Below are 57,079 nucleotides of genomic sequence, written 5' to 3' on the forward strand. Positions count from 1 at the left end.
TGTTCCGTCGCGCCCTGGGACAGCTCCTCCGCCGAGGCCGACAGCTCCTGGCTGCCGGAGGAAACGTTGTCCGCGGCGGCGACGGCGTCCTGCACGACAGAGCGCAGCTTCTCCAGCATCTGCTTCAGCGCGACGCCCAGCTTGTCGCGATCCGATTGCGGCCGCACGCTGACCGTCAGGTCGCCGCCGGCGATGGCATCGGCCGCCGTGGCCATCTGGCGCAGATTGCCGGTCATGTGGTTCAGCGCCATCACCAGGTCGCGGATCTCGTCATTGCTGCGGACCTCGATGGTCTGGTCCAGATCGCCCTCGGCGACGCCCTCGGCGAGGCCGACGGCCTTGGCGAGGCCACGGCTGATGCCCAGCGAGATGAGCAGCCCGGCGCCGAGCGCCACCAGCACGGCGATCACCATGGCGCCGATCAGCATGGCGCGGGCGTCGCTGTAGCGGCCGGCCAGGGCGGCGCGCGTCTCGTTCAAGCGGTTCTGGTTGAGGGTGATCAGGGCTTGCAGGTGGGTCTGCGCCTGCTGCGTCAACTGCCGCAGCTCTGTGGTGGAGAGGGCCACGGCCTGGGCGCGGCCGGCATTCTGCACCAGCTGGCGCAGGCGGTCCTGGACCATCACGTACTGCGACCAGCTGGCATCGAACTCACCGATCAGCCGGCGTCCCTGCTCGCTGGCCAGCCGGTAGAGCTGTTCCCGCGACGCCAGGGCCTGCGCGCGCTGCTCGACGATCTGCCGGTCCATTGCCGCCATGGCGTCCGGCGTATCGGCCAGCAGCAGGTTCTTCTCGGCCCGCACCACCATCAGCATGGCGTTGAAGACGTCCCGCGCGATCTGCACCCGCTGCACCGGCCCCTCCATCGCGTCCTCCACCTGGTCGTTGAAGGTGGAGAGCTGGTGGATGCCGAGGCCGGCGGCGCCGGAGGCCAGCAGGATGATGGTGCCGAAGGCGGCGGCCAGCTTCGCCTTGATCGTCAATCGCATGGTCGTCTCCGGGGCGGGGTCAGGAATGGGTCGCGGGCACGGGGTCGGGCGCACGGCCCTGGGCGAAGATTGGCCCGGGATCGAGCACGATGACGAAGTCGTCGCCCAGCTGGCCGATGCAGCGGACGTAGTCCGGCCGGCAGCGCAGGCCGAAACGCGGCGTCTGCGTCATGCCGACCAGGGCGATCTCCCGCACCTCGTGCACCTTGTCGGCCAGCACCGCGACAGTGACGGCTTCCTCCTCCAGCGGCACTTCCAGCACGATGACGCGGGTGTCGATGGTGGTGTCGCTTGGCGCCAGGCCCAGCTTCAGCCGCAGGTCGGCCAGCGGTACCACGCGGCCCCGCACGTTGATCAGGCGGTCGAGGAAGGCGGGGGCGTTGGGCACCAGCGTGGTCGGGCCGGGGTCCAGGATCTCCCGCACATGGCGGGTTTCCAGCGCGAAGCGTTCGCCCTGCAGGTCGATGGTGACGACGCGCAGCGTCTGTGCGGTTTCGGGCGTGCTCATGCGCGCTATCCTTCAGGCCGCGGTCATCAGCCGTTCCTCGTGCGCCTGGCCGAAGGCGACGAGGGGGGCAATGTCGAGGATCAGCGCGACGCTGCCATCACCAAGGATGGTGGCCCCGGAGAACATCTCGACATCCGCATGCAGCTTGGAGAGCGACTTGATGACGGTCTGGTGGTCGCCGATCACCTGGTCCACCACCAGGCCGACGCGCTGGTCCCCGGCCGAGACGATGACGGCCTTCTTCAGCTTCTCCGGATCGCGCGGCGTGCCGAAGACCTCGTTCAGCCGCAGGAAGGGAATCAGGCTGCCGCGCAGGTTGAGGAAGTTGCAGCGGGCACCGCCGGCTTCCGCATCGGCATCCAGCTCGACGCATTCCTCTACCGCCGTCAGCGGGATGACGTAGCGGCCCTCCCCCACCCGGACCAGCAGGCCGTCGATGATCGCCAGCGTCAGCGGCAGGCACAGCGTGACGTCGGTGCCGGCGCCGGGGGTGCTGCTGACTTCGATGCTACCGCGCAGGGCCTCGATCGTGCGCTTGACGACATCCATGCCGACGCCGCGCCCGGAGAGGTTGGTGACCGTCGCGGCCGTCGAGAAGCCGGGCTCGAAGATCAGTTGGAAGACATCCTGGTCGGTCAGCACCTGCTCGGGCGTCACCAGGCCACGTTCCTCGGCGCGGGCGCGGATGCGGGCGCGGTCCAGGCCGCGGCCGTCTTCGCGGATCGAGACGCGGACCTGGGCGCCGGCATGGCGGGCGGAGAGCAGCAGGCGGCCGCGCCGGGGCTTCTCGCCCCGGTCCTCCGGCCGTTCGAGGCCGTGGTCGAGCGCGTTGCGGATCAGGTGGACCAGCGGGTCGTTCAGCCGCTCGATGACGGTCTTGTCGAGTTCCGTCTCCTCGCCCTGCATCACCAGCTCGACCTCCTTGCCGAGGTCTCGGCACAGGTCGTGCACCAGGCGGCGGAAGCGGCCGAAGAGCTGGCCGATCGGCACGGTGCGGATGCCCATGGTGGTGTCCCGCAATTCCAGCGAGAGGCGCTCGATCTCCTCCGCCACGGCGCGCAGCTGCACGTCGTGGCTGGCGCCGGCGACCTGGCGCAGGCGGGACTGGGCGATGACCAGTTCGCCTACCCGGTCCATCAACTCATCCAGCTTGCCGGCGGGAACGCGGACGCTATCCCCCGGCGGTGCGGATTTCGCGGCCTGGGCGGGTGCGGCGGCGGGGGTGGCAGGCGGCGGTGGAGCGGCGGTGGTGGCGGTGGCCTCGGGCGGCGGTGCGGGGGCGCCGAGCGGCGTCAGCTCCAGCGTCATCTCGTCGATGACAAACATGAAGACTTCCTCGACCGCCGCGCGGGTGCAGGGGGCATCCAGCTCCACCTGCCAGGCGATGTGGCAGTCGGTCGGGTCCAGTTCCTCCAGCGGCGGCACCTCGTCCGCCAGCGCGGTCACGCGCGTTGGGCCCAGGGCGCGCAACTCGTCCAGCAGCAGCAGCGGGTTGGTGCCCATCGCCATGGCATTGCGGGCCAGGCGGATGGCGATGCGCCAACCTGGCGCTGCCGCGCTCTCCGCCACCGGAGCGATGGCGGCGGCCGGGGTGGCGGCACCGCCCTGCACGATGGCGTGGAAGCCCGCCAGGATGGCGGCCTGCGCCGCCGCATCGGCCTCCGCCGGGCGTTCCAGCAGGATGCGCAGTTGGTCCTTCGCGGCCAGTGCCAGGGCCACCAGCTCGCTGCTCGCAACCAGCTTGCCCTTGCGCACTTCGTCGAAGGCATTTTCGACGTGGTGGGTGAAGGCGGCCACGGCGTCGAAGCCGAACATGGCGCCGGAGCCCTTGATGGTGTGCAGGGCGCGGAAGGCGCTGTCGATCAGCTCCATGTCCCCCTGCCGGTGCTCGAGGTCCAGCAGCGCCTGTTCCAGCTGCTCCAGCAGTTCCTGCGACTCCTGGCGGAAGGTCTCGACCGGATCGGGGGCGGCCATCAGCCCAGGACCTTGCGGACCACGGTCAGCAGCTGCTCCTGCTGGAAGGGCTTGGTGATCCATCCGGTGGCGCCGGCGGCCTTGGCCTGGGCCTTGATGCCGGCATCGGATTCGGTGGTGAGGAAGAGGATGGGGACGCCGCGATAGGCCGGCAGCTTGCGAAGTTCGGTGATCAGGCCGAGCCCGTTCATACGCGGCATGTTCAGGTCCGTCACCACCATGTCCACGGTGCGGGCATTGGCCTTGGCCAGGCCGTCCACGCCATCCTCGGCCTCGACCACGCCATAGCCGGCGCCGGTCAGGGTCATGCGCACCATCTGGCGCAGGCTGGCGGAATCATCGACGGTCAGGATAGTCTTGCTCACGACGCGGCCTCGCCTTGCATCCAGTGGGAAAAGCCCGCCGCATCGGCGACGGGGGGAAAGCCGGCACGGGCCAGCGCGGCGCAGAGCGCCGGTGCGGGGGCGCCGCGCAGCAGCAGGGACTTGCCGCCACGCTGGGCACTGCGGCCGGCGGAGAGCAGCGCCTGCACGGCGCTGAGGTCGGCCTCCGTCACGCCCGTGCAGTCGATCTCCAGCCGTGGCTGGGTCTGCACGGCCTGCAGCAGCCGGGCGCGAAGATCCTCGGCGTGCCGGAGCAGCAGCGGACCTTCCAGCACCAGGCAGGCATCTTCCGCGGCGAACTCGTCCTGCATCGCGATGGCCCCTCCGGTCATGGGCCGAGCGGCCCGTGCCCTGGGTCTTAAAGGCCGGAGGTAAATTTCCGGTGTACCGGGTGACGGCGCGGTGCTGTGCGGTGGGATTCGTGGTGCGCCGGGGCGGAGGGAGCGCGGCGGGCCGCGCGAGGGCGGGACGGGTCGCGCATGTCGCGCGGCCGGGCGTGCCTGGCGCACTGGCCGGTGGGTCAGGGCGATGCGGGGGCCAGTCTTGAGAGGCTAGCTTAACCGTTGGTTGGAGCTCGCGACGGTGCTTTCCAGCCGGCGCCTCGGCATGTGGCCAATCAACATGCGATAGGGGAAGGAGCAGAAAGGTCAGGGGAAAGAATTCCCCTGAAACCCCATCTTCTATCTGCGAGTTCGGCTTCAGGACTGGCGGGCACGGCCTGGATGAAAATCAGGGACGCGCCGTTGCCGGAGGCTATGGAGCTTCGGCATCGCCCTGGCCGAGACCGACGCTTCAACAACGCGCCAAACGACTCGCAGAAAAAAGATGGGGTCCGGGGAATTCCTTCCCCGGCCTTCCGCCAACCGACCAGACATTCCATTCGACGTCACGGTCCGGATCAGTCCGGCATCGCCTTCATGCGAACATCGTGGCAGCGTGGTTCAACCGCCAATGCGCCGAAACGGTCCTCTACTTCGCCACCGGGAACATCGACATCGCGTAGGTCTCCTCATCGTTGCGGGCGATGATGCGGACGGTGTTGCGGGAGGCCCAGATATTCACCTGGTGGTGCAGCGGGATGATGGCGTGGTCCGCCATCGCGACGCGTGTGGCCTGGCGGTACAGTTCCTCGCGCGCCGGCGGGTCGATGGTGACGAGGGCCTTGTCCAGCAACGCATCGAAGGCGGCGCTGGAATAGAGCGATCGGTTGGAGGTGCCGCGGCCCGTCGCCGCGCTTTGCGTGGCGATGAGGGCGACCATCGGGTGGTCGGGCTCCCCGGTGCCGGTGCCCCAGCCGGACAGGCCGATCGGAAACTCGTTGCGGGCGGAGCGGGAGAAGTACACGTTGGACGGCATGGCCTGCAGGTCGACGCGGACGCCGATGCGCGACCACATCTGTGCCACCGCCTGCAGGATCTGCTCGTCATTGACATAGCGGTTGTTCGGGCCGGCCAGAACGACGCGGAAGCCTTGCGGGTAGCCGGCCTCGGCCAGCAGCGCCTGGGCGCGCGCGGCGTCGAACACCGGCACGGTGGTCTGCGGGTCGTGGCCCATGACGCCGGCCGCCAGGAACTGGCCGGATGGCGTGGCGTAGCCGCTCATCACCTGCCGCACGATAGCGGGGCGGTTGATGGCGATGGAGAGCGCCTCCCGCACCCGGTTGTCGCGCAGCGGGCTGTGGGCCAGCTTCTCGCCATTGGGGCCGGTGACACCGGGGGCGTCGTCCCGCGACTGGTCGACATTGAGGAAGATGTTGCGCAGGGCGGGCTGGCTGGCGATGACCAGGCCCTGGGTCGTTTTCAGCGCATCGACATCGCGCGTCGGCACCGCGTCGATCACATCGACATCCCCGGCGCGCAGCGCGGCGATGCGGGACCCGTCATTGGCGATGACGCGGTAGTCCACCCGTTCCCACGGCTGGGCGCCGCCCCAGAAGGCCGGGTTGCGCGCGAAGATCGCCTGGCTGCCGGGGGAGTAGGAAACCAGCCGGTATGGGCCGGTGCCGATGGCGGCGCGGCCGCTGTTGAATTCCGCCGTGTCCACCGCCGCGGGCAGGCCGCGGCTGATGATGGCGAGGCCGGTCATCAGGTTGGGCAGGGTCGGGTACGGGGCGGCGGTGTGCATGCGAATGGTGTGGTCGTCCACCACTTCCAGCCGCTGCACGGAACGGGTGTAGATGACGAAGCTGCCGGGGCTGTTGCGCACCTGCGGCACCCGGGCGAAGGTGGCGACGACATCTTCCGCCGTGAAGGGCGTGCCGTCATGCCAGGTGACGCCCTGGCGCAGCTTGAATTCCCACGTCGTCTCGTTGACCGCCGTCCATGATTCCGCGAGGCCGGGGCGCAGGCGGAAGTTCTCGTCCGTATCCACAAGCCGGTCGAACACATGCTTGTTCATCGCATTGTTCGGCGTCAGCGTATGGTAATGCGGGTCCATCGAGGTGAAGGCGCCGCCGACGGCGATGCGCAGGGTCTGCGCCTCCGCGCCGGTGGCGAGCAGTCCGAGGATGGAGGCGGCGGTGAGCAGGGCCTTGCGCATGACGACGTCTCCAGACATGCTGATGTTACGCGGGCGAGATGCTAGGGGCGCGCGTGGCGTTGCCGCAACTGCCTAATACGATGACCAGGAGCCGGCATCCGCATGGATTTGCCTGTCACCGATGCAGTGGCCGCCAACGGGGATGCAAACCGCACATTTCCTGACCGGGACGCCGCCGCGATGCGGCGCGCGGGTGGGGTGCTGCGCATCGGGCCGGATGCCATCGCGGTGCGCCGCATTTGCCGGGAATCGCGGTTTGGCGTTGGCGGGGCTGCCATCGGCGTGCAGCCGTGATGCCGCAGACCTGGATGCTGCCGCGCCGCGCGCTATGGCCAGTCAGCCTACGCACCCATCCGTCCGGCACCGGCACCCGAACGAAGCTCGTCTGAACAAAGATCGCCTGAACGAACACTGCGGAAGGAAGCGGAATCTTGGCTGATACCATCGTCGAACACGGCACCATCATCACCATGGACCCGCAGCGGCGGGTGATCGAGGATGGCAGCGTCGCCATCGAGGGCGGGCGCATCGTCGCGGTGGGGCCGGCGGATGAGGTGGCCGCCGCGCACCCGCACGCCACCAAGCGTATCGACGCGCGCCACAAGGCCATCCTGCCCGGCTTGATCGATGGCCACACCCATGCCGGCCACGCCATGATCCGCACCGCCGGCGCCGGCGATACCAAGGCCTGGTACGACACGGTGCATGACATCTACAACCACGGCTCCGGCCCCGAATTCTGGCGGCTGGAAGCAGCGATGGCGGCGACCGAGCGGCTGCGCTTCGGCACTACCACCGCGACGGCACTGCTCGGCGGCGGCGACTCCGCCATGCGTTGCGACGATCTGCGCTTCGTCGACGCGCATTGCCAGTCGGTCGCCGAGGTGGGCATCCGCGAGATCGTCGTCGTCGGCCATCCGCGTGGCCCCTACCCGGCCGACTATTCGATCTGGGAAGGCGAGACGCGGCACCGCAAGGCCGTGCCGTTCGAGACGTTCCGCGATGTCTGCGCCGCCGCCGTCGACAAATGGCATGGCGCGGTGGATGGCCGGGTGCGCATCGCCCTGCTCTCCCCCGTGCATCACGACGCGGCGCCGCAGGACAACGTGGCCGAGCATTGGGCGCAGACGCGGGAGATGCGCGAGCTCTCCCGCAGCAAGGGCGTGATGTGGCACCAGGATGGCCACCGGCGCGGCTCCATCGCCTGGCTGCAACGCGAGACGGGCGCACTCGGCGAGGATGCCTGGCTCTCCCACTGCATCGACATCACCGAAGAAGAGATGCGGCTGCTGGCGGAGACCGGTACGCGGGTGGCGCATAACGCCTCCGCCGCCTTCTCCATCCGCGGCCGCTGCCCGGCGCCGGAGCTGATCGACATGGGCGTGCTGGTGATGCTGAGCACCGACGCCACGGCGCCGGACCGCTCGGCCGACCAGTTCCGCAACATGTGGCAGTGCATGCACTACCACCGCCGCCATTTCCGCGACGACAAGGTGATGCCGGTTGGCAAAGTGCTGGAAATGGTGACGATCGACGCGGCAAAAGCCCTGCACCTGGACCACGAGATCGGCTCCCTCGAAGTCGGCAAGAAAGCCGATGTCATCACGGTGGACCTGTTCAAGCCGCATATGATGCCGCTGCACATGCCAGTGCACCGCGTGGTCTGCTTCGCCCAGGGCTCCGATGTCTCGGAAGTGCTGGTGGACGGGAAGCTGCTGGTGGAAAACGGCGAGGTGCTGAGCATCGACTGGCGCGCCATGCTGCGGGACGTACAGGTGGAGGCCGACGCCGCCATCCGCCGCACAGGCCGCGACGCCGCCTTCCACACCCTGCCGCCAAACTTCTGGCGGCATACGCATTATTGAGCCTGTCGGGCTCGGGACAAGATGGAGGAAGGCCGGGGAAGGAATTCCCCGGGCCCCTTCTTTTCTTTTTTCGAGTTTCCCGGGCGCGGTTGTTTGGGGCCATGCACCTAAGCGACGGCTGGGTGCGCCGGAGGTCCTAGACCTCCGGCGACTGAGGGTTCAGCCCGCGTGGCCATATTTAAAATCATCAGAAGCGTCCGCTCTCAGTCCTGATGCGCCACGCCAAACTCGAAGAAGAAAAAGAAGGGGTCCGGGGAATTCATTCCCCGGCCTTCCCTTCCCCTCCACGCGCGCCCCCCCTTCCGATGGCTGACACGTCCTGGCATCCGCGCTAAAAGCGGCGGGTGAAGTTCCTGCATGCGGCCGATATTCATCTCGACAGTCCGCTTCTGGGCCTGCAAGCGCGGGACGACCTGCCGGCGGAGGTGTTGCGCCATTCCACCCGGCGGGCGTTCGAGGCGATGATCCAGCTGGCGATTGCCGAGGATGTGGCCTTCGTCGTCATTGCGGGGGACCTGTATGACGGCGATTGGAAGGACTTTTCCACCGGGTTGTTCTTTGCGGAGCAGATGCGGAAGCTGGGCCGCCCCTGCTTCCTGCTGCGGGGCAATCATGATGCGGCCTCGGTGATCACACGCAGCCTGCCGTTGCCGCCGAATGTGCGGGAGTTCTCCTCCCGTACCTGCCAGACCTTCGAGCTGGCGGAGCATGGGGTGGCACTGCATGGCTATTCCTTCCCGCACCGGGCGGTGCCGGAGGATTTGTCGGCCAGTTATCCGCCGCCGCGGCCGGGCATGCTGAATATCGGCGTGCTGCACAGCTCGGGGGAAGACCCGGGGGAGCACCAGGTCTATGCGCCCTGCCGCGTCGCGAATCTGGCGCTGAAGGGGTACGACTACTGGGCGCTGGGGCATATCCATGCGCGGCAGGTGTTGCATGAGCGGCCGTGGATCGTCTTTCCTGGCAATCTGCAGGGGCGGCATGCGCGGGAGGTCGGCCCCAAGGGCTGCACGCTGGTGACGGTGGAGGATCGGCGGGTATTGGCGGTGGAGCACCGGCCGGTCGATGTGCTGCGCTGGGTGGGGCTGGAGGTGGATGCCACCGGGCTGGACCAGGACGAGCTGACCGCGGCGCTGGGCGAGGCGGTGCGCGCCGCGCTGGACGGTGCCGCAGGCCAGCCGCATATCGCCCGCCTGACCCTGACTGGCGCGACGGCGCTGCACGGCGCGCTGCTGGGCGATACCGACCGGCTGGCGGCGGAGTGCCGCAGCGTGGCGCTGGGGCTCGGCCAGGATGTGTGGGTGGAGGCGGTGAAGCTGCGCACCCGCCTGCCGCCGGGCAGCGAGGACGACATGCTGGCGCCGTTGCAGGATGCCTTCCTGGCCGGGCTGGATGAGCCGGCCTTGGTGGACAGCCTGTTGCGGGATTTGTCGGAGCTGCGCCAGCGCCTGCCGCCCGAGGCGCGGGCGGCGCTGGACCTGGCGGAGGATGCGGCGGGGCTGCGCGCCCTGGCCGGTGATGCCTGGGCGCTGGCGGCAGAGCGGCTGGCGGAATCGGACCCGGCATGAGGCTGAGCCAGCTGGCGCTGCTGCGCTACGGGCACCTGTCCGACCTGGTGCTGGATTTGCCGGCGGGCGCCGGGCTGTGCGTGGTGCATGGGGCGAACGAGGCGGGGAAATCCACCACGCTGGCCGCCATCGGCGATGCGCTGTTCGGCTTTGGCCATCGTAGTGCCTACGACTTCCTGCATGGCGGGCCGCAATTGCGGCTGGGCTTCTCGCTGATGGCGCGGGATGGCCGCACGGGTCGCTTCCTGCGTCGCAAGGGCCTGAAGGGCACGTTGCGCGACGCGGATGACGCGGTGCTGCCGGATAATGCGTTGCACCCCTTCCTGGGCGGCGCGACGCGCGAGAGCTTCGAGCGGGGCTTCGGCCTGGATGGCGCGCGGCTGCGGCAGGGCGGGCTGGCCCTGGCGGCGGGCGGCGGCGGGCTGGGGGAAAGCCTGTTCGCGGCCGGCACCGGCCTGCTGGGCCTGCGCGGTGCGTTGGCCGGGCTGGACGAGGACGCCAAGGCCCTGGTGGGCGATGGCCGCGGCAAGCGGCGGATGATGCTGGCGCTGGATGACTGGAAGCGGGAGCAGCGCCGGGCGGACGAGCTGACGGTGCTGCCGCGCAGCTGGCAGGTGGCGGAGGAGGCGCATGCCGCCGCCGTGGCCGCCCTGGCCGCCTTGCAGGAGGACGCCACGCGGCTGGCGGCCGAGACCAACCGGCTGCAACGGGTGCGGCGGATGCTGCCGGTGCTGGCGGGGCTGGACCAGGTGCGGGCGACTTTGCGGGAGCTTGGCACTCCGCCCGCCTTGCCGGCGGATGCGGACCAGACCCTGCGCGCCGCGATCACCGCGCGGGACCAGGCGGCCGCCGATGTACGGCGGGAGCAGGCGGAGGCGCAGCGCCTGGGCGAATCGCGCGCCGCCCTGCCGCGCGACGCGGCGGTGCTGGCGGCGCAGGACGCCATTACCGACTTGGCCGGGCAGCAGCCCTTGGCGGCGCAAGCGGAAGCCGACCTGCCGGCGCTGCGGTTGGAGGTCGCCGTGCTGCGCGCCGTGATGGCGGAGGCCGCCGCCGCGCTGGGGCGTGACGCGGCGCCGGATGCGCTGGGTCAGTCCGTGCCCGGTGCCGCCGCCCGGCGAGGCGTGCAGCGGCTGATGGCCGAGCAGGCTGGCTTGCGGGCCGATGCCGCCGCCGCGCAACGAGACCTGACCGCCGCGCGGGAGCGGCTGGTGCAGGCCGAGGCCGCCTTGCTGCAAGCGCCGGCGCCCCAGGAGCCGGCGCTGCTGCGCGAGACGATCGAGCAGGTGCGGGGCGAAGGGCGCATCGAGGCCGAGTTGGCGCAGGCGACCAGCCGCGCCGCCGCCCTGCGGCAGGACGCCACGCTGGCGCTGCGCGCCTTGCCGCTGTGGCAGGGCGACGCGGAGGCCCTGGCCGCCTGCCCCTTGCCGCTGCCACAGGCCACCGAGGATGCCGGAGCCGAGATCGCCGCCTCGGCCGCCGCCCGTACCAGCGCCGAAGCCGCCCTGGACGCGCTGGCCGCCGAGATCTGCACGGCCGAGGACGCCCTGGCGCGCGAGGCAGCCGGCGACACCCTGCCCACCCCCGCCGCCATCCGCGCCACCCGGCAGGCGCGTGACCACGCCTGGCGCCAGCTTCGGCATGCGTTGGAGCATGGTACCGCTGACGCCGCGCCGGAGCCGGATCGCTTCGAGGAGCTGCGGGACGAGGCCGACCGGCTGGCCGACCGGCGCGCCGACGAGGCGCAGCGCGTCGCTGCCTATGTGATGCAGACCGAGCTGCGCCAGCGCCTGCTGCTGCGGCAGGGCGAGGCCCGGTTGGCGCTGGAGGCCGCCCACGCGCGGCAGGATGCGGCGCAGGCTGCGTGGCAGGCGTTGTGGGCGCCCAGCGGTCTGCGCCCGGCCAGCCCGGCCGACATGGCCGGCTGGCGGCGGCAGCGCACCGAGATCCTGCGCCAGCACCAGGACGCCGCGGAAGCCGCCCGCCAGCAGCAGGACCTCGCCAGCCGCCGGGATGCCGCCTGGGCCCGGCTGCGGGCCCGCCTGCCGGCGTTGGAGGCGGGAAGCCTGGCGGCGGCGCTGACCGAGGCGGATGTCGGCTGCACCCGCGCCGAATCCGCCTGGCAGGCCCACCGTGCCTTGCAGGACGCCCGGCAGCGCGAGCAGGCGTCGCTGCCCCGCCTGCAGGCGGCGGCCGATGCGGCGGCACGCGAGATCGAGGCCTGGCAGGCCCGTTGGGGCCATGCCGTGGCGGCGCTGGGACTGGAAGCCTCCTGCCCCACCGAGGCGGCTGAGGCGGCGCTGGAGGCCTGGACCCGCGTGGCCGAGGCGTGGCCAGCCTGGTGCAACGGCACCGTCCGCATCGCCCAAATGGAAGCGGTGGTCAGCAACTTTGCCGATGCGGCCGAGGCATTGCGCGGCAGACTGGGCGCGGCTGATGCCTCTCCGGCGCTGGTCGCCGCCGGGCTGGTGCGGCGGCTGGGCGCGGCCCGGCAAATGGAGGCCGAGGCGGCCTCCCTCGCCCAGCGGATCGGTGCGCATGAGCAGGAGGCGGTGGCCGCCCAGGCCCGGGGCCAGGAGGCCGCCGGCCGGTTGGCGGAGCTGCGCCGCCTGGCTGGCGTCAGCGAGGATGCGGCGCTGGAGCCGGCCATCGCGCGCGCCCGTGCGCACGAGGCCGCCACGCGGGAGGAGGCGTGCCATCGCGAAGCCCTGGCCGCGCAAGGCGACGGCCTGCCGGAATCTGCGCTGCGCGCCGAGGCGGTGGGCGCCGACCCAGACGCGATCGTCGGCCGGCTGGCCCGGCTGGAGGAAGAGACCGTGCGGCTGGGCCAAAGCCGCGAGGCCTTGAGTGCCGAGCGCATGCGGACGGAGACGGTACTGGATGGCCTGCGGCATGGCCACGACGCCGCCGGCGCGGCGCAGGCGGCCCGGCAGGCGCTGGCCGAAGCCGGCGTGGCGGCCGAACGCTACGCCCGGCTGCATGTGGCCCGCGTGCTGCTGCGCGCCGGCATCGACCGCTTCCGCCGCAGCCAGCAAGGCCCGCTGCTGCAGGCCGCCAGCCGCAACTTCGCCGCGCTGACGCTGCAACGCTACGCCCGCCTGACCATCGATGAAGACGGCAACGGCAAGCTTCTGCTGGTGGCCGTGCGCGCCGATGGCAGTGAGTGCCCGATCGAGGCACTGAGCGAAGGCACGCGGGACCAGCTCTACCTGGCGCTGCGCGTGGCGGCGGTGGAGCAGCATGCGCTGGCGACGGAACCGCTGCCCTTCATTGCCGACGACCTGCTGGTGCAGTTCGACGACGGCCGCAGCCTGGCGGCACTGGACCTGCTGTTGCAACTGGGGCGCAGCACCCAGGTGATCCTGTTCACCCACCACGACCACATCGCCAGCATGGCGGAGACGCGGGCGGGGGATGGGGTCGCGGTTCTGCGGTTGGGCGGGTGAAGAAAGAATTCCCCGGACCCCTTCTTTTCTCCTGCGCGTTTGGCGAGGAGATTCAGGACTAAGAGCGGGCGTTGCTCACATGGGTTTACAGAGCACGCCCTCTGCCTTCATTTGATCGCGTGATTCACGTCTTTCGATGCATCCACCTTATGAGATCACGCTCTCAGGGCGGATGCTTCTGATAGTATTTATCATAGGCCACGCGGGCTGAATCGTCAGTCGCCGGAGATGCAGGACCTCCTGCCCACCCAACCGCCCCCTATGGCCGAACCTTTCAACAGTCGCGCCAGCAAACTCGACAAAGAAAAGAAGGGGCCCGGGGAATTCCTTCCCCGGCCTTCTCTACAGCCTCAGCGATCAAGGAAGGCGGCTGCGGTGCGCAGGCTCAGTGCCATGATGGTCAGCGCCGGGTTGGCGGCGAGGGAGCTGGGGAAGACCGAGTTATCGCAGATCCACAGGTTGTCGATATCGAAGCTGCGCCCGAAGGGGTTGACCACGGCGTCGTCCGGGTCGGTGCCCATGCGGCAGGTGCCGATGGTGTGGGCGGAGCGCGGCAGGGCCCAGATGTCGGTGGCGCCGGCTTCCTGCCAGATCCCGGTCATCAGGCGGGTGGCGTGGGCTTGCAGGCGGCGTTCGTTCTCGCCGTAGCTGAAGGCGATGTGCGGCTTGGGCAGGCCGGTCTCGTCGATCTCGTCTGAGAGGGTCAGGCGGTTGTGGTCGTAGGGCAGGCATTCGCCGTTGATGCCGATGCCGGCGGTGAAGTTGTAGCGGTCGATGTAGTCGACCAGCGCCCGGCCCCACAGGCCGCGCCCACGGGCGACGCCGTCGGCCCAGGTCTGCGGCACCACGCCCAGGCTTTGCAGCAGGTAGCCGCCGGCGAAATCCGCGTCGCGGGGCCGCACCATGGCTTCCGACATCAGGGAGGACGGCCAGCCTTTGTTGCCGCGCATCTCCTCCGCGAAGGTGCCCCAGACCTGGGTGGCGACATGCGCCATGTAGTTGCGGCCCACCTGTCCGCTGCGGTTGCCGAGGCCGAGATGCAGCAGCAGGCGCGGCGTCTCCACCGCCCCGGCGCAGAGGAACACGGCGGCGCAGAGCTGCCGGTGTTCCCGCCCGTCCTGCCGGTACAGCACGGCTGTGATGCGGCCTTGGCTGTCGCGTTCCAGGCCATGGGCGAAGCAGCCGGGGCGGATCTCGGCGCCGCGCGCGACGGCCAGCGGCAGGAAGGTGGTGTCCATGCTGACCTTGGCGCGGTTGCGGCAGCCCTGGTGGCAGTAGCCGCAATGCACGCAGGCCAGGCGCGTCGGCCCGTCCGCCTGGGCGAAATCCTGGGAGACCACGGCGGCGGGCGCATTGCAGGTAGCGACGCCCAGTTGCGCCGCGCCCATGGCCATGGCCTGGGCCGGCGCGTTACGCGGCAGGGCGGGCAGCGGATAGTGGCGGGCAGGCTGCCAGGGGTAGTGCGCCGGGCCGGAGACGCCGAGGAAGGCTTCCAGCTCCACGTAGAGGGGTTGCAGCTCGTCCAGCTTGATGGGCCAGTCGCGCCCCTGCCCGCTGTCCTGCCGCAGTTGCAAATCCCGCGCATCGACGCGTGGCACGAAGGCGCCCCAGTGCAGGGTGGAGCCGCCGATGCCGATGCCGCTGTTATTGGCGCCGAAGGCCTGCGGCGTCTCGCCCGCCGCCAGCCGCTCGCCACGCCAGTAGAGGTCGGCGGAGAGGGCTTCGTCGGTCAGGTAGTCCTCCGGCTCCCGGTTGCGGCCGGCTTCCAGGGCGATGACGCGGAGGCCGGCGGCGGCCAGCCGGGCCAGCAGGGGGGCGCCGCCGGCACCGGTGCCGATGACCACCGCATCCACCACCTCGCCCAGCCCGTGGCGCCGCATGGTGTCGAGCTTCATGGGGCCTCTCCCGCCAGCGCCACGGGTTCCCATGCTTCGCGCTCGCCGATGCCGAAGCGGGTGAAGCCGCTCTTGCGCGGCCCATCGCCGCCGGAGGCGACGCCGCTATAGCCCATCCGCGCCAGGGTGGCCGGGTGGCCGACATAGTGCTTCACCGCCATGGCACGCAGGTCCTGGAACCACAGCGCCATCTGGCTGCCATCGAAGAGGCCCGGCGCCGCCGCCGCGGCCTGCCCATCGGCCACGCGGTGCAGCAGGGTGTCCCTGCCCGCATCGGTCAGGCCGGTGAAGCCATCCTGGTGAAGCAGGCGGCCGAGGGCGTCCAGGCTCAGCAGCGCCTGGTGCATCGCTTCCGCATCCGCGGGCAGGTCGGCGAAGCGCCAGCCATCGCCGGCATCTTCGGCCAGGCTGCGCTCGATCCGCGCCGCGAGGTCGATGCGGGCGTGCGGGCTTTGCGGGATGACGCGGTCCAGCGCCGCTTCGAGCACCGCGTAGGCGCCGGCGGGCAGCCAGGCGCGGCGGGTATCGGCTTCCGGCGCCACGCGGGCGAGCAGGGCATCGCGCAAGGCCGTGCTGGTGCGGCCAGATTCCAGCAGGGCGCGGTAATGCGGCGGGATTCTGGGCGGCTGCGTCTCGCCGGGCGGCAGGGCGGCGAAGCGGGTGATCAGGCGGGCGACGGTGCTGGCGGCCTCGATCGGCAGCAGGTGGCGGGCGTGGGGCAGGTCGTGGTGCTCGGCCGTCAGGACATGCGGGGCCATCAGGCGGCGCTGTGCCTCCGGCCCCAGGTCGCCATCCTCCGCGCCTGCCAGGATCAGCGCCGGCAGCGGCAGCACGCCGACGCGCTCCGCCCAGTCCTCCCGGCTGCCGGATTGCAACCAGGCACGCCAGGCGGCCGGGTTGGCGCGCAGGACATCCACCTCTGCCGCAGCCCGCGCCTCCGGCGTCAGGGTTACGGCGTTGGCCGCGACGAATTCGCGCGCCTGGGTGGCGCGGTGGGCGGCGTCGCCATCCAGCCAGCCGGTCATGTCCGCGCGCCGTTCCTCGCTCATCGGCTCCGGCCCCGGCGGGGAGCCGGCGAGCAGCACGAGGCCGCACAAACCCTCCAGCCCGGCGGCGCCCGCCACGGCCTGGCGTGCCACCACAGCAGCGACCTTGGCGCCCATGCTGTGCCCCGCCAGCATCCAGCGCCCGGGCGCGGCGGCGCGCACCTGCGCCGCCACATGCTCCGCCATCGCGGCGACGGAGTAGCCCGGCACGTCGGCCGCGCTGCCGAAGCCGGGCAGGTCGATGCCAACAAGGCTGATGCCAGCGCCAAGCTCTCGCTCGACACCCTGCCATTCGCGGGCGCTGCCGCCCAGGCAATGCAGGCAGAACAAGCTCAGGGCGGCGGCGCCCTGCGACGGCTTCGGGTTATGCATGCGGTGTAGCTGGGGCGGGTTTTCAATCCGGCAACCAAGCGTCGGCGCGGCGTGATGAATTCGGTCTCCGGCGCGGGCGCCGCATCGTCGCTTCCGCCGGTTGCAAAATTGCAGAATGGCCAAAGATGAAGGCTGGTGGCGCGGACGCGGCGGCGGAATGGCGCGGCGGGGTTTGCCACTTTTCAGACGGCTCGGCGTTCTGCCTGCCATCAGCACCATGCCATCCGGGACGGGATCGGCCAGGACGGGAACGGATCGACAGATGCAGCAGGCCACGGACACCTCCAGGATACGTGTCGCCGTCATCACCGGCGGCACCATGGGCATCGGCCGCGCCACGGCGGTGGCCTTTGCGCGGGCGGGCTGGTCCGTCGCCGTGCTGGCACGCGGCGAGGAGCGGCTGCGCAGCACGGAAGCCGAGCTCAAGGCGCTGGGCGTCGCAGCCTTGTGCCTGCCGGTCGACGTGGCGGATGCCGCGGCGGTCGAGGCCGCTTCCACCTTGATCGAGGAGGAGTTGGGCCCGGTAGAGGCGTGGGTGAACAACGCCATGGCCACCGTCGTCAGCCCCGCCCAGGACATCACGCCGGAAGAGTACCTGCGGGTGACGGAGGTGACCTATCTCGGCCAGGTATTCGGCACGCTGGCGGCGCTGCGCCTGATGCGCAAGCGGGGCAAGGGCGCCATCGTGCAGGTCTCCTCCGGCCTTGGCGTGCGCGCGGCGCCGCTGCAATCGGCCTATTGCGGGGCCAAGGCGGCGGTGGGCGGCTTCACCGACAGTGTGCGGTCGGAGTTGCTGCACGAGAATTCCCGCATCACGCTGACGACGGTGTACCTGCCGGCGGTGAATACCCCGCAATTCCGCCGCACCCGCAACCACACCGGGCTGGCGCAGAACGCGCCGGACCCTGTCTATGATCCCCGCCTCTGCGCCGATGCCATCCTGCACGCGGTGCGCTCGCCCAAGCGGGAGGTGTGGGTCGGCCGGTCCACCGTGCAGATGGTACTGGCGCAGGCCGTGGTGCCCGGCTTCGCAGACCGCAAGGCGGCGGAGATGTGGGACGCGCAGCTGGACCCGTCGATGCCGCCGCCCGACCCGAAGGGCAACCTGTTCGATGTGGACGCCGACGACCCTGGCATCGACGGCCCCTTCACCGACCGGACCCAGCCACAGCGTGGCGAATTCGTCACCAGCCAGGCGCGGGAGTTGCTGACGGCCGGTGTCGCAGTGGTGGCGCTGCTGGGCGTGGCGGCGCTGCTGGCGCCGGCGGCCTGGGCGGCGAAGCATGTGCCCATGCCGCACCGGACGCCCCACCGGCCTTCGTTCCTGCGCCGGACGCGCTGGTAAGCGCCGGTGGACCACGAGCGCAGCCCGGCGGAGCCGGCCCAGCACGGCAGCCAGCAGGCCGCGCCGCACCCGCCCGGGGAAGAAGGCGCCGGCTTTGCGTTGCAGGACTATGCGGCGTTGGGCGATGGCCGTTCCGTCGCGCTGGTGGCGCCCGACGGGGCGGTGGCCTGGTGGTGCGTGCCGAACATGGATTCGCCGCCGCTGTTCGACCGGCTGCTGAACCCGGAGAAGGGCGGCTTCTTCCAGCTGCGGCCTGAAGAATCCTTCAACATGGAGCGCCGCTACCGCCCCGACAGCAACGTGCTGGAGACCATCTTCACTACCGAGAGTGGTGAGGCGGTGATGCTGGAATCGCTCAACAGCAGCCTCGCCGGCCGCCTGCCGTGGAACGAGCTGGCGCGGCGCGTCGAGGTCCGCCGCGGCACCATGCGTTTCACCATGCGCGCGGTGTTCGGTACGCGGGACGACACCGCCTCCCCCTGGCTGCAGCCCAATCCGAATGGCTGCATCTTCCATGTCGGCGGCGTGCTGGGCCTGTTCCGCTGCACGCCGAATGTGCGCGTGACGGAGGAGGAGGACCGCACCATTGCCGCCGAGGTCACGCTCTCCGCCAGGGAGCGGGCGACCTTCGCGTTGCTGGCCGGCGAGGACGAGCCGCTGGGCGTACCGCCGATCGAGGATATCGACGGGCGCATCGATACCAGCGACGAGGCCTGGCGCAGCTGGGCCGCCACGCTGCATTACGAGGGCCCGCACCGGGCCGAGGTGCGGCGCAGCGCGCTGGCGCTGAAGCTGCTGCTGTATTCGCCGAGCGGCGCCATCGCCGCCGCGGCCACTACGTCGCTGCCCGAGCGGATCGGCGGCGACAAGAACTACGATTATCGCTACGCCTGGATCCGTGACGCCGCCTACACGGTGAACGCCTTCCTGCGCGTGGGTGCAATGCCGGAGAGCAAGGCAGCCTTCACCTGGCTGATGCGCCGCCTGGCCGAGCATGGCCCGCATGTGATGTACACGCTCTCCGGCGAGTTGGCGCCCGATGTGCGGGTGTTGCCAGATATTCCGGGCTACAGGGATTCACAGCCGGTGGTGGTGGGCAACCAGGCCGCCAAGCAGCACCAGCACGGCATCTACGGCGATATCTTCGAGACGGCGGCGCTGTTCGTGGAAAGCGGCAACGTGCTGGACCAGCGCAGCGCGCGGGTGCTGGCCGACCTGGCCGATGAGTGCGCCGACCGCTGGCGCCGCAAGGATGCCGGCATCTGGGAACTGACGGAGCCGCAGCACTACACCGGCTCCAAGATCAGCGCCTGGCAGGCGCTGGCGCGCGCGGTGGAGCTGGCGGAGCAGAACCACATCTCCTCCACCTGCGTGCCGCGCTGGCAGCGGGAGCGGGACCGGATCGCGCAGTGGATCGACGAGCATTGCTGGTCCGAGCGCCAGCAGGCCTACACCTTCTATGCCGGCACGGAGCGGCTGGATGCCTCCCTGGCCTTGGCGGTGCAGTTCGGCTTCGACGGCAAGGCGAAGCTGAACTCCACCATGGATGCCATCCGCGCCCAGTTGGGGCACGGCCCGTTCATCTACCGCTACTCCGACGTGGACAAGGAGGAAGGCGCCTTCCTGGCCTGCACCTTCTGGCTGGTAGAAGCCTACACGCTGCTGGACCGCCGGGACGAGGCGGAGGAACTGTTCAAGGCCGCGATGGCCGGCATCGCCCAGGGCACTGGGACGATGAGCGAGATGGTGGACCCCAGCAATGGCCACCACCTGGGCAACACGCCGCAGGGACTGAGTCATCTGGCGCTGATCCACGCCGCCTGCGCGCTGCGGGGGGATGTGGGGCGGCCGTATAAAGGGTAGCGCCGGTTGCGTGTTGGGTAGGAGGAAGGTCAGGGGAATGAATTCCCCTGAAACCCCTTCTTTTTTCTGCGAGTCGGAGTTGGTCTTTGGCCACAGGGCGCATTGGCAGATGGGCAGGGCCTGGATTTGGATGTGCGGTGTGCGGACCCGAGATGCTGCTGGGGTCCAAGCCCAAACTCGACACAGCCTTCCTGAACACTCGAAAAAAGAAGAAGGGGCCCGGGGAATTCCTTCCCCGGCCTTCCCCTTTTGGTTGCCACTTGCGTTGCGATGGGCCCTGACGCCAGCCAACCCGGACGCGGGCGAATCGTGGCTTAACTGAGGCAGTTTTCGCCCATTTGCCGCCCATAATCCGCGCGAAGCTTCCCTCGCACCGAAGTGATCGGTGGGCTCCATTGGAAGCTGCCCGCATGCCTTTCGACGGCAACGAATTCGTTCTCCGGTACCTGCCGGACTCCGCGCCACTCGCCCTGGTGGATGTGGTCGGCCATCTGGCGCAGCAATTCCCTGCCCTTCGGGCGGAGTTGGAGGGGCCTGGCCGCAACGGTGCCTGGTGGATAGAACTGGCAGCCGAGGGGCTTTCCCCGGCCATTGAGTGGCACGAGGCACGTGGCTTCGCCCTCTACGGCCCTGGCCCGACTTTGCCGGAAGAGCCGAATGCCGTGGTGGCGCAGCCGCTGGAAGCCGCCGAACGGCTGGGGCGGCTGATGCGGCACTGGGGCGGGACCGGGCTTCAGCACGCCTGACCGCTTTGGGGGTTGAGAGAAGCGCCGCCCCTCTCAAACTCTCCCTGCCCATGGCCTCAGGCCTTTGGAAACCCAGGTGCTGGGTAAGGCTGCCGCCTGGGTGGAGGCCGGAAGCGAAATCGGGCTTGTGAATTCGCCCTGCTCACCCCGTAGAGTGAGGCATTTTTTGGTGCATGAATTGATTCCAGGGGGACCCCTCAGCGACCGGGCTGCGTTGTGCCAGGCCTCTTTGGCTGCGGGTTCGACGCGGGTATTCTGGAATCCCGCCGGGCTTTTTCCCTTACGCCCCCCGCGACACACAGGCTTGCGGCGGGACTTGGCTTCCCCACCATCCGGTCATTGAGCGAAACGCCTGAACAGCGCTGGCGCGAACGGAATCGCGGGTGCAGGGAACCGTATCCCTTGCCAGGGCAGCTCGAGGGGGCCGCGCCCCCCTCGATCCCAGCCCACCCAAAGTCAGGCCATTTCCTCAGCACCGAACGCCACCGGCGGCGTCCACCCCTGCCCCGGTACCGCGGCGAACAGGGCGCGGGTGTATTCGTGCCGGGGGTTGGCGAAGATCTCGGCGGTGGCGCCTTCTTCCACCACCTCGCCCTGGCGCATCACGGCGATACGGTCGCAGAGCTGGGCGGCGACGCGCAGGTCGTGCGTGATGAACACCATGGACAGGCCCAGCCGCGTCCGCAGTTCCGCCAGCAGCTTCAGCACCTGTGCCTGCACCGAGACGTCGAGCGCGGAGACCGGTTCATCCGCCACCAGCACTTCCGGCTTCATGGCCAAGGCGCGCGCCAGGCCGATGCGCTGGCGCTGGCCGCCGGAGAATTCGTGCGGGAAGCGGTCCAGCCCGCGCGGGTCCAGCCCGACGAGTTCGAACAATTCCCGCGCCTGGGCCATGGCTTCGGCGCGCGGGGTGCCGTGCACCATCGGGCCCTGCGCCACCAATTCCCCCACCTTGCGGCGCGGGTTGAGGCTGGCGTAGGGGTCCTGGAACACCATCTGGATGCGCCGCGCGTCGCGCCGCAGCTCGGTCTTGGTCAGGGCCAGGCGGTCCTGGCCGTCGATGTGGATGCTGCCGGCCTCGGGGTCCAGCAGCCGCACCAGGCAGCGGGCCAGGGTGGACTTGCCGGAGCCGCTTTCGCCGACGATGCCCAGCGTGCCGCCGCGCGGCAGGCTGAGCGTCACGTCCCGCACAGCATGCGTGACGCGGCGGTTGCGGCCGAACAGCCCGGCCTTGCGGTAGGTCTTGGTGAGATGCTCGATCCGCAGCACCGTCTCGCCACCCAGGGGTTGCGCGGCGGGCGGCGTCAGCGGCGGCACGGCGGCGACGAGGGCGCGGGTATAGGGGTGGCGCGGGTGGTTCAGCACCTCGGCGGCCGGGCCCTGCTCCACCACCTCGCCATGGCGCATCACCGCCACGCGGTCGGCGATATCGGCCACCACGCCGAAATCGTGGGTGATGAACAGCACGGCGGTGCCGGTGCGGCGCTGCAGGTCGCGGATCAGTTCCAGGATCTGCGCCTGGGTGGTCACGTCCAGCGCCGTGGTCGGCTCGTCGCAGATCAGCAGCTTGGGTTCCAGTGCCAGCGCCATGGCGATCATGGCGCGCTGTCGCTGGCCGCCGGAGAGTTCGTGCGGGAAGGCCTTGGCGGCGGCGGCGGGGTCGGGGATGCGCACCTGCTCCAGCAGCGCCAGCACGCGCGCGTCGCGCTCGTGGGCGGAGAGCTGGGTGTGGACGCGGAACATCTCGGCGATCTGGCTGCCGATGGTGCGCAGCGGGTTCAGCGCCGTCATCGGTTCCTGGAACACCATGCCGAGGCGGGCGCCGCGCAGCTTGCGCAGCTCCGGCTCCGGCAGCACGAGCAGGTCCCGGCCCTCGAACAGGATGCGGCCGGATTCGGCCAGCACGCCCTCCGGCAGCAGGCCCATCACCGCGCTGGCCGTCATGGACTTGCCGGAGCCGCTTTCGCCGACGACGCAGAGGATCTCGTTCTCGTTCAGCTCCAGCGTCACGTCCCGCAGCGCGTGCGGGCGGTCGCCCCCCTTGGGCAGCGCGACGGTGAGGCCTTCGATGGAGAGCAGGCTCATCGGGATTTCAGCCTCGGGTTCAGCGCGTCGTTCAGCCCCTGCCCCACCAGCGAGACCGCCAGCACCGTCAGCAGGATGGCCACGCCCGGAATGGCGGAGACGTACCACTGCACCCGCAGCACGCCGCGCCCGGCGCCGATCAGGTTGCCCCAGGAGGGGACGTTGGGATCGGACAGGTTGAGGAAGGCGAGCGAGCTTTCCAGCAGGATGGCCACCGCCATGATGACGCTGGCATAGACGATGACCGGCGGCAGCGCGTTGGGCAGGATTTCGCGGAAGATGATGCGGGCGTCCCGCATGCCGAGCACGCGGCAGGCCTGGACGAATTCGCGCGAGCGCAGCGACATGAACTCCGCCCGTGTCAACCGCGCGGAGGGGGGCCAGGAGACGAGGCCGATGGCGATCGTCACCGTCTGGATGTCGGAGCCGAACACCGCCACCAGCACCAGCAGAAGAATGAAATTGGGCAGGGTCTGGAAGGCTTCGGTGATGCGCATCAGCACATCGTCCACCCAGCCGCCATAGAAGCCGGCGAGCGCACCGACCACGATGCCGATGCCGATCGAGATGGCGGTGGCCACCAGCCCGATCAGCAGCGAGACGCGCGCGCCATGGAAGATCTGGGCCGCAATGTTGCGGCCGGTATTGTCGGTGCCCAGCCAGAAATTCGGGTTGGCACCCGGCCATTGCAGCGGCCGGCCGGCGAGGGAGAGCGGGTCCCGCGGGAAGACCCACGGGGCGCTGATGGCCATGGCGATGACCAGCAGCAACAGCACCAGGCCGATGACCGCCGCCGGGCTGCGGAGGTAGCGTTGAAGCAGGGCCATCAGCGTTCCGCCGCGATGCGCGGGTCCAGCTTGGCGTAGAGCAGGTCGACGATGAAGTTCACCAGGATCACCAGCAGGGCGGAGACGAAGACGATGCCGAGCAGGGTGTTGAGGTCCCGCTGCACCACCGATTCATAGGCGAGGCGGCCGAGGCCCGGCAGGTTGAACACGCTTTCCACCACCACGGCGCCGCCCAGCATGGTGCCGGCCTGCAGGCCGATGAGCGTCAGCCCCGGCAGCAGCGCGTTGCGCAGCACGTGGCGCAGCAGCACACCGGTCTGGCTCAGCCCCTTGGCGCGGGCGGTGCGGACGAAATCCAGCGTCAGCACCTCCAGCATCGAGGCCCGCATGATGCGCAGGTAGGTGGCGAGGAAGATCAGCGCCAGCGTCGTCACCGGCAGCACCAGGTGCCAGGCGATGTCGGCCAGGCGGGCGAGCCCGGTATGGCCGGCGCCGATATCCTCGAACCCGCCGGCCGGCAGCCAGGAGAGTTTGATGGCGAAGACCACCACCCCCATCATGCCGAACCAGAAGGACGGCGTGGCGTAGAAGATCAGCCCGAGGGTCGAGATCAGCGCATCCGGCCATTTGTTGACGCGGCGCGCCGCCAGCACGCCGAGCGCCATGCCCGCCGCGAAGGCGAAGCTGAGCGAGGTGCCCATCAGCAGCAGCGTGACCGGCAGCCGTTCCAGGATGACGCTGGAGACCGGCTTGCCGTAGATGGCGGAGAAGCCGAGATCCAGTTGCACCAGCCGCCACAGATACCGCGTCAGCTGCACCAGCACGGGGGCATCGAGGCCGTAGAAGCTGCGCAACTGCTCCATCATCGCCGGGTCGCCGCCGCCCATCTGCGCCATCAGCGCATCGACCGTGTCGCCGGGCGCCAGTTGCAGCAGCAGGAACAGGCCGACCAGGATCAGCAGCAGCGTCGGCAGGCTGGCGGCCAGCCGGCGCAGCGCGAGGAGCAGGATGCGCATCTATCGCCTCAGGACGGCAGCAGCCAGGTGTCGTGGAAGTCGCCCGAATCCCAGCGCGGCGAGGAGTGGTGGTTCTGCACCTTCTTGCTGGTGACGGCGTAGAAGGGCCGTTCGGTCAGCATCGCCACCGGGATTTCCTCGTTCACCGCCTTGACCCAGTCGGCATAGAGCGCCTTGCGCTTGACCGGGTCGATCTCGCTGGCGGCGTCGTCGATCAGCTTGTCCACCGCATCGGACTGCCAGCCATACTGGTTGGTCCAGGGCGCGCCCTTCGGGCTGCCGGAGCGGTACCAGACGGTGGTGGAGACCGCCGGGTCGCCACGATACTGGTGCCAGCCGGTGGCGATGTCGAAGTTCCAGTCCCGGTACACCGCCGTCAGCGCGCCGGCGATGTCGAGCTGCACGATCTCCACCCGCACGCCGATCTGCTGCAGCGACTGCTGGATGTAGGTGGCCAGCAGCGGCACGTCCTCGCCATTCATGATGGGGACGATGCGCAGGCTGAAGCGGATGCCGCCGGCGCCGCGCTTGTAGCCGGCCTCGTCCAGCAGCGCCTCGGCCTTCGCCTTATCGTAGGGATAGGGCACGGGGTTGTTGGGGAAGAAGTCGGTGGAGCTGGACGGGATGGGCCCGGTGGCCGGCTTGCCAAGGCCGTAGAGGAAGTTCTCCAGGAAGAAGGGCACGTCGATGGCGTGCACCAGGGCCCGGCGCACCCGCACGTCGGCCAGTTCCTTGCGGCGCGTGTTGAACTCCAGCGTGTTGTTGAACACGTTGGCTTCCACGCCGCGACTGGAGACCTCGAACCGGTTGTCGGTCTTGAGGCGGTCCAGGTCCGCCAGCGGCAGGCCGTTATAGGCGGAGAGCTGGATGGCCCCCGTCTCCATCGCCGCCGTGGCGGCGGAGCGGTCGGTGATGATGCGCCAGACGATGCGGTCCAGGTACGGGAAGCCTTCGCGCCAATAGTCCGGGTTGCGCTCGGCGATGATGTACTGGCCGCGCTGGTATTCGACGAACTTGAACGGCCCGGTGCCGATCGGCGCCGTGTTGGCCGGGTTCTCCAGCACGTTGCCGGTCTCGAACACATGCTTCGGCACGATGTAGCCGAGGTCGCATAGCGCGCGCAGCAGCAGGTTCAGCGGCATCGGGCGGGAGTAGCGGAACACCGCCGTATGGGCGTCCGGCGTTTCCACGGCATCCAGGTACAATTGCAGCGTGGTGCCGTAGTTCAGGTGCTTCTTCCACTGCTCCATCGCGGAATAGGCGACGTCGGCCGAGGTGAAGGGCTTGCCGTCATGCCACTTCACCCCCTCGCGCAGCTTGAAGGTGATGGTCTTGCCGTCCTCGCTGGCATCCCAGGAGGTGGCGAGGACGCCTTCCGGCCGGCCGCTGGTGCCGAGGTCCACCAGCGGCTCGATGATCTTGCTGGTGATGATGTAGACGCCGGTTGAGGCGCGCAGCGCGGGGTTCAGGATGCGCTGCTCGGAGCCCAGATGCACGGTCAGCACGCCGCCACGGCGGGGTGCGGCGGCGGCCTGGGCCAGGGCGGACGATACGGGCGCGGTGCCCGCCAACATCAGTCCGGCCCCGGACAGCAGGGCCGCGCGGCGTGTCATGGTCATCGGGCAGGTTCCTTCGCAACTGCGAACGACAAAGAGCGAAAGTGAGATTCTGTCAATGCCTAGCAGAAAATGTAGAATTATCTGCTTCCGTTGACGGCGATGGTGCCGCGTTTCGGTGGGCCCGTCCATCATTGCAGCGCAACAACCGTAGCGATGGGGAGGGGCGCCGGGCCGGCCGCCAGCGTAGCATCCAGACTCGAGCATGGCCGGCGCCTGGAGGGCTACCCGCCCACATGGGTTACCGCCGGGCGATCAGCTCGAGATCATCCGCTTCCACTACGCGGCGTGGCCGGAGGCCGAGGCTCTCCGGCCATCAAGGCTGGGGTTCCGCCCGCTACGGGGCGACGGACCCGTCGGCATGTGGCTGGCACCGGGGCGGAGGACGGGAGGACCCATCCCCCGACCCCAAGCCGGCGTCAGCGCGGCGTGGTGGAGGGCGCAGTGCCCGTCTGGCCTTCCGTCGCCCGGCCCATCGAGGACCCGGTGGGGGCAGAGGGCGCGGTATCCGGCGCGCGGGTGTTGGCGCCCGGCGTGTCGTTGCGCGGCGCCTGCGTCACCGGGGCGTTGTTGCCGGGGGTGCTGGTCACCGGGGCATTGGGGTCGGCGTCGCCGGTCGCGCGGTCCATCGCCCGGCCGGCGGCGGTGCCCGGCGGGTTGTTGGCGCTGTTGCCGTCGGAGTTCTGCGGATAGGCGCCGGAGGTGTTGGTGCCCAGCGTACGGTCCAGCAGGCGGGTGGCGGCGGTGCCGGGCGGGTTGTTCGGGTCGGTGCCCGGGGCGGTCGGCGTCGCGGGCGTAGCGGGCGCGGTGGTACCAGGGGTCGTGCCGGGGCTGGTGCCGCCGCTCTGGCCGGTCATCTGCGCCTGCGCGGCGCTGCCGAGCCCGATCAGGGCGACGGTGGCCAAGGCGATCGTGGAAGTCCGCATGCTGGTGTCTCCGTAGGTCCTGGCTGACGATCCGGGCTGGTTTTTGCTGCCCATGCCAGACAAACGCACCGTCCGCGGACCCGGTTGCCCGCCGGATGGCCCGGCGAGGTTGCCGTGGCGGCCGGATTGCGGCAGCATCGCCGGCTGCCGTGGACAAGATAGCGGGCGATGGTCGCCCGGCCCCCACGGGACTGCGGAGAAGTAACAGCGTGATCCCCGCCCTGATGCCGACCTACAACCGCGCAGACCTCGCCTTCGAGCGGGGCGAAGGCGCCTGGCTGTGGACGAGCGACGGGCGACGATTCCTGGATTTCGGCTCCGGCATCGCCACCACCTCCATCGGCCACGCGCATCCGCACCTCGTGCGGACCATCGCCGAGCAGGCGGCCAAGGTGATGCACACCTCCAATCTGTACCGCGTGCCGCAGGCCGAGCGCCTGGCGCAGCGGCTGGTGGAGTCCTCCTTCGCCGACAGCGTCTTCTTCGCCAATTCCGGCGCGGAGGCCAATGAAGGCATGGTCAAGGCGGTGCGGAAGTACCACGCCGAGAATGGCCACCCGGAGAAGTTCCACACCATCTGCTTCGAGGGCGCCTTCCACGGCCGCACCCTGGCGATGATCTCGGCCACCGGCAACGCCAAGTACCTGGAGGGCTTCGGCCCGCCGGTGCAGGGCTTCCAGCATGTGCCCTTCGGCAACATGAACGCGGTGCGCGACGCCATCGGCCCGAATACCGGCTCGATCATGATCGAGCCGATCCAGGGCGAGGGCGGCGTGCGCCCGGCCGATCTGCGCTTCCTGCGTGAGCTGCGCGCCGTCTGCGACGAGTTCGGCCTGCTGCTGGCGCTGGACGAGGTGCAGACCGGCATGGGGCGTTCCGGCAAGCTCTGGGCCCACCAGTGGGCCGGGATCGAGCCGGACATCATGTCCTCGGCCAAGGGTATCGGCGGCGGCTTCCCGCTGGGCGCCGTGCTGGCGAAGGAGAAGGTGGCGAAGTACCTGAAGCCCGGCACGCACGGCACCACCTATGGCGGCAACCCGCTGGCGTGCTCGGCCGGCAACGCGGTGCTGGACGTCATCCTGGCCGATGGCTTCCTGGACAACGTGGACGCCACCGCCCGCTACCTGTGGGAGCAGCTGACCGCCCTGGTCGGCCGCCACCCGACGGTGCTGACGGGGCTGCGCGGTGCCGGCCTGCTGGTCGGCCTGCAATGCGCGGATGGCGTGACCAACACCGACATGCAGGGCGCCGCGGTGGATGAAGGCCTGCTGACGGTGGCGGCCGGCCAGAACGTGCTGCGCGTGGCGCCGCCGCTGATCATCACCCGCGCGCATGTGGACGAAGCCGTGGCGGCGCTGGACCGCGCCTTCACCAAGGCCGCGTCCGCGCTGCGGGAGAAGGCAGCCGCAAAGTGAGCGCCGTGCTGAAGTCAATGACGGGGGGGGCGGCGCAAGCCGCCCCTCGCCACTTTCTGGAGCTGTCGGATTTCGACGCGGCCACCTTGCGGCAGATGCTGGACCTGGCGGCCGACACCAAGCGCGGCGCGGTGGCGGACAAGCCGCTGGCCGGCAAGACCATCGCGCTGATCTTCGAGAAGCCCTCCACCCGCACCCGCGTCTCCTTCGAGGTGGGCATCCACCAGCTTGGCGGCCATGCCATCGTGCTCTCCTCCAAGGACATGCAGCTGGGGCGTGGCGAGTCGGCGGCGGACACGGCCAAGGTGCTGTCCCGCTACGTCGATGCCATCATGCTGCGCACGGACAGCGTGGCCAAGCTGCGGGAGCTGGCGGAGCACGCCACGGTGCCGGTGATCAACGGCCTCACCGACGTGTCCCACCCCTGCCAGCTGATGGCCGATGTGCTGACCTTCGAGGAGCATCGCGGCCCCGTCGCCGGCCAGACCATCGCCTGGGTGGGGGATGGCAACAACGTCGCCCAGAGCTTCATCCAGGCCGCCGCGCGCTTCGGCTTCACGCTTCGCCTGGCGACGCCGCCGGAACTGGCGCCGCCGGCCCAGCTGGTGGATTGGGCCCGGCGCGAAGGCGCGACCATCGAGCTGACCTCCGACCCCGTTGCCGCCGTGCGCGGCGCGCGCTGCGTCGTCACCGACACCTGGGTCAGCATGTCGGACGAGAAGGAAGGCGGGCCGACGGCGCGCCACAACATGCTCGCCCCCTACCAGCTGAACGCGGCGCTGCTGCAGCACGCGGCGGCGGATGCGATCGTCATGCACTGCCTGCCGGCGCATCGCGGCGAGGAGATCACCGCCGAGGTGATCGACGGCCCGCAGAGCGTGGTGTTCGACGAGGCCGAGAACCGGCTGCATGCCCAGAAGGGCGTGCTGCTCTGGGCCCTCGGCGCCGGCTGAGCGGCCCCGGGATGCCGCTGCCTGCCCTGGCCAGCCTGTGCCCTGCCGGCATGATGCCGGCGGGGCGGGCGCACCACCGATGAGCGACCCGGCCTTCACGCCGGCGCCGCCGCAGCGCCCGCCACGCCGCATGCGGCGGATCTTCGCGCTGGAGGATCTGGAGGACGCGGCGCGGCGGCTGCTGCCACGGCCGATCTTCGGCTATGTCGCCGGCGCCTCCGAAACCAATGCCACCCTCGCGGATAACCGCCGCGTCTTCGACGAGATCCAGTTCCTGCCGCGCATGCTGGTCGGCGTGACCGGGCGGCGGCTGGATTGCGAGGTGATGGGGCAGCGCCATGCCATGCCCTTCGGCATCGCCCCGATGGGGGTGAGCGCGTTGACCGGCTATCGGGGCGACCTGTCGCTGGCGCGCGCGGCGCAGCGGGCCGGCATTCCCATGATCATCAGCGCCGCCTCCCTCATCCGGTTGGAAGACGTGGCCGAGGTGGCGCCGGGCGCGTGGTACCAGGCCTATCTCTCCGGCGACCAGGCGGAGGCGGTGGCGATGGTGGACCGCGTAGAGCGAGCCGGCATCGGCACCTTCGTCATCACCGCCGACAGCGCCGTGGTGCCCAGCCGGGAGAACAACCTGCGCACCGGCTACCGCACCCCCATCCGCCCGGATGCGGCGCTGCTGTGGCATGGCATGACGCATCCGTCCTGGTCGCTCGGCACCTTCCTGCGGACCTTCCTGCGGCACGGGAACCCGCATTTCGAGAATGCGGGGCCCGGGCGCGGGGCGCCGCTGCTCTCCCGCCAGGCCGTGCGCGACTTCTCGGGGCGGGAGAGCCTGGACTGGGCGGTGGTGCGCACCGTCCGCGCCCGCTGGCGCGGCAAGCTGGTCATCAAGGGCCTGCTGCACCCGGCCGACGTCGCGATGGCGCGGGAGGCCGGGGCGGATGGCGTCATCCTCTCCAACCATGGCGGGCGGCAGCTGGATGGCGCGGTATCGCCGCTGCGGGTGCTGCCCGCCGCGCTGGCGCAGGCCGGCGGCATGGACATCATGATCGACAGCGGCTTCCGCCGGGGGACCGATATCCTCAAGGCGCTCGGCCTCGGCGCGCGGTTCGTGTTCGTCGGGCGGCCCTTCAACTACGCCTCCGCGCTGGCGGGGGAAGCCGGCGTGGACCACGCGATCGCGCTGCTGCGGACGCAGCTGGTCGCCGATCTCGGCATGCTCGGCCTGCTGGACCTGAAGGGCATGACGAAGGACCTGCTGTTCCTGGACGGCTTCCGCGCCGTGCCGCCGCAACGGACAGCACCCCCGCCTGGGTGACAGAGTGGCCCCCCGCGCCTATGTGCAGGCCAGTCCGAAACGACGGGGGCCACAGGCCATGCAGTTCGATGTCGCGATCGTGGGCGGGGGGCCGGTGGGCCTGGCCTTCGCGGGTTCGCTTTCCCGCACGGGGCTGTCCGTCGCCGTGGTGGAACCGCAGGAGGAAGCCGCCCTCGCCGCCCCTGGCTTCGACGGGCGGGAAATCGCGCTGACGCATCGGTCGCAGGACATCATGCGGGCGCTGGGCGCGTGGGCGCACATTCCCGCCGGCGTGCCCTCCGCCCTGCGGGAGGCACGGGTGCTCAATGGCGGCTCCCCCTACGCGCTGCGCTTCGATACCGCCGGGCGCAAGGCGGCCGAGCTGGGGCAGTTGGTGCCCAACCACATCATCCGCCAGGCGCTGTACCAGGCCCTCAAGGCCGCCCCGGGCCGCACCGAGCTGCTGACGGGCCGCAAGGCTGTGGCGCTGTGGACCGACGTGGACGGCGCCCGCCTTGGCCTCTCGGACGGGACGGAGATCCAGGCGAAGCTGGTGGTCGCCGCCGACAGCCGCTTCTCCAACCTGCGCCGTCTGGCCGGGATCGAGGCGGAGACGCTGGATTTCGGCAAGGCGATGCTCGTCGCCCGGATGCGCCACACCCTGCCGCACCAGCACATCGCCACCGAGTGGTTCGACTACGGCCAGACCATGGCCATGCTGCCGCTGAATGGCGAGGTGTCCTCCGCCGTGCTGACGCTGCCGCCGGACGAGATCGACCGGATGCGGCAGATGGACGGCGCCGCCTTCGGGGCCGAGATCACCCGCCGCTACCACGGCCGCCTGGGGCCGATGGAGCTGATCAGCACCCGGCACACCTATCCGCTGATCGCGGTCTATGCCCGCCGCTTCGCCGGGCAGCGGGTGGCACTGCTGGGCGATGCCGCCGTGGGCATGCACCCCGTGACGGCGCATGGTTTTAATTTTGGCCTGCATGGGCAAGACATCCTGGCCCACCGCATCCGCGCCGCGCTGGCGGATGGGCGTGACTTCGCCGCCGGCCCGGTGCTGCGCGGCTACGAGGCCGAGCACCGCCAGGCGACGCGCGGCCTGTACCTGGCCACCAACGCCACCGCCCTGCTCTATACCAGCGACAAGCTGCCAGCGCGGCTGCTGCGCGGTGCCGCGCTGCGGCTGGGCAACCACCTGCGGCCGGTACGCGGCGCGATCGTCAACCGGCTGATGGATGCCGAGGCGCGGGCCTGAGCGGCGACGTTGGCTTGTTGGGTGGGATCGAGGGGGCGCTGCCCCCTCGAGCTCCCCTGGCAGGGGGTACGATCCCCTGTACCCGCGATTCTTTGGGAGGGCGGCGGTGCCAGACCGCGCTCCTTTTAAAAATATGATTTAAATCAATGCATTAACTGACGGTCGCGGCCCTCGGTGGCTAAGGAACGGGTTTCCAAATGTCTCACGCCTTGGCGGGGAGAGGGTGAGAGGGGCAGAGCCACTCGCGCGGCCAACGCCGCCAGGCGCACACCAAACACCACAGAAAAAAGATGGGGGTCTGGGGGAATTCCTTCCCCCAGCCTTCTCTCCGCCCCACCACCCGCGCCCCCGGCAGGGAAGCCATCCACCCCTGCATTGTCGCAAGGTGTCGCAACGGCGCTGCATCCACACTATCTAGGGCGAGACACAGCGCGGGTGCTTCCCCCCGCGGCCTTCGGGCGTGGCAGGCGCCGCGCCACCCCAACCACCGGCCGAGACCACCCCTGGGACCCATCTGGCCCCGCGCGGCGCGTTTCCGGCCCCGAGCATTCGCAGGGCTTCCGTGACCGATCCGACGCTTCCCAACGCCCCCCATGACGACGACCGCAGCCCTGCCCCCAACGTGACGGTGGCCGAGGCCGTGCAGCCCTTCCACCTCTGGGACAAGCCGGTGCGCGGCCGCCTGGTGCGGCTGGGCGTGCTGGCGGATGTGCTGCTTTCCCGCCACGACAACCCGGATGTGGTGAAGAAGCTGACCGGCCAGGCGCTGGCGCTGACGGCCGGGCTGGCGACCGCGTTGAAGTACCAGGGCAGCTTCAGCCTGCAGGCCAAGGGCGACGGCGCCGTGCCGATGCTGCTGGCCGACTGCACCGATGCCGGCACGCTGCGTGGCTATGCCCGCGCCGACAACGACCGGCTGGCCCTGCTGAACGGCGCAGACGCCGAGGCGGGCGCACTGCTGGGCAATGGCTACCTGGCCTTCACCTGCGACCAGGGGCCGGAGATGGAGCGCTACCAGGGCATCGTCTCTCTGGAAGGCGAGACCCTGGCGGAGATGACCGGCCACTACTTCCAGACCTCTGAGCAGTTCGCCAGCCGCGTCTGGCTGGCTGCCGGCAAGGGCGAGGAAGGCTGGCGCGGCACCGCGCTGATCCTGGAGCGCGTCGCCGGCGAGGGGGGCATCGACCCGGAGATGGACGACGAGACGCAGGACGACGCGTGGGACACCGCCATCGCCCTGGCCTCCACCGTGAAGGAGGAGGAGTTGCTGGATGACAGCTTGGCCTCCGGCCAGTTGCTGCACCGGTTGTTCCATGCCGAGGGGCTGGCGCTGGGGCAGCCGCGGCCGCTCTCCTACGGCTGCCGCTGCTCCCGCGCCCGGCTGAGCTCGGTGCTGGAAGGGTTCAGCGAGGAGGATCTGGACGAGATGACTCAGGCGGGCGAGATCTCCATGACCTGCGAGTTCTGCAACACCACCTTCCGCTTCGCACGGAGCGAGGTGGGAGCCGCATCCCGTCAGGGCTGAGCGGCCAGATGGGATGAGAGGGGCGCTGCCCCTCTCACACTCTCCCCGCCAAAGGCCTGAGGCCTTTGGAAACCCGTTTGTTCGGTTGGTACGGCGGAGAGTGTGCTTTTCTAATCTACTATTATAAATGGTTTTTCTGGCATCTTTTTGAGGATGGCATCCTTTTGAGTAAGGAGTGCGCCTGACTGACCGCGGGTGCAGGGGATCGTATCCCCTGCCGGGGGAGTTCGAGGGGGCAGAGCCCTCTCGATCCACGGCCTCCAGCCATGCAGCCACCATCACCTGCGGGCCCTCCATCTCAGGCCCGACCTGCCCCCAGCCGGATCAGGATTGCCGCTTCCGCCGGCAGCGATCATGATCCGCAGCCTTTCACGGGGGAGAAATACCGGATGATGCCGACGATCACGCGCCGCCGGGTGGCGCTGTTGCTGCCCCTGCTGGCCGCCGCTTGCGCCACCAGCGAGACCGCGCCGCCCCTGCCCCCTGCCCCCGGCTATGGCTACCTGACGCCGCTGCGCCTCAACGTGCTGGATATCGAGGTGGCCGAGCCCGTGCCCGGGCCGGCCTTCCGTACCGACCTGCCGGCCCCGCTTTCCCCAGTGGCGCAAGCGGTGCGGATGGGGCGGGAGAGGCTGGTGCCGGTGGGCACGGTCGGCCGCGCGCGCTTCATCGTCGATGCCGCGACGCTGACGCGGGAACAGGCAACGGCCGGTGGCCTGTTCGCCCAGCAGTCAGACCGTTTCAACGTGATGATCCATGTGCGGATCGAAATCCTCAACGGCGAAGGCACCCGCGTGGCCTTTACCGAGGCGGAGGTGCGCCGCAACGCCACCGTCATCGTCGAAGGCCCGGCCAGCCAGGCGCGGGCGGCCGACCAGATCGTGCGGCAGGCGATGGACGACCTGAATGTGGAGCTGGAGTTCCAGATCCGCCGCAACCTGCGCGACTGGATCATGACCGGCGACCCCGGCGTGGTGCCGCCGACGGCGGTGCAGCAGGAAAGCCTGGGCGCCACTACGCCGCTGCCCCGGCCCTAAGGGACATCGGCATGAGCAAGGTCACCTTCAGCAACCCGCCCAGCCTGCCGGCGCCGGCGGGCTTCTATTCGCAGACTGCCCTGGTCGAGGGGCCAGGCCGGCGGCTGATCATCGCCGGGCAGATTGGCGTGGCGCCGGATGGCACGGTGGCGGCCGACGGGCCGGCGCAGATGCGGCAGGCCCTGGCCAATCTGGGCGCTGCGCTCGCCGCGCACGGCATGGGGCCGGACAAGGTGGTGCGCGTGCTGGTGCTGCTGACCGACCGCGCCCTTCTGGGCGAGTGGCGGCAGGCGCGCACGGCCTTCTTCGGCGACCACCAACCCACCAGCACGCTGCTGGTCGCGGCCGGGCTGGCGGACCCGCGCTTCGTCGTGGAGGTCGAGGCGGAGGCGGTGGACTAAGGGCGGGGCGCTGACCGCCGAGCCACTGGCATCCTGGCCTTCCCTGGCGACGGGCCGACTGAAAGGCGTGGAGGAAGGCCGGGGAAGGAATTCCCCGGACCCCTTCTTTTCTTTTTTCGAGTTTTCCGGGCGTGGCGGCTGAGGGCGCGGTCTTGGGAGACGGCTGGGTGCGCCGGAGGTCCTGGACCTCAGGCGCCTGACGGTTCAGCCCGAGCGGGCCATTCTTAAAATCATCAAGCAGCGTCGGCTCACGCCCGTGAAGCGTAACGCTAAACGCGCAGAAAAAGTCGAATCAAACCGATAGGTTTGATGGGGAATTCCTTCCCCGGCCTTTCTCCGCTTCAGCCTTAAAGGGCCAAGCAGGGCTACCGGACGGCAACGGTCCGGGGGGGAGGTCCCCTCCGGAACGTGGTTCAGCCCTCGAAGCCGCCGGCGCGCGGAGCGCCCAGCAGTGCCATGAATTCGCGGCGGGTGTCGGAGTTGTCGCGGAACGCGCCGAGCATGCGGCTGGTGATCATGGCCACGCCCGGCTTGTGCACGCCGCGCGTCGTCATGCACTGGTGAGCGGCCTCGATCACCACGGCCACGCCCTTAGGCTTCAGCACGTCCTGGATGGTGTTGGCGATCTGCGCCGTCAGCTTTTCCTGGATCTGCAGGCGCTTGGAGAACAGCTCCATCACCCGCGCCAGCTTGCTGATGCCGACAACGCGGCCTTCCGGCAGGTAGGCGATATGCGCGCGGCCGATGATCGGCACCATGTGGTGCTCGCAATGGCTCTCCAGGCGGATGTCGCGCAGGACCACCATCTCGTCATAGCCGTCCGTCTCCTCGAAGGAGCGGGCGAGCATGTCGGCGGGGTCTTCGTCGTAGCCGCAGAAGAACTCGCTGTAGGAGCGCACGACGCGGGAGGGCGTGTCGATCAGCCCTTCGCGGTCGGGATTGTCGCCGGCCCACATCAGCAGCGTGCGGACAGCGGCCTCGGCCTCCTCCCGCGTCGGCTTGGTCCGGGTTGCGTCGGCGGCTTTTGCCGCGGCCGGCGTCTGAATGTTCACTGCCAATGCTTCCGTGCGAAGGCCGGTCTATGCCGGGTTGGGTTCCAGGTCGGCGGAGCGGACGACTGTGTCATCCGTTCGGCGGAGCGGACAATTCCGCGATTCGTTGCGCTTAGTGAACTGCGCCGCCCTGGTAGGGACTGTCCAGGCTAAAAGCGGGAATGGCAACGTCGAAGGTCTCGCCGCTGTCCCGTTCGATCATGTGGTAGGTGCCGCGCATGAAGCCGGAGGGCGTGGAGAGCGGCGTGCCGGAGGTGTATTCGAAATCCTCGCCCGCTTCCAGCACAGGTTGCTCGCCAACCACGCCGGGGCCATGCACCTGCTGCGTACGTCCCAGACCGTCGGTGATGAGCCAGCTGCGCTTGAGCAACTGCACAGTGCGGGTGCCGAGGTTTTCGATCGTGACCCGGTAGGCCCAGACGAAATGGGACTCTTCCGGCTTCGACTGGTCCTCCAGGTAGAAGGCCCGGACGGAGACCCGCACATCCCGCGTGACGGCGGTGAACAATGGCGGTTCGGTCATGCACGCCCCTTCCGACAGCCCATGAATCCTGCACGGGGCGGGACAGGGATAGACCCGCCGCACCCCTCCGCGCCAGTCCCGCCTGAGCGGCGGCGCCTGTTGCAGCGCTTTGCAGGGAAGGCAATTGCGTTATCGCCCACGCCACAGCCCTGCCTGCTCGGCGGCCGCGCCTTCCGCCGCCAGCTTGCGCAGATGCGCCAGCAGGCTGTGACCGGCGGCGCGCACCAGCCGGGGGTCGATTGGCCCGTAGACGGCGGGGACCAGCACCTCCAGCGGTGCCGGGCCGTGCTGGCCTAGCGCGACGAGTACCAGTTGCTCCCGCTCCCGCCGATGGGCCAGCAGGGCGTGCAGCAGGGCGCCGGGTTCGGCCAGCGGCGCGCCATGGCCGGGCAGCAGCATTGACCACTCCCGCGCCGCGACGCGGGCCAGCGCCGCCATGTAGTCGGCCATGTCGCCATCCGGCGGGATGACCACGCTGGTGGAGCAGCTCATCGCGTGGTCGCCGCCGAACAGGATGCCGTGGTCCTCCAGCGCGAAGCAGAGGTGGTTGGCGCAGTGGCCGGGGGTGTGCAGCGCGGTCAGGCGCCAGCCCTCGCCCGCCACGGTGGCGCCGTCGGCCAGGCGGTGCTGCGGCTGGAAGTCGTGGTCGGCGCCCTCGGCCCCGGGGCCGGGGGGCGTCTGGTGCGGGCCGAAGCCCAGGGTGGCGGCGCCGGTGGCCGCCTGCAGCGCCGACAGGCCGCCCGTATGGTCCCGGTGCGTGTGGGTGACCAGGATGCGCTCCACCCGCTCCCCCCCCAGGGCAGCCAGCAGGGCGGCCAGATGCGCCGGATCCTCCGGCCCCGGGTCGATCAGCGTGACGGTGCCCTCGCCCAGCACGTAGCTGTTGGTGCCCATGAAGGTGAAAGGCCCGGCATTGCCGGCGCGGATGCGGCGGATACGCGGGCCGCTGGGCCGGCCCAGCTCCTCCACCGCTGCCGCTGGCAGTGCATCGGTCTTTGCGAATGGCATGCTCATCGGCTGCTCCGCCGGTGGGAAAGGCGTACAGAGGGCATAGTTCCGGGGCTTCGTCCAGAAAGCCGTGGCACGGAAAGCACACTCACGATCGCGTGTGGAATCGACGAAAATTTCGGGCAGATCGGCGGCCGTGCCCTCGTCATAAGGCGCGCCATGCCGCTGCCTCGTCTCCGCGATTCCCTGCCCCGCCTCGTCTGCCTGGCTACCCTCGCAGCCACCCTGGCCCCACCCGAAGCCGCCGCGCGGGACCTGTTCCGCACGGCCATCACCGTGGATGGCTTCACCTTCGGCGGTGCCACCAACGACGCCACCGCGGTGTGGCGGCTGCTGCGGCAGGGCTCGCTCGGCGCCTCGGTGCCGTTCTACCAGGATAACTCGGCGCTGGCGCTGCGCATCGACCTGCGCGGCCTGCCGGCGACGCTCTCCTCCCCCCGGAACGGTACCGACATCCTGCTGCGGGTGGGCCGCAATGGGGAGATCACCCGCCTGTTCACCGGCGCCACCCGCGAGGAAGCCACCGAGCGCTTCGACCGCTTCCTGACCGGGCGCGAAGACCCGGCCGGGATGCGCCGCGTCATCAAGGAGTGGGTGGCGACCAGCCCGGTGGACCCGGTGGCGGGCAACCCGGCCTCCCTGCTTGGCCGCTCAGTCGCGGCGGACCTGGACCTCGCCACCCGGCTGCCCGGGGACGATGGCAGCATGGCGCCGCGCGCCGCCGGCTGGCACGGCAGCGCCGGGCTGGGCTTCGACGAGCACAGCTTCCGGGAGTTCGACACGCGCGGCTTCAGCCTGCCCCTCGGCCTCTCCTACGCCTTCGGCGAGGACGGGCCGGAAGCCTTCCTGCAGGCGCCGCTCGCCCTCAGCGAGACCAAGGGCGCCCACATCTACATGCTCAGCCTGGCGGCGGGCGTCCGCCTGCCGGTGGTCACCACGCCGCACCTACGCTGGGCCGTGACGCCCAGCCTGCGCCTGGGTGCCGGCGGGTCCGAACGGGTGGGCGGCGGCGGCATCCTGGCCAGCGGCGCGCTGGGCAGCGACCTGCGGCTGGCGCTCGGTCCCTTCACCCTCGGCCTCGGCAACAGCATCGGCCGGGCGCAGATCGAGCCGATGAAGATCGACACTATCGAGCTGCCCTACCACGTCCGTAGCTGGGCGTTCCGCAACAGCGTGTCGCTCTCCCGCCCCGCCGGGCAAGTGGGCGGCCTGCCACTCGGCCTGGGCGTGTCCTTCAGCGATACCCGCCTGGCCGGGGACCGGATGGCGGTGCCGTCCTGGCAGGAATACGGCATCACCGCCAAGCTCGGCACCCAGGCCCCGGTCCAGCTCGGCGTCAGCCTGCTGGACGGCGAGAACAACTATCACGGGATGCGGGTGACACTGACGGCGTCGTTCTGACGGAAGGACGCCATCGTGGGCTTGGGTGGTGTGGGCCGGAGGTTGGGTATTGGGGCGAAGGGAGGAAAGGCCGGGGAAGGAATTCCCCGGACCCCTTCTTTTCTTTCTGCGAGTTTGGCGGGGCGCCTCAAGGCTGAGAGCGGGCGCTGCTTGATGATATTCATAATGGGCCACGCGGGCTGAACCCTCAGTCGCCGGAGGTCCAGGACCTCCGGCGCACCCAGCCGGCTCCCAGCACAACCCCCCCCCCACAGCCACGCCGCAAAACTCGAAAAAAGAAGATGGGGTCCGGGGAATTCCTTCCCCGGCCTTCTGCCGCCCTTTCCTGACTTCAGAGAGCGAGCAACCTCCGCGATGCCGCGGCCGCATCCCCGGCCGCGTCGATCCGGGCCCAGTCGATGACCCCCGTATCCGCCTCGGCGGCGCGGTCGAGCACGGCGATGTCGGCGTCCGAGGCATCGCCGGTGCGGGCGGCGACGCGGCGGCGCAGCAGGTCCAGCGGTGCTTCCAGCCAGAGGCCCTGGAAGGGCACGCCGGCGCGCTGGGCGGCGGCGGCGATGCCGGCGCGCATGGCGGGGTCCAGGAAGGCGGCGTCGGCGATGACGCTGTGGCCGGCGCGGGCGGCGGCTTCGGCGGCGGCGAAGAGCTCGGCGTGGACGGCGGCGCTTTCCTCGGCGCGGTAGGCGGTTTCGGGCAGGCGTTGCTCGGGCGGCACGCCGGCGCGGCGCTTGCGGATTTCGTCGCTGCGCAGCACCAGCGCGCCGGGGGCGGCGCCCAGCCCGGGGGCCAGGGCGCGGGAGAGGTGCGACTTGCCGCAGCCCGGCAGGCCGCCGATGGCGAGGATGCGGGCGGGCGGATGTGCCAGCCATTGTTCGGCGGCGTCCAGCCAGGGCATGCCGGTGCCGGCGGCGCGCTGGCTGACATGGGCGCGGATGAGCGCGCGGGTGGAGAGCCAGAGCGGCAGGGCGGCGACCAGCCCGGCATCGCCGGTGCGAGCGATATAGCGGTTCAGCACGCGGTTGGCGGCGGCGCGGCCGACGCGCATGTGCAGGTCGGCCAGCAGGAAAGCGAGGTCGTAGCCGGTGTCGATGGTGGCCAGGGCCTCGTCGAATTCCAGGGCGTCGAACGGCACCGGGCGACCGTGCCAGAGCACGAGGTTGCCGAGATGCAGGTCCCCATGGCAGCGGCGGATGCGGCCGGCGGCGGCGCGGGCCTGCAGGGCCGGGGCCAGGCGGGCGATATCGGCCTGGGCACGGGCGGCCCAGGCGTTGCTGCGCGCATCGGGCAGGCCGGAGGCGTGGGCGGCGGTGATGTTGCCCGCCACCACGCGGGCGATGGCACCGGCGGAATCCCAGCCCTGGATGGGTGGCAGAGTGGCGTGCAGGGCGGCGACGGCATCGGCCAGGGCATCCTGCAAGGCGGGGCCGAGTTCGCCACGTTCGGCGATACGGTCCAGGAAATCCCCGGGCGGCAGCGCGGCCATTTCCAGTACCCATTCCTCGGCCGGGCCGTCGCCGCCGAGGGAGAGGGTGCCATCCGGGGCGCGGGAAAGCTTGTGGACGGCACGGTAGAGCGCGGGCGCGGCGGGGGCGTTCAGCTCCAGCTCACACCGGCAGAAGCGCTCCCGGTCCTCCAGCCTGGTGAAGTCGAGGAAGCCGAGGCCGATGGCCTTCTTGAGCTTGAGGGCCCGCCCCTGGCCGATGAACACGGCGGAGATGTGGGTCTCCACCGGGGTCTCGTCGCCGGTCAGGCGGGCCAGCAGCGCCGCCGCTTCGGACTGCGCCGCCGGAATGCTCACGGATACAGCGTCTCGGACGTCCAGCCGCCATCGGCCTGCAGGTGGAAGACGCGGCGGTCGTGCAGGCGGAAAGGCATGTCGCGCCAGAACTCGATGCGGCGCGGCAGCACGCGGAAGCCGCCCCAATGCGGCGGGCGCGGCACCTCGGCATCGGGGAAGCGGGCTTCGGCGGCGGCCACGGCGGCCTCCAGCTCGGCGCGCGATTCCAGGTGGGTGGACTGGCGGGAGGCCCAGGCGCCGATGCGGGAGAGCCGCGGGCGGGTGGCGTAGTATTCGTCGGATTCGGCGGCGCTCACCTGCTCCACCTCCCCTTCCACGCGCACGACGCGCCGCAGCGTCTTCCAATGGAAGTTGAGCGCGGCGCGCGGGTTGGCGAAGAGCTGTTCGCCCTTGCGGCTGCCGTGGTTGGTGAAGAAGACGAAGCCGCGCGGGTCCAGCCCCTTCAGCAGCACCATGCGGGCGGAGGGAAAGCCATCCGGCGTGCTGGTGGCCAGGCACATGGCGTTGGGATCATTGGGTTCCTCAGCCTCGGCTTCCGCCAGCCAGGCGGTGAACAGGGCGTAGGGGTCGGCATGCGGCGTCGGTTCGGTCATTGGCTTGCGGCTTCCCTTGCGGCTTCGCTCGCCCGCTTCCTCTTGCCCGGGCGTCAGGGGTGTGCCACCACGCCCTGACCCTTGCAACGCTTGCCCCGCCGGATCCTTCCTCTGCCCGGCGTCTCGCATCTTTCAACAGAACCGGTCCTGCCAGAACATGGAATCTGCCGCGCACACTCCCCTCGAACCCGCCAAGGGCACGCTGATGTCCGGCAAGCGGGGCCTGATCATGGGTGTGGCCAATGACCGCTCGATCGCCTGGGGCATCGCCCGTGCTGTGGCGGCCCAGGGCGCGGAAGTGGCTTTCACCTATCAGGGCGAAGCGCTGGAGAAGCGCGTCCGTCCCCTCGCCGAGAGCCTGGGCAGCGACATCGTGCTGCCCTGCGACGTGACGGACGAGGCCAGCATCGACGCGGTGTTCGCGGCGTTGGAAGCCCGCTGGGGCAAGCTGGACTTCCTGGTCCACGCCATCGGCTTCGCCGACAAGCAGTTCCTGCGGGGGCGGTACATGGATACCCCGCGCGAGGCGTTCCTGCAGGCGCTCGATATCTCCTGCTTCTCCTTCGTCAGCGTCTCCAAGCGCGCGGCGGCGTTGATGAGCGAAGGCGGCAGCCTGCTGACCCTGACCTATCTGGGCGCCGAACGTGTCACGCCGCATTATAACGTGATGGGCGTGGCCAAGGCGGCACTGGAAGCCAGCGTGCGGTACATGGCCGTCGATGTCGGCGCGCGCGGCATCCGCGTGAATGCCATCAGCGCCGGGCCGATCAAGACGCTGGCGGCCAGCGGCATCGGCGACTTCCGCTACATCCTGAAGTGGAACCAGTACAACGCGCCGCTGAAGCGCAACACGACGATCGAGGATGTGGGCGGCGCCGGCGTGTACCTGCTCTCCGACCTCGGTTCCGGCGTGACGGGCGAGGTGCATCACGTCGATAGCGGCTACCACGTCGTCGGCATGAAGGCCGAGGATGCGCCGGACATCTCCGTCCAGAAGGACTGAGCGGCAAGGCATGGCAGGTGTTTGAAGGGGGGCTGCGGCCTCCCTTTTTTTGTGCCATGCGCCGGCGGGCGTTGCGTGCCCGCGTGCAACCCCTGCCCCGCCGTGCCTGTTCTTTCCCTGGACACCGCCCGCACCGCTCCGTGCGGGCCAAGACCCAGGAGGACAAGGCCATGGCCAAAGCCCATCTGCCACCCGTGCCGCCCGCCAACCAGGCCAAGGTGCCCGGCACAGACCGTGTGGATGCCAAGGACGCCCGTAACGCAAGCACCGAGCGGGACGAGGCGCTGCAACAGGGCCAGAGCGGCAACCTGAAGCAGAACACCACCCACCAGGGCTTCCAGCAGGACCGCTGAGGGACACCATGTCAGCCAAGCACGACGACACCGGCCGCCATGGCGGCCCCGGCAGCAGCCACCAGAACCGGCAGGACCCGGACAAGTCCTCGCCCACCGGCCATAAGCATGCCGTGCCGCCACAGGGCCCAGAGGCCGGGCAGGCCACCAACCCGGACCGCAGCCTGGTCTCGGGCGGTGGGGGCGAGCGTGACCGCCGCCACACCCACGACCCCGCCACCAAGTCCTGAGGAGCGCACCCGTGAGCGATAAGAAGCCGCGGCCCGACCCGCAACCGCCGCAGGACGAACGCGCCAGCGGCACTATCCAGAGCCCCATTCCGCCGGGCGAGCCGCAGGCGGGGGATACCAACGAGATGGCGTCTCTGCTGGGCGGGCCGGTGGACGTGGCCCCGGGGCGGCAACGGAAGCCGCCGCAGCAATCGGAGTAAGTGGCTTTCGCTATGGGCTGAGCGGGGAGGAAGGCCGGGGAAGGAATTCCCCGGACCCCTTCTTTTTTTCTGCCAGTTTGGCGTGCGTCTTTAGGATTGAAGGGCTCGTCTTTGGATTCCGGTGGAGATGTGCGTGATCGCGCCGCCCTCGCGTATCGCTCAGTCTAGAGCCGATCGGCATTCGACCTGCTGCCGGAAGGATGAGCAGGAAATGAATTTCCCTGAACCCGATCCTTTTCTAGCGGTTGGCGTGGGGCCTCAGCACGAGCGGATACAGCTATGGGCAGTATCGCGCGCCATCCGGGCTGAACCATCAGCCCCCGGCGGCCACGAACCTTCGGCGTAGCCCCGATATAGCCCAAAACGGCCGCCCCCACAGCCACACCGAAAGACTCGCAGAAAGAAGAAGGGGTCCGGGGAATTCCTTCCCCGGCCTTTCCTGTTTTCGCCCCTCCCCTCAAGGCACCCGGCGAACCTCGACCAGGGTGCGCCCGCCTTCGGCATAGAGGCGGTAGGAGAGGACGATGTCCCCCTGTGGGGTCGTGGCATTCACCAGGCATTGCGGCACGGGGGCCATGTAGGGCTGCAGGCGGCGGTAGTCGTCCCGCAGCGCCGGGCTGGCGTTGTAGGCCTCCACGATGACGTCGGTATAGGGGCGCGGGTTCGACAGGCGCTGGACGTTGTTCTGGCCGTCGGCGCCCGGTTGGGACTGGAAGATGAAGACGACGTCGGTGAGCAGGGCCTGGTCGGCGCAGTCCAGCGTGGGCGGCGCGCCGGCGGGCGCGGTGGCGGCAGGGCTGGCGGCAGGCGGCACGCTGGAAGGCGCCAGCGGGCGTGACGGGCCGGGGGGCGCGCTGTTGCGGAACGAGCCGAGATAGGTCTGGAGAAGTTGGACGTTGCGCAGGCTCTCGCCATTCTCCGCCTGGCATTCGCGGATGCGGGTGGAAAGGGCGCTGTAGTCTTGCTGCGTCCATTGCTGAAACGGCATGCCGAAGGGCGACTGGCCGTTGGCCCAGCCGGCGGCGCGCACGGCGTTGCTGCTGACCATGGCGCAGGGCGCCGAAGCAAGCTGAGCGGCGAAGCTGCCGCCTGCGGGTAGCTGGGCGGGCGTGGAAGGCCGGGCACCTAGTGGCGGCGGCGTGGGCGAGGCCGCCGGGTCCGGCAACGCCAGTTGCGGCGCGGCTGGGGCCGCCATTGCGGAGACACCGGACGTCAGTGGCAGCGGCGTGGCGGGCGTAGGCTGGGCGGGGGGCGGTACCGGTGTGGTGGGCGCGGCCGGCCGACCGGCCAGCGGCGGCACCGGGATGGGCACGGCGGTGGTGGCGGGATCGGCAGTTGGTGGGGCCGCTGCGGCCGGCGCGGCCTCTGACGGGGGGGCTTCGGGCAGGCTGGCAAGGCGGGCGCGCAGCCAGGCTTCCCGCTCGGCATAGGCAATGGTCAGGCATTCCGCGGCGTAGCTGGGGGCGCACATGCGGTTGCGGCGCTGGGCCCAGTCCTGCTGCGCCGTTTGCAGCAGGGGGCGGTTCTGCAGCCGCTGGGCCAGCTCGGCCGCCAGGGCGGCCAGGGTGCGGTCGGCCTCGGCCAGGGCGGGGTTGCCGCAGAGAATGCGGTCCACCCGACGGCTGGGCCTGGCGCACTCCAATGCCGCGAACTCGGCGACGGGTGCGGCGGGCGCCGCCGTCGCGGCCCAGAACGGAGTGGTGGTGAAACAAGCCGCCAGACCCAGCAATGCACGCTTCATCCGTTGATCCCCAGGCCGCAAGCGGAGCCATAGCCTAGCGCCCCTGCCCGGCCACCGCGACAGCCAGACCGGGATTAAGCCGCGGCCGGCGCCGAATCCGCTTGCGCGGGGGGAAGACCCGTGGCTCGATGCAATCGATTTAATAAATCGATTGCATCGAGCGGTGCGGCGGGGGAGCGGGGCATGGGCAGGATGGCGGCGGGCATCGCGGGGTTCACCATGGGCGCGTGGCTGGGGCTGGCGGCGCCCGCCTTGGCCGCAGGCCTGACCGTGGCGCTGCAGACCGATGCGACCAGCATGGACCCGCATGTCGCCCCCACCTTCACCACGGCGGCGTTGCAGGACCACATCTATGGCAGCCTGATCAGCCTGGACCCGGAGCTGCGGCAGGTGCCCAACCTGGCGCTGCGCTGGCAGGCGGTGGACGCGACGCGCTGGCTGGTCGAACTGCGGCCTGGCGTCACCTTCTCGGATGGGCGGGCCTTCGGCGCGGAGGACGTGGCGTTCTCCCTGCGGCGGGCCACGCTGGTGCGGCACGCCGCCGGCACCGCCGCGCCCTATGTGAAGGCCATTACCGGCATCACGGTGCTGGACCCGCTGCGGCTGGAACTGCAGACCGAGACGCCCTACCCGCAACTGCCGCTGGACCTGGCGCGGCTGCGCATCGTCTCCGCCGCCGTGGGCGAGCAGGCGGGGACGGACGCGTTCAACCGCGGCGAGGCCGCGATCGGTACCGGGCCCTACGTGCTGCGGGGGTGGACACCGGGCGAGAAGCTGGAGTTGGCGCGCAACCCGCGCTTCTGGGGCGAGGCGCCGGAATGGGACAGCGTGACCTTCCGGCCGATCGCCAGCGATGCAGCGCGGCTGGCGGCGCTGCTGTCCGGCAGCGTCGACCTGATCGACAAGGTGCCGACGCCGGACGTGGCGCGGCTGCGGCGGGAGCCGCAGGTGGCGGTGTTCGCGCATGAGGGCAACCGCACCATGTTCCTGGTGCCGGATACGGCGCGGGAGGTCAGCCCCTTCGTCACCGGCCATGACGGCCAGCCGCTGCCGGCGAACCCGTTGCGGGACGTGCGGGTGCGGCGGGCCATCTCGCTCGCCATCAACCGCAAGGCGCTGGTGGAGCGGGTGCTGGAGGGCGAAGGCAGCGTGGCCAACCAGGCGGCGCCAGTTGGCATGTTCGGCGGTTCCGCCGCCATTCCCGCGGCCGAGTGGCAGCCGGAGGCGGCGCGCGCGCTGCTGGCGGAGGCCGGCTATCCGCAAGGCTTCCGGCTGGCGCTGCATTGTTCCAACGGCCGCTATGTAGCGGACCGCGCCACCTGCCAGGCGCTGGCGCAGATGCTGACGCGCATCGGCATCGCCGCCACGGCGGAGGCGGAGCCGCAATCGGTGTTCTACACCCGCATGTCGCGCTTCGATGCCAGCCTGTTGCTGAATGGCTGGGGCAGCATCGGCGATAATCTGGTGGTGTTGCGCCAGGCGCTGCATTCGGTGGATGCGGCGCGCGGCCTGGGCGGCTTCAATCGCGGCCGTTACGCGAATGCCGAGCTGGACCGGTTGACCGATGCCGCCGCGCGAACCATCGACGATGGCGAACGGTCCCGCTTGCAGCAGCAGGCGATGGAAACGGCGATGGCCGATGTCGGGCTGGTGCCGCTCTACACGCCGGCCTGGATCTGGGCCGGGCGGAAAGGGCTGCGCTACACCGCCGGGTTCGACGAAGGCACCTTCGCCACCCGCGCGACGGCGGGCCGCTGAGCGATGCCGGATGACAGCATCGCCATCGTCGCCCGCCCGCGCGTGGCCGACGTTGCCCGGCTGGCGGGCGTCTCGGCGGCCACCGTCTCCCGCATCCTGAATGGCAGCGAGATGTTCGCCGATGCGACGCGGATTCGGGTGCAGGAGGCGGCGCGGCAGCTGGGCTTCCAGCCGGACCCGGCGGCGCGTTCCCTGCGCCGCGGCCAGGGCGATAGCATCGCGCTGCTGGTGGGCGATATCGAGCAGGGCGTCTATGCCGGGCTGACGCGCCACATGCAGGCGGCCCTGGAGGATATGGGGCTGGACCTGCTGGTCTATGACCTGGCGCACCAGGAAGCCCGGCTGCGGCGCTTCCTGGAACGTGCACCGGCGCGGCGGCTGCGCGGCATCGTGCTGGCGACAACGGATACGTTGCCAGAGGATTGCATCGGGCTGTTGCGCGGCCTGATGGCGCAGCAGGTGAAGGTTATCGCGTTGCGCCAGAGGCTGGACCAGCACGGCATCGCCTCCGTCATCCAGGACGAGCACAGCGCGGCGAAGCTGGCGACGGCAGCGCTGCTGCGCAAAGGCCGGATGCCGATCGCCTTCCTTGGCCGCATCAGTGGTTCGCTGATGGGGGCGGAACGCTGCGAGGGTTATCGGGACGCGTTGCGCGAGGCTGGGCATGCGGTGGATAGCGCGTTGATATGGGATGCATCCTACCGCTACCGCGCCGGCTTCACCGCGACGGCGGAGGCGCTGCAGCGGGGCCTGGCGTTTTCGGCGATCCTGGCGGCCAGTGACGAGTTGGCGCTGGGTGCGATCGCGGCGTTGCAGGATGCCGGCAGGAGCGTACCGGGCGACGTGGCTGTCATTGGCTTCGGCGATGCGGATTGGGCGGCGTATCAGCGCCCATCGCTGACCAGCCTGAGCGAGCATCCGGCGGAGCTCTCCGGCATCGTGCGCGGCATCCTGGAAGGCAAGGCGACCGGGCTGCTGCACGAGGTGAAGCGGCATCTGGTCGAGCGTCAGTCGGGCTAATCTGCGGCGAGGCCTGGTTCTTTGGTGGAAAGCCGTGCGGGTTATCCGCCGCTTCCGCCTGACATCAGCGATGTGCATGCCGCTGGCGGATATCCGCCACTGGCCGGGCGAAGCGCGTCCATTTCCAGAGATGACACGGAATAACGGCGATCTTGCGATCTTCGCGGCAAAACTGATTCTTTCATCTTGACGCATGAATGAAAGAATCGAGACACTGATGCGTCATGAATACGATGTATTCCCATAGAATACTAAGCGAAGAGACTTCCGGCGTCAGGCCCCTGGCCTCCGCGCTGAAGATCCTGTCGCTGCTCGACCACCTGGGCACCTGCGCGGAGGCCATGCGGTTGGCGGAGCTGTCACGCAGTCTCGGTCTTCCCCGTGCCACGCTGTATCAACGGCTGATCACGCTGGTGGAGGCCGGCTGGGTGGAGCAACTGGAGGATGGGCGGTTCCGCCTGACCCTGCGCGCCGCGCGGTTGGCCAAGGCGGCGACCGACCAGGCCGGGCTGGGGGACCGCACGCTGCCGATCCTGCAAGCGCTGGTCAGCGAGACCGGGGAAGCCGCCTCCCTCGCCGTATTGGAGAAGGGGGAGCCGCGCATCATCCAGCGCGTGGAACCCAGCGGCATCCTGAAGGTGGAGATGCATGTCGGCGCCGCGATGTCGCTGCGGGAAAGCGCTTCTGGCCGCGTGCTGGCGGCCTTTGCCGCCGAGCCGGTGCTGGCCGCGCTGAAATCCATGGATGCTGCCTTGCCGGACCGGGCGACGCTGCAGGCGGTGCGGCAGGCCGGGCATTCGATCTCCAGCGGGCGCAGCATCGCCGGCATCCGCGCGGCGGCGGTGCCGGTGTTCGACCATGCCGGTCGTTGCATCGCCGCCCTCTCTCTCGTCGCGCCGACGCAGCGCTTCGCCGCCGATGGCTGGATCAAACCCTTGCGGGAGGCTGCCCAACGCCTCAGCGCCCTGATGGAAGGCCGCACGCCATGATGCCTGACGCGATGACCGCATCGCCCCCTCCCCCCCCTGGCCCACGCGACCCGAACCTGCTGATGCGGCCGGAACGGCTGGCGGCGATGCAGCCCAGCCGCGTCAGCGCATCCCGCGCGCTGATGGCGCAGATGCTGCGGGAAGGCTGGCGCATCACCACGCGGCGATTCGAGATCGGTCCCGATTCGGTCGGGACGGCGGTGTACGACATCGCGGCGCCGGGCGGCCAGTTCAGCTTCCTGGCCTATTCCAACGCACCGAAGCGGGAGGGCCGCACCGGGCGCATCATCGGCCGCAGCTGGGACATGACCGGCGCGCTGGTGGAAGGCGTGGCCGATGACGCGGTGATCGAGGCCACGCGGCAGGAATTGCCGAAGCTCTATGCCGGGCGGGCCACACCGGGCACGCTGGTGTGGTGCCGTTCCAACCGCAGCATGCGCATCTTCGATGCCACTGTCAGCGCCCTGGCCGAGGGGCGCCAGCCGGAGGTCTCGCTGCTGGCGCAGGCCTGCTACCTGATGCGCAATACCGGGCTGGACGGCAACGGCACCTTCGGCACCCGTTCCTTCCTGGCGCTGGAGGAGGGGCATCCGCTGCGGCACCCGTTGGCGGCGCAGATGCTCTCCGCCTACATGATGCGGGAGTTCGCGGCGGATCTGGTGAACCACCTGGCCGCGCTGCAATCGCCCGCCGCCGTGGCGCTGGAGACGCAGCGGCGGCGCTTCCTGGGCATCGGCAATGGCTCGGCGCTGGGGTTGATCCTGTTCATCAACAACCACCCACGCCTGATCCATGCCTGGATCAGCGCGCGGGAGCAGGCGATCGTCGCCGCGCAATCCCTGGCGCTGGCGGCGGGCGATGCGCGGCTGGATCGTCTGCGAAGCCTGTTGCTGCGGGCAGCGACGTTCCGGCGGCAGGACCGGATGGTCTATGACGCCTTCGCCCCGAGCGCGCGGATTGCCGCGGAGCTGGAGCAGGTGGCGGCGCTGCTGCCCGAGTTGGACCTGACGGCGCCCTATCCGCTGGCGGCGCTGTCGGCGGCGGTGGAGGCGCGCTTCCATCCGGAGACCAGCGAGACGCTGCTCTCCCTGATGATCGAGCTGGTGCCGGAAGAAGCCGACAGGCTGGCCATGGGCATGATCGTCAGCGAGGAGTTGCAGGTACAGGGCAGCATGCGCAACGCGGCGCTGCGGGCGCTGCTGCGACAAGATTATGCCTGGGCGCTGGAGTGGGACATGCAGGCGGAGGGTGCCTACCGCCATGTCTGGTACAAATCCGCCACGGCGGAGGAGCCACGGCGCGGCCCGCGGGAGGAAGCGCCCGACGCCTTCAACCTGGGCCTGGACCTGCCGGGCCAGGTGCAGGCGCTGGACGCCGCCCTGGCGCAGCGGCCGGCGGATGAGCCCGTAGGGAGGCTGTTGCTGCAACAGCCCGGCCTGCGCGCCATCGTCGCCCGGGTCCAGGGGCTGGCGGGGCTGTCTTACCATTCGCCGCACACCAACATCATGGCTGACGATTTCGTGCCGGCGCATCTGGTGCGGTTGATGAACGTCACGCTGCACGGCGTGGACAAGACGCGGGACTACCTGAACCGCAACCTGCGCGGCGTGCTGTTCCATGGTGCGCCGGTGGCCAGCGAGCTGGGCCAGGAGACCGACCAGATCTGGTTCTACCCCGCCGAGCCTTCGGAGCACGCACGATGAACCACGCCTGCCAGAGCGGGGACATGACGCCCGTGACGCTGCTGCCGCGCGAGGTGCGGCTGGTGGTGGAACGTATCCTGCTGTTGACGCCGTTGCCGGCCGGCATGGTGCCGGCGGTGCGCGACGTGCTGCTGTACTCGGCCGCCGCCGGGCTGGGCGGCCTGCCTGCCCTGCGGCGGGATTTCGCGGCGCTGCGCGATGCCCGGCCCGATGCCGCCGCCCTGCACGAGGCCGGGCATGGGGAGGCACGGCTGGAAGCCCACGGCCAGCATAGCTGGGTGGTGCTGCCGATGGCGCTGGATGTGCTGGCCGAGCTGGTGGCGGCGCATGGCAGCGGCCGCCTGGCCATCCAGGACGCCCTGGCGCCCGAGGAACTGGCGACCGCCTGCGCCATGGGCGGCCGGCTGGGGCTGGCCATCACCCTGGCGGATGCCAGCCCGTCGGGCGTCATCCTGACCGCCACGCCCGGCGGCGGGGAGGACCCGGTGCTGGCACGCGCGCTACGCGACGGCATCCCGACCGAGGCGGCGTTGTGGTGGGAGTTGCACCATCTCTCCAATACCTCGCTGAGCCCGGACACGCCGGAGTCGCGCCGGCATGCCGGCCCGGTGATCGTGCTGGAGGATGGCCGCGTCATCGGCCGCAGCGACCATGATGACGACACCGACATGTCCCTGCTGACCGAGAAGGCTTCCTGATGCTGATTGACGCGCTGCAATGCGGCCACTTCTCGCGCGAGGTGTTTTCCCAGCTGCGGCAGGGCGGGGTTTCCGCCGTGACCGTGACCTGCGGGTTCTGGGAGGACCCGATGGAGTCCTTCGACTCGCTGGGCAAATGGCGTGACCTGGTGGGCGAGAACGCGGACCTGGTGGCGCTGGCCCGGACGCCGGCGGAGATCGAGGCCGTGGCCGCCTCGGGCCGCACCGCCATCGTGCTGGGTTTCCAGAACACGGACCTGTTCGGCAACCGCATCCGGCTGGTGGAGATGTTCGCCGAGCTGGGCGTGCGGGTGGTGCAGTTGACCTACAACAACCAGAACTCGGTCGGCGGCAGTTGCTACGAGGCCGAGGATAGCGGCCTTGCCCGCTTCGGCAGAGAACTGGTGCGGGAGATGAACAGCGCCGGCATCCTGATCGACTGCTCCCATGTCGGGGAGAGGACGACGCTAGATACCATCCGGCATTCGCAGAAGCCGATCGCGGTGACGCATGGCAATGCGCGCAGCGTGTTCGACCACAGCCGCAACAAGAGCGACGACATCCTGCACGCGTTGCGGGAGAGCAAAGGCGTCATCGGCTGCGCCGTCTACCGCAACATCACCGGCGACTATTTCTGCGCTTCCGCCCGCAACTGGGCGGAGATGGTGGCGAAGACGGTGGAGATCGCCGGCATCGATTCCGTCGGCATCGGCACGGATTACGGCCACGACAACGGCCCGGCCGATTACGCCTGGATGCGGATGGGGCGCTGGACCCGGCATGTCGATTATGGCGCCTCCGCCCCCGGCAAGCCACTGAAGACGCCACGTGCGGAATGGCTGGCGGAGGGTGTCTCCGGCCTCGGCAAGATTGCCGGCGGGCTGAAGGAAGTGGGCTTCCATGATGATGAGATCGCCAAGCTGACGCATGGCAACTGGATGCGCCTTTACGGGGAAACCTTCCGGCAGGGCTGACGGCACCGCGGCGGGCGCCGCATGACATTTGGGGGGCGTAGCATGCAGAACCACAAGCAGGGCCATCTGGGCCGCCGCGCCGCGCTGGCGCTGGGGGGCGGCGTCGTCACGGCGCTGGCGGCGCCGAACGTCCGGCGCCTGCGGGCGGCGGAGGTGTTGTTCGTCAACACCTGGGGCGGCATCTGGGAACGGGCCGCCATCAAGAACCTGTTCGAGCCCTTCACCAAGGATACCGGCATCGAGATCCGCCCGGTCTCCCCGGTCTCCTTCGCCAAGCTGGCGCAGCAGGTCCGCAGCGGCGCCTATGAGTTCGACGTGACGACGCTGGGCGGCGGCGAGATCATCCGCGCCAACCAGGCGAAGATCATCGAGCCGCTGGAGGGCACCGACCTGGCGAAGAGCCCGCCCTTCCCCGGCGCGGTGTTCCAGAACGGCGCCACCAGCCACGCCTTCGCCACCGTCATCGCCTACCAGAAGGCGCGCTACCCGAATGGCGCGCCCGCCGGCTGGGCGGATTTCTGGGACCAGGGGAAGTTCCCCGGCTCCCGCTGCATGCAGCGCTATGCCAGCCGCGTGCTGCCGCTGGGGCTGGTGGCGGATGGGGTGCCGACCGACACGCTCTACCCGATGGATATCGACCGTGCCTTCCGCAGCCTGGACAAGATCAAGCCAGCGACGCGGGTGTGGTGGACGCAGGGCCAGCAATCGCAGCAATTGCTGCGCGATGGCGAGATCGACATGATCGCATTGTGGCACGCCCGGGTGCTGGAGCTGCAGGACGAAGGCAAGCCGGTCGAGATCGTCTGGAACCAGGCGCAGATCGACCGTGCCTACTGGGTCGTCGCCAAGGGCACGCCGCGCCGGGATGCGGCGCTGCGCTACATCGAGGCGGCGCTGAAGCCGGAGCGGCTGGCCGGCTTCTGCCGCGATGCCATGCTGGGCCCGTTGAACCCCGCCGCCTTCAACCATCTGAGCGAGGCCGAGGCCGCGCGCATGCCGACCGCGCCCGCCTACAAGGGCAAGGTGTTCGAGCAGGACGTGCTGAATTTCGGCGGCGACGTCAATGCGGTGACGCAGCGCTTCGAGCGCTGGATCGGCGCTTGAGCGCCGTCATGGACGAGGCGGCGGGCAGCCCGGCGGTGAGCCGGCGGATCGCGCCCCAGCGCGCCTCGCTCCGCCCCTGGCTGCTGCTGATGCCGCTGCTGGTGTTCCTGGCCGCCTTCTTCCTGGTGCCGCTGGCCCAGGTGGCGATGATGAGCGTGACGGAGCCTGAATTCGGCTTCGGCCACTACGCGTCCATCGCCACCGACGGCTTCTACCTGCGCGTGCTGGCGGATACCTTCGCCACCGCGCTGCTGGTCGCCACGTGCTGCCTGGTGCTGGGCTTTCCGCTGGCCTACGCCATGGCCGCGGCCTCCCCCAACATGGCGGCCGCGATGATGATCGTGGTGACGATGAGTTTCTGGACCAGCTTCCTGGTCCGCACCTATGCCTGGATGGTGCTGCTGGGGCGCAGCGGGCCGATCGCCGCGCTGCTGGACTGGATCGGCCTGCCGCATGGCGAGTTGCTGTTCACCCGCTTCAGCTCCACCATCGCCATGACGCATATCCTGCTGCCCTACATGGTGGTCAGCCTCTACGCCGTGCTGCGCAAGATCGAGCCGTCGCTGCTGCGCTCGGCCGCCAGCCTGGGGGCCTCGCCGACATCCGTGCTGCGGCATGTGGTGCTACCGCTGGCGGCACCGGGGGTGGTGAACGGGCTGACGCTGGTGTTCGTGCTGTGCCTGGGCTTCTACGTCACGCCCATCCTGCTCGGCAGCCCGCGGGAGCAGATGGTGGCCGGCGTCATCGGCCAGCAGATCGAAGAGTTCCTGAATTTCGGCGAGGCATCGGCGCTGGCCGTGGTGCTGCTGGCCAGCACGCTCATCGTGCTCGGCCTGTATCACCGCCGCTTCGGCCTCGACAAGCTCTGGGGTTAGCGCATGCGTGGTCTCCTGCTCTCCCTCGGCGCCGTCGTGCTGGCCTTCATCGCGGCGCCGCTGTTGATCGTCGTGCCGATGTCCTTCAGCAGCGCGGCATCGCTGGAGTTCCCGCCGCCGGGCTGGACGACGGCCTATTACGGCGCCTTCTTCGGCGATGCGCGCTGGACGCAGCCCACCATCAACAGCATCCTCATCGCCCTGGCCGTCGCGGTGCTGACCATGGCGATGGTGACGCCGGCGACCTTCGCGCTGGTGCGCCACCGCTTCGCCGGCAAGTCCGCCGTCAACCTGCTGCTGATGCTGCCGCTGGCGGTACCGCATATCGTCATCGCCATCGGCTACTACGCCTATCTCAGCGACCTGCGGCTGCTGCAGACCTTTCCCGGCGTCATCCTGGCGCATACGGCGCTGTCAGTGCCCATGGCCTTCCTGGTGCTCTCCGCCAGCCTGAAGGGCTTCGACCGCAGCCTGGAGCGCGCGGCGATGAGCCTGGGCGCCAGCCCTGCCGCCACGTTCCGGCATGTCACGCTGCCGGTGCTGTGGCCGGGCTTCGCCGCCGCCGCGCTGTTCGCCTTCATCCAGAGCTTCGACGAGACCGTCGTGGCGCTGTTCGTCTCCGGCCGCGATTCCATGACGCTGCCGCGCAAGATGTTCGACAGCATCCGCACCACCGCCGACCCGGTGATTGCCGTGGTGTCCACCTTGCTGTTCTTCACCGTCGCCGCGCTGGTCATCCTGCCGATGCTCTGGCGTTCCTTCTCCCGCAGCCGGAGTTGACGCGCATGTCCGCCCCCTATCTTGAACTCCGTGGCCTCGGCAAAAGCTATGACGGGCGCACGCGCGCGCTTGATAACGTCTCCCTCACAGCGGCCAAGGGGGAGTTCATTACCTTCCTCGGCCCCAGCGGTTCCGGCAAGACCACCACGCTGATGCTGGTGGCGGGATTCGAGAGCGCCAGCGAAGGCGATATCCTCATCGAGGGCCGTTCGATCGGCCGGGTACCGCCGCACAAGCGCGGCATCGGCGTCGTGTTCCAGAACTACGCGCTGTTCCCGCACCGCGCGGCGGCGGAGAACGTCGCCTTCCCGCTGCTGATGCGGAAGATGCCCAAGGCCCAGGCCATGGCCAAGGCGGCCGAGATGCTCGGCCTGGTCGGGCTGGAGCGCTTCGGCGGGCGCTACCCGCGGGAAATGTCCGGCGGCCAGCAGCAGCGCGTGGCCCTGGCGCGCGCCCTGGTGTTCGACCCCGCCCTGCTGCTCCTGGACGAACCTTTGGGCGCGCTGGACAAGAACCTGCGCGAGCAGATGCAGATCGAGATCAAGGCGGTGCAGCGGCGCCTCGGCGTCACCACCATCTTCGTCACCCACGACCAGTCGGAAGCCATGGCGATGTCCGACCGCATCGTCGTCTTCGATGGCGGGCGCATCCAGCAGGTGGGCGCGCCGCTGGATATCTACCGCTACCCCAGCAGCAGCTTCGTCGCCCGCTTCGTCGGCGACAGCAACATCCTGGCCGCCCGGCTGACCGACCCGGCCGGTGGCCAGGCCGAGATCGCCGGCATCGGCACCGTGCGCGTGCCCGCCCTGCCCGCCGCCCGCGCCGGCGATGCCATCGAGCTGCTGCTGCGACCGGAATGCCTGAAGCCAGGGTCGGGGCTGGACAATGCCGCCCGGCTGACCGTCGACGTCATCGTCCATTTCGGCGACAGCGCCCTGGTCACCGGCCATGCTGGCGGTACGCCACTCCGCGCGCGGCTGGAAGGGCTGGCGGCCCAAGGCATCTCGGCCGGGGATACATTGCCGCTGAGCTGGGCGACTTCGTCCAGCCATGTCATCGGGCGTGACGCAGCGGGGTGAGGACGAGAAGGCCGGGGAAGGAATTCCCCGGACCCCTTCTTTCTTCTGCGAGTCTTTCGGGTGTGGATGTGGGGGCGTTGGCCATTCTGGGTCAGACCTGGGTTACGCCGGAGATCCTTGCTCATGACCGCATCCACCGGTCCTGAAGCCCGTCGCCCTCTGACAGAAGAAAGATGGCGTAAACGTATACGTTTACGCAGAGGAATTCTTTCTCCTGACCTTATCTCCCCGTCGGATGTCGATCCAGCCTGGAGCATTGTCTGTTCGCACAAGCTCACTTCAATGCTCTGGCTTGTTGTTTTGAAGAGCGTCTTACTCCATCAGGCGATTCTACCTGATGGAGATCTGCTTCAGACCTCCGACGACTGACGGTTCAGCCCGCGTGGCCTCCTTAAATATCATCAAAAAGAGCGCCCGCTCGTGAACTGAGGCGTGACAATGGACTCGCAGAAGAAAGAAGGATCAAACCTATAGGTTTGATGGGGAATTCTTTCCCCAGCCTTCTCAAACCTCCGGCAAAAGCCCAGGCGCTGGCGCGGCTTCCCCCGCTGCCCAGGCCGGCAATGCGGCGGCCAGGGCGGGGTTGCCGGCGGCGGCGGCCACGGCCCGGCCGAGCACTGCGCCGAATTTGAAGCCGTGGCCGGAGAACCCGCTCATGACGAAGGACTTGTCGCCCAGGGGCTCGACGACAAAGCGCTCGGCGGCCTCGACGTCGTAGTAGCAGGCGCGGGCGTTCAGGACGCGGTAGGCGCCGGCATCCGCCAGCCGGGGACGGGCCAGGGCGAGGATCTCCTCGGCCTCGGCGGCGGTGGCTTCGCGCGGGTCGTTGGCGTCACCGCTGCGGCTGAAGCGATGGTCGCCGATTTTCAGCGGCGTGCCGGCCACCGGGGGCACGGCGTAGAAGCCGCCCTCTTCGGAAAGGTCCAGCAACATGGGGGCAGCTTGCCAGGCGGCCTGCCAGGCCGGCGGCGGCTCCAGGTAGACGATGATCTGGCGGGAGGGCACGACGCGCGTGGCGAGCCCGGGCAGGAAACGCGGTGCCCAGGGGCCGGCGGCCAGCACCAACAGGTCGGCCTCAAGTGTGCCGCCATCCTCCAGCACCAGGCGGGCGCGGGCGGGGTCGGCCTCCACGGCGCGGGCGCGCAGGAAGGTGACGCCGCGCGTGGCGAGGTGCCGGGCCAGGGCCGCGACGATGCGGCGGGCCAGCAACACGCCGCCTTGCGCCATGACCAGCGCGTCACCGATGCCCGTGGGGTGCAGCATGGGGTAGCGGACGGTCAGGGAGGCGGGGTCCAGGTCCTCGCACGGGTAGCCGCCCTGGCGCAGCGCAGTGCGGCTT

Annotated in this window: 49 protein-coding genes (1 of these 49 cut by a window edge); 29 read left to right on the forward strand and 20 right to left on the reverse strand. The window is 69.8% G+C overall.

Annotated features, from left to right (window positions below; translation table 11 throughout):
• From IBL26_RS11515 to IBL26_RS11540, 6 genes are all read right to left on the reverse strand, one after another.
• A partial coding sequence (locus tag IBL26_RS11515) for an MCP four helix bundle domain-containing protein (RefSeq protein ID WP_187784633.1) occupies positions 1-986 on the reverse strand: 986 nt, incomplete at its 3' end.
• 19 nt (positions 987-1,005) lie between these two features.
• Entirely contained in the window at positions 1,006-1,494 is a 489-nt protein-coding gene (locus IBL26_RS11520) for a chemotaxis protein CheW (protein WP_187784634.1), read from the reverse strand.
• A 12-nt stretch (positions 1,495-1,506) separates the two neighbouring features.
• Positions 1,507-3,468 carry a chemotaxis protein CheA gene (locus IBL26_RS11525; protein WP_187784635.1) on the reverse strand — a complete coding sequence of 654 codons (1,962 nt, stop codon included), beginning with the start codon at positions 3,466-3,468 and terminating at the stop codon, positions 1,507-1,509.
• Complete coding sequence (locus tag IBL26_RS11530) at positions 3,468-3,833, reverse strand: response regulator (RefSeq protein ID WP_187784636.1); 366 nt, start codon at positions 3,831-3,833, stop codon at positions 3,468-3,470. The genes IBL26_RS11525 and IBL26_RS11530 overlap by 1 nt, the downstream gene beginning before the upstream one ends.
• Complete coding sequence (locus IBL26_RS11535) at positions 3,830-4,183, reverse strand: STAS domain-containing protein (protein WP_187784637.1); 354 nt, start codon at positions 4,181-4,183, stop codon at positions 3,830-3,832. The genes IBL26_RS11530 and IBL26_RS11535 overlap by 4 nt, the downstream gene beginning before the upstream one ends.
• Positions 4,184-4,820: 637 nt before the next feature.
• The gene (locus IBL26_RS11540; RefSeq protein ID WP_241749282.1) at positions 4,821-6,389 is read right to left on the reverse strand and encodes an ABC transporter substrate-binding protein; all 1,569 of its coding nucleotides are present in this window, start codon (positions 6,387-6,389) and stop codon (positions 4,821-4,823) included.
• A gap of 102 nt (positions 6,390-6,491) precedes the next feature.
• Here IBL26_RS11540 and IBL26_RS11545 point away from each other — a divergent pair, with 102 nt between their 5' ends.
• From IBL26_RS11545 to IBL26_RS11560, 4 genes are all read left to right on the forward strand, one after another.
• Positions 6,492-6,683: a hypothetical protein gene (locus IBL26_RS11545; RefSeq protein ID WP_187784639.1), complete on the forward strand. Its 192-nt coding sequence runs from the start codon at positions 6,492-6,494 to the stop codon at positions 6,681-6,683.
• Positions 6,684-6,820: 137 nt separating this feature from the next.
• A complete protein-coding gene (locus IBL26_RS11550; RefSeq protein ID WP_206684204.1) occupies positions 6,821-8,254 on the forward strand; it encodes an amidohydrolase family protein in 1,434 nt (477 codons plus the stop codon).
• Between the two features lie 344 nt (positions 8,255-8,598).
• Entirely contained in the window at positions 8,599-9,822 is a 1,224-nt protein-coding gene (locus IBL26_RS11555; RefSeq protein WP_187784640.1) for a metallophosphoesterase family protein, read from the forward strand.
• Positions 9,819-13,268: an ATP-binding protein gene (locus IBL26_RS11560; RefSeq protein WP_187784641.1), complete on the forward strand. Its 3,450-nt coding sequence runs from the start codon at positions 9,819-9,821 to the stop codon at positions 13,266-13,268. The genes IBL26_RS11555 and IBL26_RS11560 overlap by 4 nt, the downstream gene beginning before the upstream one ends.
• A gap of 350 nt (positions 13,269-13,618) precedes the next feature.
• On the opposite strand, the gene IBL26_RS11565 is transcribed toward IBL26_RS11560, so the two are convergent.
• Positions 13,619-15,163 (reverse strand): GMC family oxidoreductase, encoded by a 1,545-nt coding sequence (locus IBL26_RS11565; protein ID WP_187784642.1) that lies wholly within the window; start codon positions 15,161-15,163, stop codon positions 13,619-13,621.
• Entirely contained in the window at positions 15,160-16,581 is a 1,422-nt protein-coding gene (locus IBL26_RS11570) for an alpha/beta fold hydrolase (RefSeq protein ID WP_187784643.1), read from the reverse strand. Before IBL26_RS11570 ends, IBL26_RS11565 begins: the two co-directional genes overlap by 4 nt.
• 262 nt (positions 16,582-16,843) lie before the next feature.
• Here IBL26_RS11570 and IBL26_RS11575 point away from each other — a divergent pair, with 262 nt between their 5' ends.
• The 3 genes from IBL26_RS11575 to IBL26_RS11585 all read left to right on the forward strand — a co-directional run bounded on the left by IBL26_RS11575 (position 16,844) and on the right by IBL26_RS11585 (position 20,535).
• Positions 16,844-17,926, forward strand: coding sequence for an SDR family oxidoreductase (locus IBL26_RS11575; RefSeq protein ID WP_187784644.1), 1,083 nt, complete (start codon positions 16,844-16,846; stop codon positions 17,924-17,926).
• Between the two features lie 6 nt (positions 17,927-17,932).
• Positions 17,933-19,789: a glycoside hydrolase family 15 protein gene (locus tag IBL26_RS11580; RefSeq protein WP_367615415.1), complete on the forward strand. Its 1,857-nt coding sequence runs from the start codon at positions 17,933-17,935 to the stop codon at positions 19,787-19,789.
• A 410-nt stretch (positions 19,790-20,199) separates the two neighbouring features.
• Positions 20,200-20,535, forward strand: coding sequence for a hypothetical protein (locus IBL26_RS11585; protein WP_187784645.1), 336 nt, complete (start codon positions 20,200-20,202; stop codon positions 20,533-20,535).
• A 456-nt stretch (positions 20,536-20,991) separates the two neighbouring features.
• Here the strand turns inward: IBL26_RS11585 and IBL26_RS11590 are convergent, their stop codons facing one another.
• From IBL26_RS11590 to IBL26_RS11610, 5 genes are all read right to left on the reverse strand, one after another.
• Positions 20,992-22,620, reverse strand: a complete 1,629-nt coding sequence (locus IBL26_RS11590) for an ABC transporter ATP-binding protein (protein WP_187784646.1) — start codon at positions 22,618-22,620, stop codon at positions 20,992-20,994.
• Positions 22,617-23,447, reverse strand: coding sequence for an ABC transporter permease (locus IBL26_RS11595; protein ID WP_187784647.1), 831 nt, complete (start codon positions 23,445-23,447; stop codon positions 22,617-22,619). Before IBL26_RS11595 ends, IBL26_RS11590 begins: the two co-directional genes overlap by 4 nt.
• Complete coding sequence (locus tag IBL26_RS11600) at positions 23,447-24,424, reverse strand: ABC transporter permease (RefSeq protein WP_187784648.1); 978 nt, start codon at positions 24,422-24,424, stop codon at positions 23,447-23,449. Before IBL26_RS11600 ends, IBL26_RS11595 begins: the two co-directional genes overlap by 1 nt.
• An 8-nt stretch (positions 24,425-24,432) precedes the next feature.
• Positions 24,433-26,043, reverse strand: coding sequence for an ABC transporter substrate-binding protein (locus IBL26_RS11605; protein WP_187784649.1), 1,611 nt, complete (start codon positions 26,041-26,043; stop codon positions 24,433-24,435).
• A gap of 416 nt (positions 26,044-26,459) precedes the next feature.
• On the reverse strand, positions 26,460-26,966 hold the full coding sequence (locus IBL26_RS11610) for a hypothetical protein (protein ID WP_187784650.1): 507 nt from the start codon (positions 26,964-26,966) through the stop codon (positions 26,460-26,462).
• A 209-nt stretch (positions 26,967-27,175) separates the two neighbouring features.
• On the opposite strand from IBL26_RS11610, the gene IBL26_RS11615 reads away from it, so the two are divergent.
• From IBL26_RS11615 to IBL26_RS11645, 7 genes are all read left to right on the forward strand, one after another.
• Entirely contained in the window at positions 27,176-28,381 is a 1,206-nt protein-coding gene (locus IBL26_RS11615) for an aspartate aminotransferase family protein (protein WP_187784651.1), read from the forward strand.
• Positions 28,382-28,398: 17 nt separating this feature from the next.
• Positions 28,399-29,334, forward strand: coding sequence for an ornithine carbamoyltransferase (gene argF, locus IBL26_RS11620; protein ID WP_187784709.1), 936 nt, complete (start codon positions 28,399-28,401; stop codon positions 29,332-29,334).
• Positions 29,335-29,413: 79 nt separating this feature from the next.
• Positions 29,414-30,652 carry an alpha-hydroxy acid oxidase gene (locus IBL26_RS11625; RefSeq protein ID WP_187784652.1) on the forward strand — a complete coding sequence of 413 codons (1,239 nt, stop codon included), beginning with the start codon at positions 29,414-29,416 and terminating at the stop codon, positions 30,650-30,652.
• Between the two features lie 58 nt (positions 30,653-30,710).
• Positions 30,711-31,895 carry a 5-demethoxyubiquinol-8 5-hydroxylase UbiM gene (gene ubiM / locus IBL26_RS11630; RefSeq protein WP_187784653.1) on the forward strand — a complete coding sequence of 395 codons (1,185 nt, stop codon included), beginning with the start codon at positions 30,711-30,713 and terminating at the stop codon, positions 31,893-31,895.
• A 562-nt stretch (positions 31,896-32,457) separates the two neighbouring features.
• Positions 32,458-33,420 (forward strand): Hsp33 family molecular chaperone HslO, encoded by a 963-nt coding sequence (gene hslO / locus IBL26_RS11635; RefSeq protein WP_367615416.1) that lies wholly within the window; start codon positions 32,458-32,460, stop codon positions 33,418-33,420.
• Between the two features lie 389 nt (positions 33,421-33,809).
• Positions 33,810-34,457 carry a TolC family protein gene (locus IBL26_RS11640; protein ID WP_187784654.1) on the forward strand — a complete coding sequence of 216 codons (648 nt, stop codon included), beginning with the start codon at positions 33,810-33,812 and terminating at the stop codon, positions 34,455-34,457.
• Positions 34,458-34,468: 11 nt separating this feature from the next.
• Complete coding sequence (locus IBL26_RS11645; protein ID WP_187784655.1) at positions 34,469-34,858, forward strand: RidA family protein; 390 nt, start codon at positions 34,469-34,471, stop codon at positions 34,856-34,858.
• Between the two features lie 413 nt (positions 34,859-35,271).
• Here the strand turns inward: IBL26_RS11645 and folE are convergent, their stop codons facing one another.
• From folE to IBL26_RS11660, 3 genes are all read right to left on the reverse strand, one after another.
• Positions 35,272-35,910, reverse strand: a complete 639-nt coding sequence (folE, locus tag IBL26_RS11650; protein WP_187784656.1) for a GTP cyclohydrolase I FolE — start codon at positions 35,908-35,910, stop codon at positions 35,272-35,274.
• 112 nt (positions 35,911-36,022) lie between these two features.
• On the reverse strand, positions 36,023-36,433 hold the full coding sequence (apaG, locus tag IBL26_RS11655) for a Co2+/Mg2+ efflux protein ApaG (protein ID WP_187784657.1): 411 nt from the start codon (positions 36,431-36,433) through the stop codon (positions 36,023-36,025).
• A gap of 129 nt (positions 36,434-36,562) precedes the next feature.
• Entirely contained in the window at positions 36,563-37,447 is an 885-nt protein-coding gene (locus IBL26_RS11660) for an MBL fold metallo-hydrolase (RefSeq protein WP_187784658.1), read from the reverse strand.
• Positions 37,448-37,600: 153 nt separating this feature from the next.
• On the opposite strand from IBL26_RS11660, the gene IBL26_RS11665 reads away from it, so the two are divergent.
• Positions 37,601-38,842 (forward strand): hypothetical protein, encoded by a 1,242-nt coding sequence (locus IBL26_RS11665; RefSeq protein WP_187784659.1) that lies wholly within the window; start codon positions 37,601-37,603, stop codon positions 38,840-38,842.
• A gap of 331 nt (positions 38,843-39,173) precedes the next feature.
• On the opposite strand, the gene IBL26_RS11670 is transcribed toward IBL26_RS11665, so the two are convergent.
• Together IBL26_RS11670 and pdxH are read right to left on the reverse strand one after the other, a co-directional pair.
• On the reverse strand, positions 39,174-40,640 hold the full coding sequence (locus IBL26_RS11670; protein WP_187784660.1) for a bifunctional aminoglycoside phosphotransferase/ATP-binding protein: 1,467 nt from the start codon (positions 40,638-40,640) through the stop codon (positions 39,174-39,176).
• Positions 40,637-41,233 carry a pyridoxamine 5'-phosphate oxidase gene (pdxH, locus tag IBL26_RS11675; RefSeq protein ID WP_187784661.1) on the reverse strand — a complete coding sequence of 199 codons (597 nt, stop codon included), beginning with the start codon at positions 41,231-41,233 and terminating at the stop codon, positions 40,637-40,639. The genes IBL26_RS11670 and pdxH overlap by 4 nt, the downstream gene beginning before the upstream one ends.
• A gap of 157 nt (positions 41,234-41,390) precedes the next feature.
• On the opposite strand from pdxH, the gene fabI reads away from it, so the two are divergent.
• From fabI to IBL26_RS11695, 4 genes are all read left to right on the forward strand, one after another.
• On the forward strand, positions 41,391-42,236 hold the full coding sequence (fabI, locus tag IBL26_RS11680; RefSeq protein ID WP_187784662.1) for an enoyl-ACP reductase FabI: 846 nt from the start codon (positions 41,391-41,393) through the stop codon (positions 42,234-42,236).
• A gap of 170 nt (positions 42,237-42,406) precedes the next feature.
• Entirely contained in the window at positions 42,407-42,589 is a 183-nt protein-coding gene (locus tag IBL26_RS11685) for a hypothetical protein (protein WP_187784663.1), read from the forward strand.
• Between the two features lie 8 nt (positions 42,590-42,597).
• A complete protein-coding gene (locus tag IBL26_RS11690) occupies positions 42,598-42,819 on the forward strand; it encodes a hypothetical protein (RefSeq protein ID WP_187784664.1) in 222 nt (73 codons plus the stop codon).
• An 11-nt stretch (positions 42,820-42,830) separates the two neighbouring features.
• The gene (locus tag IBL26_RS11695; RefSeq protein WP_187784665.1) at positions 42,831-43,019 is read left to right on the forward strand and encodes a hypothetical protein; all 189 of its coding nucleotides are present in this window, start codon (positions 42,831-42,833) and stop codon (positions 43,017-43,019) included.
• A 457-nt stretch (positions 43,020-43,476) separates the two neighbouring features.
• Here IBL26_RS11695 and IBL26_RS11700 read toward each other — a convergent pair whose 3' ends face one another.
• Positions 43,477-44,760, reverse strand: coding sequence for a lysozyme inhibitor LprI family protein (locus IBL26_RS11700; protein WP_187784666.1), 1,284 nt, complete (start codon positions 44,758-44,760; stop codon positions 43,477-43,479).
• A gap of 183 nt (positions 44,761-44,943) precedes the next feature.
• Here IBL26_RS11700 and IBL26_RS11705 point away from each other — a divergent pair, with 183 nt between their 5' ends.
• From IBL26_RS11705 to IBL26_RS11750, 10 genes are all read left to right on the forward strand, one after another.
• Complete coding sequence (locus tag IBL26_RS11705; protein ID WP_187784667.1) at positions 44,944-46,518, forward strand: ABC transporter substrate-binding protein; 1,575 nt, start codon at positions 44,944-44,946, stop codon at positions 46,516-46,518.
• 3 nt (positions 46,519-46,521) lie between these two features.
• A complete protein-coding gene (locus tag IBL26_RS11710; RefSeq protein WP_187784668.1) occupies positions 46,522-47,538 on the forward strand; it encodes a LacI family DNA-binding transcriptional regulator in 1,017 nt (338 codons plus the stop codon).
• A gap of 224 nt (positions 47,539-47,762) precedes the next feature.
• A complete protein-coding gene (locus IBL26_RS11715) occupies positions 47,763-48,527 on the forward strand; it encodes an IclR family transcriptional regulator (RefSeq protein ID WP_187784669.1) in 765 nt (254 codons plus the stop codon).
• An 11-nt stretch (positions 48,528-48,538) separates the two neighbouring features.
• Entirely contained in the window at positions 48,539-50,230 is a 1,692-nt protein-coding gene (locus IBL26_RS11720) for a hypothetical protein (protein ID WP_206684205.1), read from the forward strand.
• Positions 50,227-50,928 (forward strand): hypothetical protein, encoded by a 702-nt coding sequence (locus IBL26_RS11725; RefSeq protein WP_187784670.1) that lies wholly within the window; start codon positions 50,227-50,229, stop codon positions 50,926-50,928. Before IBL26_RS11720 ends, IBL26_RS11725 begins: the two co-directional genes overlap by 4 nt.
• Positions 50,928-51,902, forward strand: a complete 975-nt coding sequence (locus IBL26_RS11730) for a dipeptidase (RefSeq protein ID WP_187784671.1) — start codon at positions 50,928-50,930, stop codon at positions 51,900-51,902. The genes IBL26_RS11725 and IBL26_RS11730 overlap by 1 nt, the downstream gene beginning before the upstream one ends.
• 42 nt (positions 51,903-51,944) lie before the next feature.
• Positions 51,945-53,006 (forward strand): ABC transporter substrate-binding protein, encoded by a 1,062-nt coding sequence (locus tag IBL26_RS11735; protein WP_187784672.1) that lies wholly within the window; start codon positions 51,945-51,947, stop codon positions 53,004-53,006.
• Positions 53,003-53,881 (forward strand): ABC transporter permease, encoded by an 879-nt coding sequence (locus tag IBL26_RS11740; RefSeq protein WP_206684206.1) that lies wholly within the window; start codon positions 53,003-53,005, stop codon positions 53,879-53,881. Before IBL26_RS11735 ends, IBL26_RS11740 begins: the two co-directional genes overlap by 4 nt.
• Before the next feature lie 3 nt (positions 53,882-53,884).
• Positions 53,885-54,661 carry an ABC transporter permease gene (locus tag IBL26_RS11745; RefSeq protein WP_187784673.1) on the forward strand — a complete coding sequence of 259 codons (777 nt, stop codon included), beginning with the start codon at positions 53,885-53,887 and terminating at the stop codon, positions 54,659-54,661.
• 5 nt (positions 54,662-54,666) lie between these two features.
• Positions 54,667-55,740, forward strand: coding sequence for an ABC transporter ATP-binding protein (locus IBL26_RS11750; RefSeq protein ID WP_187784674.1), 1,074 nt, complete (start codon positions 54,667-54,669; stop codon positions 55,738-55,740).
• 504 nt (positions 55,741-56,244) lie between these two features.
• Here IBL26_RS11750 and IBL26_RS11755 read toward each other — a convergent pair.
• Positions 56,245-57,079: the 3' portion of an FAD-dependent oxidoreductase gene (locus IBL26_RS11755; protein ID WP_187784675.1), read on the reverse strand. 299 nt of this gene lie beyond the right edge of the window; the window shows 835 of its 1,134 coding nt (coding positions 300-1,134); its start codon lies beyond the right edge, outside the window; its stop codon occupies positions 56,245-56,247.

The organism is Teichococcus aerophilus (assembly GCF_014490485.1).
Taxonomy (GTDB): domain Bacteria; phylum Pseudomonadota; class Alphaproteobacteria; order Acetobacterales; family Acetobacteraceae; genus Pseudoroseomonas; species Pseudoroseomonas aerophila.

Bases quoted from the DNA above. Each gene is read 5' to 3' on its own strand.
- IBL26_RS11520 (WP_187784634.1), bottom strand. From the start codon at position 1,494: ATGAGCACGCCCGAAACCGCACAGACGCTGCGCGTCGTCACCATCGAC.
- IBL26_RS11525 (WP_187784635.1), bottom strand. From the start codon at position 3,468: ATGGCCGCCCCCGATCCGGTCGAGACCTTCCGCCAGGAGTCGCAGGAA.
- IBL26_RS11535 (WP_187784637.1), bottom strand. From the start codon at position 4,183: ATGACCGGAGGGGCCATCGCGATGCAGGACGAGTTCGCCGCGGAAGAT.
- IBL26_RS11540 (WP_241749282.1), bottom strand. From the start codon at position 6,389: ATGCGCAAGGCCCTGCTCACCGCCGCCTCCATCCTCGGACTGCTCGCC.
- IBL26_RS11545 (WP_187784639.1), top strand. From the start codon at position 6,492: ATGGATTTGCCTGTCACCGATGCAGTGGCCGCCAACGGGGATGCAAAC.
- IBL26_RS11560 (WP_187784641.1), top strand. From the start codon at position 9,819: ATGAGGCTGAGCCAGCTGGCGCTGCTGCGCTACGGGCACCTGTCCGAC.
- IBL26_RS11565 (WP_187784642.1), bottom strand. From the start codon at position 15,163: ATGAAGCTCGACACCATGCGGCGCCACGGGCTGGGCGAGGTGGTGGAT.
- IBL26_RS11570 (WP_187784643.1), bottom strand. From the start codon at position 16,581: ATGCATAACCCGAAGCCGTCGCAGGGCGCCGCCGCCCTGAGCTTGTTC.
- IBL26_RS11575 (WP_187784644.1), top strand. From the start codon at position 16,844: ATGCAGCAGGCCACGGACACCTCCAGGATACGTGTCGCCGTCATCACC.
- IBL26_RS11585 (WP_187784645.1), top strand. From the start codon at position 20,200: ATGCCTTTCGACGGCAACGAATTCGTTCTCCGGTACCTGCCGGACTCC.
- IBL26_RS11590 (WP_187784646.1), bottom strand. From the start codon at position 22,620: ATGAGCCTGCTCTCCATCGAAGGCCTCACCGTCGCGCTGCCCAAGGGG.
- IBL26_RS11595 (WP_187784647.1), bottom strand. From the start codon at position 23,447: ATGGCCCTGCTTCAACGCTACCTCCGCAGCCCGGCGGCGGTCATCGGC.
- IBL26_RS11600 (WP_187784648.1), bottom strand. From the start codon at position 24,424: ATGCGCATCCTGCTCCTCGCGCTGCGCCGGCTGGCCGCCAGCCTGCCG.
- IBL26_RS11605 (WP_187784649.1), bottom strand. From the start codon at position 26,043: ATGACCATGACACGCCGCGCGGCCCTGCTGTCCGGGGCCGGACTGATG.
- IBL26_RS11610 (WP_187784650.1), bottom strand. From the start codon at position 26,966: ATGCGGACTTCCACGATCGCCTTGGCCACCGTCGCCCTGATCGGGCTC.
- argF (WP_187784709.1), top strand. From the start codon at position 28,399: ATGACGGGGGGGGCGGCGCAAGCCGCCCCTCGCCACTTTCTGGAGCTG.
- IBL26_RS11625 (WP_187784652.1), top strand. From the start codon at position 29,414: ATGAGCGACCCGGCCTTCACGCCGGCGCCGCCGCAGCGCCCGCCACGC.
- ubiM (WP_187784653.1), top strand. From the start codon at position 30,711: ATGCAGTTCGATGTCGCGATCGTGGGCGGGGGGCCGGTGGGCCTGGCC.
- IBL26_RS11640 (WP_187784654.1), top strand. From the start codon at position 33,810: ATGATGCCGACGATCACGCGCCGCCGGGTGGCGCTGTTGCTGCCCCTG.
- IBL26_RS11645 (WP_187784655.1), top strand. From the start codon at position 34,469: ATGAGCAAGGTCACCTTCAGCAACCCGCCCAGCCTGCCGGCGCCGGCG.
- apaG (WP_187784657.1), bottom strand. From the start codon at position 36,433: ATGACCGAACCGCCATTGTTCACCGCCGTCACGCGGGATGTGCGGGTC.
- IBL26_RS11660 (WP_187784658.1), bottom strand. From the start codon at position 37,447: ATGAGCATGCCATTCGCAAAGACCGATGCACTGCCAGCGGCAGCGGTG.
- IBL26_RS11665 (WP_187784659.1), top strand. From the start codon at position 37,601: ATGCCGCTGCCTCGTCTCCGCGATTCCCTGCCCCGCCTCGTCTGCCTG.
- pdxH (WP_187784661.1), bottom strand. From the start codon at position 41,233: ATGACCGAACCGACGCCGCATGCCGACCCCTACGCCCTGTTCACCGCC.
- fabI (WP_187784662.1), top strand. From the start codon at position 41,391: ATGGAATCTGCCGCGCACACTCCCCTCGAACCCGCCAAGGGCACGCTG.
- IBL26_RS11685 (WP_187784663.1), top strand. From the start codon at position 42,407: ATGGCCAAAGCCCATCTGCCACCCGTGCCGCCCGCCAACCAGGCCAAG.
- IBL26_RS11690 (WP_187784664.1), top strand. From the start codon at position 42,598: ATGTCAGCCAAGCACGACGACACCGGCCGCCATGGCGGCCCCGGCAGC.
- IBL26_RS11700 (WP_187784666.1), bottom strand. From the start codon at position 44,760: ATGAAGCGTGCATTGCTGGGTCTGGCGGCTTGTTTCACCACCACTCCG.
- IBL26_RS11705 (WP_187784667.1), top strand. From the start codon at position 44,944: ATGGGCAGGATGGCGGCGGGCATCGCGGGGTTCACCATGGGCGCGTGG.
- IBL26_RS11710 (WP_187784668.1), top strand. From the start codon at position 46,522: ATGCCGGATGACAGCATCGCCATCGTCGCCCGCCCGCGCGTGGCCGAC.
- IBL26_RS11715 (WP_187784669.1), top strand. From the start codon at position 47,763: ATGAATACGATGTATTCCCATAGAATACTAAGCGAAGAGACTTCCGGC.
- IBL26_RS11720 (WP_206684205.1), top strand. From the start codon at position 48,539: ATGACCGCATCGCCCCCTCCCCCCCCTGGCCCACGCGACCCGAACCTG.
- IBL26_RS11725 (WP_187784670.1), top strand. From the start codon at position 50,227: ATGAACCACGCCTGCCAGAGCGGGGACATGACGCCCGTGACGCTGCTG.
- IBL26_RS11730 (WP_187784671.1), top strand. From the start codon at position 50,928: ATGCTGATTGACGCGCTGCAATGCGGCCACTTCTCGCGCGAGGTGTTT.
- IBL26_RS11735 (WP_187784672.1), top strand. From the start codon at position 51,945: ATGCAGAACCACAAGCAGGGCCATCTGGGCCGCCGCGCCGCGCTGGCG.
- IBL26_RS11745 (WP_187784673.1), top strand. From the start codon at position 53,885: ATGCGTGGTCTCCTGCTCTCCCTCGGCGCCGTCGTGCTGGCCTTCATC.
- IBL26_RS11750 (WP_187784674.1), top strand. From the start codon at position 54,667: ATGTCCGCCCCCTATCTTGAACTCCGTGGCCTCGGCAAAAGCTATGAC.